The sequence below is a fragment of the Thalassotalea sp. ND16A genome, assembly GCF_000764205.1.
Taxonomy (GTDB): Bacteria; Pseudomonadota; Gammaproteobacteria; order Enterobacterales; family Alteromonadaceae; genus Thalassotalea_A.
Genome location: NZ_JQDZ01000067.1, coordinates 1 through 57,671 on the forward strand (window position 1 = coordinate 1; position 57,671 = coordinate 57,671).

General features: G+C 41.7%; 43 protein-coding genes, 1 tRNA gene and 1 pseudogene (1 of these 45 running past the window's edge). 16 read left to right on the forward strand and 29 right to left on the reverse strand.

All coding sequences use genetic code 11. The annotated features are described in order from the left end of the window. Positions 1-229 precede the first annotated feature (229 nt). Complete coding sequence (locus tag ND16A_RS08880) at positions 230-1,843, forward strand: acyl-CoA ligase (AMP-forming), exosortase A system-associated (RefSeq protein WP_033077703.1); 1,614 nt, start codon at positions 230-232, stop codon at positions 1,841-1,843. Then, entirely contained in the window at positions 1,836-3,071 is a 1,236-nt protein-coding gene (locus ND16A_RS08875; RefSeq protein WP_033077704.1) for a pyridoxal-dependent decarboxylase, exosortase A system-associated, read from the forward strand. Before ND16A_RS08880 ends, ND16A_RS08875 begins: the two co-directional genes overlap by 8 nt. Before the next feature lie 45 nt (positions 3,072-3,116). Here ND16A_RS08875 and wecB read toward each other — a convergent pair whose 3' ends face one another. Beyond that, complete coding sequence (gene wecB / locus ND16A_RS08870) at positions 3,117-5,375, reverse strand: non-hydrolyzing UDP-N-acetylglucosamine 2-epimerase (RefSeq protein ID WP_033077705.1); 2,259 nt, start codon at positions 5,373-5,375, stop codon at positions 3,117-3,119. Positions 5,376-5,954: 579 nt separating this feature from the next. On the opposite strand from wecB, the gene ND16A_RS21045 reads away from it, so the two are divergent. Further along, positions 5,955-9,410 carry a PD40 domain-containing protein gene (locus ND16A_RS21045; RefSeq protein WP_052073094.1) on the forward strand — a complete coding sequence of 1,152 codons (3,456 nt, stop codon included), beginning with the start codon at positions 5,955-5,957 and terminating at the stop codon, positions 9,408-9,410. Between the two features lie 265 nt (positions 9,411-9,675). Then, positions 9,676-13,683 (forward strand): PD40 domain-containing protein, encoded by a 4,008-nt coding sequence (locus ND16A_RS08865; RefSeq protein ID WP_160173510.1) that lies wholly within the window; start codon positions 9,676-9,678, stop codon positions 13,681-13,683. Positions 13,684-13,750: 67 nt separating this feature from the next. Here ND16A_RS08865 and ND16A_RS08860 read toward each other — a convergent pair whose 3' ends face one another. Together ND16A_RS08860 and ND16A_RS08855 are read right to left on the reverse strand one after the other, a co-directional pair. Next, positions 13,751-14,953 (reverse strand): carboxylate--amine ligase, encoded by a 1,203-nt coding sequence (locus ND16A_RS08860; protein ID WP_033077707.1) that lies wholly within the window; start codon positions 14,951-14,953, stop codon positions 13,751-13,753. A 14-nt stretch (positions 14,954-14,967) separates the two neighbouring features. Beyond that, positions 14,968-15,969: a hypothetical protein gene (locus ND16A_RS08855; RefSeq protein ID WP_033077708.1), complete on the reverse strand. Its 1,002-nt coding sequence runs from the start codon at positions 15,967-15,969 to the stop codon at positions 14,968-14,970. Positions 15,970-16,207: 238 nt separating this feature from the next. Here ND16A_RS08855 and ND16A_RS08850 point away from each other — a divergent pair, with 238 nt between their 5' ends. Then, a complete protein-coding gene (locus ND16A_RS08850; RefSeq protein WP_052073095.1) occupies positions 16,208-16,783 on the forward strand; it encodes an arsenate-mycothiol transferase ArsC in 576 nt (191 codons plus the stop codon). Between the two features lie 29 nt (positions 16,784-16,812). On the opposite strand, the gene ND16A_RS08845 is transcribed toward ND16A_RS08850, so the two are convergent. The 18 genes from ND16A_RS08845 to ND16A_RS08765 all read right to left on the reverse strand — a co-directional run bounded on the left by ND16A_RS08845 (position 16,813) and on the right by ND16A_RS08765 (position 37,707). Continuing rightward, positions 16,813-17,643, reverse strand: coding sequence for a hydrolase 1, exosortase A system-associated (locus ND16A_RS08845; RefSeq protein ID WP_033077709.1), 831 nt, complete (start codon positions 17,641-17,643; stop codon positions 16,813-16,815). After that, on the reverse strand, positions 17,640-18,440 hold the full coding sequence (locus tag ND16A_RS08840) for a hypothetical protein (protein ID WP_033077710.1): 801 nt from the start codon (positions 18,438-18,440) through the stop codon (positions 17,640-17,642). The genes ND16A_RS08845 and ND16A_RS08840 overlap by 4 nt, the downstream gene beginning before the upstream one ends. A gap of 3 nt (positions 18,441-18,443) precedes the next feature. Continuing rightward, complete coding sequence (locus ND16A_RS08835) at positions 18,444-18,698, reverse strand: hypothetical protein (protein WP_052073096.1); 255 nt, start codon at positions 18,696-18,698, stop codon at positions 18,444-18,446. Beyond that, complete coding sequence (locus tag ND16A_RS08830) at positions 18,685-19,785, reverse strand: GNAT family N-acetyltransferase (protein WP_033077712.1); 1,101 nt, start codon at positions 19,783-19,785, stop codon at positions 18,685-18,687. Before ND16A_RS08830 ends, ND16A_RS08835 begins: the two co-directional genes overlap by 14 nt. Positions 19,786-19,842: 57 nt before the next feature. Further along, the gene (locus ND16A_RS08825) at positions 19,843-21,288 is read right to left on the reverse strand and encodes a lipopolysaccharide biosynthesis protein (protein WP_033077713.1); all 1,446 of its coding nucleotides are present in this window, start codon (positions 21,286-21,288) and stop codon (positions 19,843-19,845) included. Positions 21,289-21,294: 6 nt separating this feature from the next. Further along, complete coding sequence (locus tag ND16A_RS08820; protein ID WP_052073097.1) at positions 21,295-22,497, reverse strand: hypothetical protein; 1,203 nt, start codon at positions 22,495-22,497, stop codon at positions 21,295-21,297. Then, the gene (locus tag ND16A_RS08815; RefSeq protein WP_033077714.1) at positions 22,490-23,458 is read right to left on the reverse strand and encodes a polysaccharide deacetylase family protein; all 969 of its coding nucleotides are present in this window, start codon (positions 23,456-23,458) and stop codon (positions 22,490-22,492) included. Before ND16A_RS08815 ends, ND16A_RS08820 begins: the two co-directional genes overlap by 8 nt. A gap of 63 nt (positions 23,459-23,521) precedes the next feature. After that, a complete protein-coding gene (locus tag ND16A_RS08810) occupies positions 23,522-24,799 on the reverse strand; it encodes a putative O-glycosylation ligase, exosortase A system-associated (RefSeq protein WP_052073098.1) in 1,278 nt (425 codons plus the stop codon). A gap of 110 nt (positions 24,800-24,909) precedes the next feature. After that, positions 24,910-26,262 carry a phenylacetate--CoA ligase family protein gene (locus ND16A_RS08805; RefSeq protein ID WP_033077715.1) on the reverse strand — a complete coding sequence of 451 codons (1,353 nt, stop codon included), beginning with the start codon at positions 26,260-26,262 and terminating at the stop codon, positions 24,910-24,912. Beyond that, on the reverse strand, positions 26,255-27,475 hold the full coding sequence (locus ND16A_RS08800; RefSeq protein ID WP_033077716.1) for a glycosyltransferase: 1,221 nt from the start codon (positions 27,473-27,475) through the stop codon (positions 26,255-26,257). The genes ND16A_RS08805 and ND16A_RS08800 overlap by 8 nt, the downstream gene beginning before the upstream one ends. Next, a complete protein-coding gene (locus tag ND16A_RS08795) occupies positions 27,476-28,696 on the reverse strand; it encodes a TIGR04063 family PEP-CTERM/XrtA system glycosyltransferase (protein ID WP_033077717.1) in 1,221 nt (406 codons plus the stop codon). Then, complete coding sequence (locus tag ND16A_RS08790) at positions 28,697-30,598, reverse strand: XrtA/PEP-CTERM system amidotransferase (protein ID WP_033077718.1); 1,902 nt, start codon at positions 30,596-30,598, stop codon at positions 28,697-28,699. Further along, positions 30,598-31,749, reverse strand: coding sequence for a TIGR03088 family PEP-CTERM/XrtA system glycosyltransferase (locus tag ND16A_RS08785; protein ID WP_033077719.1), 1,152 nt, complete (start codon positions 31,747-31,749; stop codon positions 30,598-30,600). The genes ND16A_RS08790 and ND16A_RS08785 overlap by 1 nt, the downstream gene beginning before the upstream one ends. Next, positions 31,742-33,184, reverse strand: a complete 1,443-nt coding sequence (gene xrtA / locus ND16A_RS20260; protein ID WP_052073099.1) for an exosortase A — start codon at positions 33,182-33,184, stop codon at positions 31,742-31,744. The genes ND16A_RS08785 and xrtA overlap by 8 nt, the downstream gene beginning before the upstream one ends. Further along, positions 33,171-34,490: a TIGR03087 family PEP-CTERM/XrtA system glycosyltransferase gene (locus tag ND16A_RS08780; RefSeq protein ID WP_235282112.1), complete on the reverse strand. Its 1,320-nt coding sequence runs from the start codon at positions 34,488-34,490 to the stop codon at positions 33,171-33,173. Before ND16A_RS08780 ends, xrtA begins: the two co-directional genes overlap by 14 nt. Then, a complete protein-coding gene (locus ND16A_RS08775; RefSeq protein ID WP_152593867.1) occupies positions 34,424-35,470 on the reverse strand; it encodes a FemAB family XrtA/PEP-CTERM system-associated protein in 1,047 nt (348 codons plus the stop codon). Before ND16A_RS08775 ends, ND16A_RS08780 begins: the two co-directional genes overlap by 67 nt. 13 nt (positions 35,471-35,483) lie before the next feature. Continuing rightward, entirely contained in the window at positions 35,484-36,320 is an 837-nt protein-coding gene (locus ND16A_RS08770; RefSeq protein ID WP_327144503.1) for an XrtA system polysaccharide deacetylase, read from the reverse strand. A gap of 1 nt (position 36,321) precedes the next feature. Continuing rightward, positions 36,322-37,707, reverse strand: coding sequence for a TIGR03013 family XrtA/PEP-CTERM system glycosyltransferase (locus ND16A_RS08765; RefSeq protein ID WP_081945577.1), 1,386 nt, complete (start codon positions 37,705-37,707; stop codon positions 36,322-36,324). A 197-nt stretch (positions 37,708-37,904) separates the two neighbouring features. On the opposite strand from ND16A_RS08765, the gene ND16A_RS08760 reads away from it, so the two are divergent. The 5 genes from ND16A_RS08760 to ND16A_RS08740 are packed head-to-tail and all read left to right on the forward strand — an operon-like array spanning position 37,905 to position 43,677. Continuing rightward, entirely contained in the window at positions 37,905-38,549 is a 645-nt protein-coding gene (locus tag ND16A_RS08760) for an XrtA/PEP-CTERM system exopolysaccharide export protein (RefSeq protein WP_443080344.1), read from the forward strand. Positions 38,550-38,607: 58 nt separating this feature from the next. After that, positions 38,608-40,194, forward strand: coding sequence for an XrtA system polysaccharide chain length determinant (locus ND16A_RS08755; RefSeq protein ID WP_033077720.1), 1,587 nt, complete (start codon positions 38,608-38,610; stop codon positions 40,192-40,194). Position 40,195: 1 nt separating this feature from the next. Next, entirely contained in the window at positions 40,196-41,107 is a 912-nt protein-coding gene (locus ND16A_RS08750) for an XrtA-associated tyrosine autokinase (protein WP_033077721.1), read from the forward strand. Beyond that, positions 41,070-42,674, forward strand: coding sequence for a TIGR03016 family PEP-CTERM system-associated outer membrane protein (locus tag ND16A_RS08745; RefSeq protein WP_033077722.1), 1,605 nt, complete (start codon positions 41,070-41,072; stop codon positions 42,672-42,674). Before ND16A_RS08750 ends, ND16A_RS08745 begins: the two co-directional genes overlap by 38 nt. Before the next feature lies 1 nt (position 42,675). Then, positions 42,676-43,677, forward strand: coding sequence for an ExeA family protein (locus tag ND16A_RS08740; RefSeq protein ID WP_033077723.1), 1,002 nt, complete (start codon positions 42,676-42,678; stop codon positions 43,675-43,677). 62 nt (positions 43,678-43,739) lie between these two features. Here the strand turns inward: ND16A_RS08740 and prsR are convergent, their stop codons facing one another. Then, positions 43,740-45,101 carry a PEP-CTERM-box response regulator transcription factor gene (gene prsR, locus ND16A_RS08735; protein ID WP_033077724.1) on the reverse strand — a complete coding sequence of 454 codons (1,362 nt, stop codon included), beginning with the start codon at positions 45,099-45,101 and terminating at the stop codon, positions 43,740-43,742. A 26-nt stretch (positions 45,102-45,127) separates the two neighbouring features. Beyond that, the gene (gene prsK, locus ND16A_RS08730) at positions 45,128-47,164 is read right to left on the reverse strand and encodes an XrtA/PEP-CTERM system histidine kinase PrsK (protein ID WP_081945578.1); all 2,037 of its coding nucleotides are present in this window, start codon (positions 47,162-47,164) and stop codon (positions 45,128-45,130) included. A 205-nt stretch (positions 47,165-47,369) separates the two neighbouring features. Here prsK and ND16A_RS08725 point away from each other — a divergent pair. The 5 genes from ND16A_RS08725 to ND16A_RS08710 all read left to right on the forward strand — a co-directional run bounded on the left by ND16A_RS08725 (position 47,370) and on the right by ND16A_RS08710 (position 51,807). Then, positions 47,370-47,446 (forward strand) — tRNA-Arg (locus tag ND16A_RS08725). 329 nt (positions 47,447-47,775) lie between these two features. Next, positions 47,776-49,278: a lipopolysaccharide biosynthesis protein gene (locus ND16A_RS08720; protein WP_033077726.1), complete on the forward strand. Its 1,503-nt coding sequence runs from the start codon at positions 47,776-47,778 to the stop codon at positions 49,276-49,278. Next, the gene (locus ND16A_RS08715) at positions 49,254-50,315 is read left to right on the forward strand and encodes a glycosyltransferase (RefSeq protein WP_160173511.1); all 1,062 of its coding nucleotides are present in this window, start codon (positions 49,254-49,256) and stop codon (positions 50,313-50,315) included. Before ND16A_RS08720 ends, ND16A_RS08715 begins: the two co-directional genes overlap by 25 nt. Before the next feature lie 92 nt (positions 50,316-50,407). After that, positions 50,408-51,085, forward strand: a complete 678-nt coding sequence (locus ND16A_RS20265; RefSeq protein WP_081945579.1) for a single-stranded DNA-binding protein — start codon at positions 50,408-50,410, stop codon at positions 51,083-51,085. Between the two features lie 59 nt (positions 51,086-51,144). Beyond that, a complete protein-coding gene (locus ND16A_RS08710; protein WP_033077728.1) occupies positions 51,145-51,807 on the forward strand; it encodes a TVP38/TMEM64 family protein in 663 nt (220 codons plus the stop codon). A gap of 56 nt (positions 51,808-51,863) precedes the next feature. Here the strand turns inward: ND16A_RS08710 and ND16A_RS08705 are convergent. The 4 genes and pseudogenes from ND16A_RS08705 to ccoG form a co-directional block, all read right to left on the reverse strand. Beyond that, positions 51,864-52,139, reverse strand: a pseudogene (locus tag ND16A_RS08705) (oxidoreductase); the annotation flags it as partial. A gap of 52 nt (positions 52,140-52,191) precedes the next feature. After that, a complete protein-coding gene (locus ND16A_RS08700; protein WP_033077730.1) occupies positions 52,192-52,827 on the reverse strand; it encodes a thiol:disulfide interchange protein DsbA/DsbL in 636 nt (211 codons plus the stop codon). A gap of 63 nt (positions 52,828-52,890) precedes the next feature. Further along, the gene (locus tag ND16A_RS08695) at positions 52,891-53,871 is read right to left on the reverse strand and encodes a serine/threonine protein kinase (RefSeq protein ID WP_033077759.1); all 981 of its coding nucleotides are present in this window, start codon (positions 53,869-53,871) and stop codon (positions 52,891-52,893) included. A gap of 11 nt (positions 53,872-53,882) precedes the next feature. Then, the gene (gene ccoG, locus ND16A_RS08690; RefSeq protein WP_081945580.1) at positions 53,883-55,367 is read right to left on the reverse strand and encodes a cytochrome c oxidase accessory protein CcoG; all 1,485 of its coding nucleotides are present in this window, start codon (positions 55,365-55,367) and stop codon (positions 53,883-53,885) included. Between the two features lie 168 nt (positions 55,368-55,535). Here ccoG and ND16A_RS08685 point away from each other — a divergent pair, with 168 nt between their 5' ends. Then, positions 55,536-55,892 carry a hypothetical protein gene (locus ND16A_RS08685; RefSeq protein ID WP_033077731.1) on the forward strand — a complete coding sequence of 119 codons (357 nt, stop codon included), beginning with the start codon at positions 55,536-55,538 and terminating at the stop codon, positions 55,890-55,892. A gap of 3 nt (positions 55,893-55,895) precedes the next feature. Here ND16A_RS08685 and ND16A_RS08680 read toward each other — a convergent pair whose 3' ends face one another. Both ND16A_RS08680 and fdhF read right to left on the reverse strand, forming a co-directional pair. Next, positions 55,896-56,123: a formate dehydrogenase subunit delta gene (locus ND16A_RS08680; protein ID WP_033077732.1), complete on the reverse strand. Its 228-nt coding sequence runs from the start codon at positions 56,121-56,123 to the stop codon at positions 55,896-55,898. 79 nt (positions 56,124-56,202) lie between these two features. Beyond that, positions 56,203-57,671 carry the 3' portion of a formate dehydrogenase subunit alpha gene (fdhF, locus tag ND16A_RS08675; protein ID WP_235282114.1) on the reverse strand. 1,453 nt of this gene lie beyond the right edge of the window, so only the last 1,469 of its 2,922 coding nucleotides appear in the window; its start codon lies beyond the right edge, outside the window; the stop codon is at positions 56,203-56,205.

A 57,671-nucleotide genomic window follows, 5' to 3' on the forward strand; every position in this document is an offset into this window, starting at 1 on the left:
TAACTTCTGCGTTCTTTAAGCTGCATAATTAATGCTCCTGAACAGGGTTACATTAATTATGAGTCAACGATATGTTTTTCAGCTTATTGCTAAATCGCTAGGGTTACCTTTAATTTGAGTCAATTCGACTGAAAAAATTTTTTATCTATTTAGTGGCAATTATGCAGTGCTGTACCATAATTAATTTATCAACTTAATTTTAATAATAATCAAGATGTTAACTACCTAAATGGCCTATCTGATCCACCAAATTATCGCAGCGCAAGCCCGGCTTCAACCCGGTGCTATTGCGATAAGAGTGAAGCAAGACAGTCTGAGTTACCAAGCATTAAAAAATCAGATTGAAAAAATGCATCTGGTCCTGGCCCAGCTTGGCTTAGACCGGCACGAACGGGTTGGAGTGTATTTGAGCAAAGGCATTGAAGCGGTGGTGAGCATGTTTGCTGTCAGCCAAACTGGTGGCGTGTTTGTGCCGATCAACCCACTGTTAAAAGCCAAGCAAGTTGAACACATTGCCACTGATTGTCGTATTAAAATACTCATAACCAATAGCGCCAGATTTAAAGCGCTTGCTCCGGTGCTACCTACATTTGTCGATTTGCATACCGTTATTTTGACCGACAGCGAAAATGTTGAATCTGTCGACAATTTCAGTGTGCAGGTAAAGTTACTTGCCTGGCGGCAGTTGCAAAATGCTGACTATCCAGAGTCCCTACCCTTAAGCAGCAAATCTACCAGTACGGATATGGCGGCAATATTTTATACTTCCGGCAGTACCGGCAAACCCAAAGGCGTGGTGTTATCGCATTTAAACTTATTGACCGGAGCCCAGTCTGTGGCCAGCTATTTAGCCAACACTGCTGACGATAAAATTTTAGCGCTATTACCGCTAAGTTTTGATTATGGTTTTAGCCAACTCAGCACGGCCTTACTGGTTGGCGCCGAAGTTGTTTTGCATGATTACTTTCTGCCGCAAGACGTGTTGAGAGCTATTGAGCAATACCAGATAACCGGTCTCGCAGGTGTACCACCATTGTGGAGTCAGCTATGCAAACTGAACTGGAAAAATAAAGGTAAATCGATTCGATACTTTACCAATTCCGGTGGCGCATTAAATCAAAGCGTGTTGCAAACCCTACGAGAAAATATGGAAAATGCTCAGCCATTTCTGATGTATGGGCTAACGGAAGCGTTTCGGTCGACGTTCCTCGATCCCGAAAAAATTGACCGTAAACCAACCTCCATGGGACAAGCGATCCCCAACGCCGAAATCATCATAGTGCGAAGTAATGGCAGTGAATGTGAAATTGGCGAAGTCGGGGAACTGGTCCATATTGGTCCTCTTGTTGCGCAAGGTTATTGGAACGCACCAGAAAAAACGGCATTGCGCTTTAAACCGGTACCGAACAAACCGGCAGGCATTGTGAGTGAGCAAATGGCGGTATTTTCTGGCGATATGGTTAAACGAGATGTCGACGGCGATCTATTTTTTATTGCTCGCAATGATGAAATGATCAAAAGCTCTGGCTATCGAATAAGCCCGATGGAAATTGAAGAGTGTTTTTATCAACACCCGAAAATCATAGATGCGGTTGCGCTTGGGGTATCACATCCCGAATTGGGGCAAGCGATTTTGGTCGTCGTAGCAATGCAAGACGTCAAAGATAACACCGACCTACTGCAAGCAGAGTTAAGGCGTCATTGCCAACTTCAGCTTGCAAACTTCATGCAACCTACTGAAATAATTATGTTAAACCAGTTACCAAAAAATACTAATGGTAAACTGGATCGGGCACTATTGGCGCACAGCTATGCAAACTTTTTTAGGGGCAATAATGAATAAGACAAAACCCAGGCATGAACGGCACCGGTTAATAAATACCGCAACGGCACAATTGCTCATTGGCGAGAAAACATTATCCGAAATCGAGCAACTCCTTGATGGCACCCCTTTTTATGCCTACGACAGAAAGCTCATTGAACAGCGGGTGACTCAGCTTACACAGACTCTGCCACAAGGCATCAGCTTGCACTATGCGATAAAAGCCAATCCCTACCCCCCCGTCGTAAGCCTATTAGCAAATTTAGTCAATGGCTTTGATGTCGCCTCCAGGAAAGAGATGTTACTGGCTATGCAAACGGGAATGCCGGCAGCAAACATCAGTTTTGCCGGTCCGGGAAAGTCCAAAAAAGATTTAGCCGCAGCAATTATTGCCGGCATCACCCTGCATGTAGAATCTATAAACGAATTAAATCGGGCGATTGTAATTGGTAAAAAACTTGCCATGCTTCCCAATATCGCGATCAGAGTCAATCCTGCGTTTGAACTAAAAGCGTCGGGCATGAAAATGGCTGGTGGCGCCAAACAATTTGGTATCGATGAAGAAGAATTACCGGCAATTTTATCCAGCTTAGACCCGAAATCAGTTAATTTAAGAGGGTTTCATATTTTTACCGGATCACAAAACTTAAACGAGCAGGCCATTATCGATGCGCATCAGCAAACGTTTGAACTGGCCCTAAAATTAATGGCAGTATCACCTCAACCGGTAGACTACATCAATATTGGTGGCGGGCTCGGCATCCCTTATTTTCCGGGCGATAAAAGTTTAAGCTTAACTGCCATTGCCGATAATTTACAAGACCAGTTGCAACATTTGCAAAAATCGGCAACTGGGGTTGAAGTGATTATGGAGCTTGGCCGCTATCTTGTGGGCGAAGCGGGGGTTTATGTCAGCAAAATCGTCGATAAAAAAACGTCGCGCAATACCACCTATCTGATCTGTGATGGTGGTTTGCATCACCATCTGGCAAATTCAGGCAACTTTGGCCAAGTACTGCGGAAAAATTTTCCGGTGCTAATCGGCAACAAATTAACCTCCACACAAGCCGAAGAAGTTGACATTGTTGGCCCCCTTTGTACTCCCTTAGATGTTCTGGGGAGCAAAATTGAATTACCAAAAGCCGAAGTCGGCGATTATGTGGTGATATTGCAATCGGGCGCCTATGGCGCTACAGCAAGCCCACAAGCCTTTTTAAGTCAGCCTGGCTTAGCTGAAATACTACTTTAACCGAACTCAGAACGGCAAGTTCAGGTTACTTGGATTCACTCTCCATTAGGCTCTGGTATTCAGTAAGTGAGTCGTTAAGTTGACGCTCTTATATTCCTGATGATCGGTAATAAGTACCAACAAATCTGCCCAATTATCCAATTCGGTTAGATCTTCCCTTGCACACTGCCATTGATGCACGTAAGGATCATGAAAACGTACTTCAATCCCATTTTGATTTAATATTGATAACAAGGGGGCGGCCGGTGTTTCTCGACAGTCATCGACATTGGCCTTATAAGCAACACCTAAAATGCCCACTTTTTTGCCATTACTGAGATTTAGCGAATCTATGACTTGAGTCGCCACGATTGCCGGTTTTTGATCATTTATTTGTCTGGCCAAACGGATCATACTGCCCGATTGAGTTTGTTCAACTAAAAACCATGGGTCAATAGGAATGCAATGCCCGCCAACACCAGGCCCTGGTGTTAAAATATTTACTCTAGGGTGCCGGTTAGCCAGATTAATAACTTCAAAAACATCGACTTGTAATTCCTGACAGACTTCAGCAAGCTCATTAGCAAAAGCAATATTGACATCTCTGGAAGTATTTTCCACCAACTTAATGCATTCTGCCGTGGTGGTATCGGTAATAAAAATATCGCCGGTAACAAAACTTTGGTAAATATCTTTGGCAAGGTTGCCGTCCGCTGAGCTGTTGCAGCCAATGATCCTGTCGTTATGTTTTAATTCATATAAGGTTTGCCCCGGTATTGCCCGTTCAGGACAGTGCACAACATGTATCCGCAAGCCCTGCTGTTCAAACCTTTGCTCCACTACCCGGCAAGTACCGGGTGATATCGTCGATTCAATGATCACGGTTTGATCATTTTTGGCGACCCGGGCTATGCCGTCCACAGCAGCAAGGACAAAACTTAAATCACAATGCGATTCTTTTTGTGGTGTGGGTACGGCAATCAAGTAAACCGGGTTTGGTACGACTTCGCGACTCGCCGTTAAAAAACCTTGTGAAACTACCTTAGTAACGAGTTTCGGTAGATCTTTTTCTTCGAATGGACTCTGACCATTATTAATTGCGCGCACTTTTTCAGCATTTAAATCAACTCCCGTCACTTTAATACCCGCCTCTGCCATCAGACAAGCAATAGGCAGGCCCATATATCCCATACCAACGACGGTAATTGCCATATTATTGGCAACAATGGTCTCACTGGCAGGCATTAATCTGGCGCTGAGAATTTGAAAAATTCTTTTCGCGACGTTGCCATCGCCAAACGGGTTTTGCCAAACAGGAGACTCGGCTTCAAGCCAAGTGGCTGCGGCCGTTATCGCTTTTTCGGCATCACGTCCAACCAGGATATTCGCGCCAACCTCGACAGATTCTGGGCGTTCGGTATTTTCACGTAAGGTAATACATGGTACCCCTAGTAAGCAGGCTTCTTCCTGAATACCACCGGAATCGGTGAGAATTAACAGCGCAGATTTTTGTAACTGAATAAAATCCATATAGCCAACCGGCGGGCTTAACTTTAAAAACTCGGGAATGTTAAGTTGATACTCTTCAATTTTCGCCATGGTTCTTGGATGTATCGGCCAAAATATTTTTTTCTGGTAACGCTCATACATTTTGTTAAATAGCAGCAGTAATTCCTGTAAGTGAGATTTAATATCGACATTGGATGCCCGATGGGCGGTTACTAAAAAATATTGTTTTGCCGTTAACTGCCAAGTATCGAGAATTTGGCTACGTCCTGCGGACAATTCAAGATGTTGAAATAGGGAATCCGATACGGTATTTCCAACCGTAAATACTTTTTCTCGAGCTATCCCCTCAGCATTTAATATCTGTTCTTGATTGGGGCCCACGGCAAATAAAAAATCACTCATATGATCGGTTAAAATACGATTGGTTTCTTCCGGCATCATCCGGTCGTAACTGCGCAAGCCCGCTTCGATGTGGCCTACTTTGATGTTTAATTTAGACGCTGCAAGAGCACCGGCTAATACCGTATTAGTATCGCCCTGTACCAACACAACATCTGGCAGTTCTTGTTCAAGAATCGGTTCAATTTTTATCAGAATGTTGCCGGTTTGGTTGCTATGCAAGCCCGAACCTACGCCTAAATTATAATGCGGTTTGGGTAGCTTTAATTCATCGAAAAAAATGCTATCCATTTCCTTTGAGTAATGTTGATTAGAGTGAATAATAAAATATTCTAAGTTGCGGCGTTGGCATTCCCTTATTACCGGCGCCATTTTGATAATTTCTGGACGTGTGCCTACGATAATTCCCACTTTCATTATTATTATCTCCATACCGGACATTATTGAATAAACTGTTACAACCTATAATAAGGTTAGACCAAACAATTGATTTAACAATGGTATTTAACAATTGAGTTGGTGGCTGGATTTTTCCTGTCTGGTTGTGCAACGTTTTACCACTCATTTTGATTTTAAAGTAGGTAAAATATTGCAAGTGTTTATAAATGCTTACCTTTTAGGTTTTGCGCTTTGCCGGTCTCTGCTGACCCGCTCGAATCGGCCAGCATAAACCTGTTGTTTTATACTCGACTTTTGGGTGTGTTATTCGTTCGCCAGAACAGTAATAAAACACTCAATTAAACGCCAACAATTACAGTTTGATTACAATTGGATTACAAAAAAAGTCAAAAAAAACATTCACAAAAAAAAACTAATAAAACCCTAAACTTAGCTTTATATATTGCTCTACAAATCAAAACCAGCTCTCCCCGGAACCTCCCGACCCCTTGTGTTAGCTGGCTATTCAGGTAGCATGATTAAAAAAACAACAATGTAGTAGATGTCTGCGTTTGTGAAAATAAACGCAAGAAATTAATTATAAGAAGAGTTAAACCAATGCGCTTTAAAATATTATTGGCCTTTTTGCTTATGGCAAATTTGTCCTTGGCCTATGCCCAAGATCCGATCGTCTATTCCCGATGTGCACGAACTACTGATACCCTAGAAATTAGCGGAAATGTGACCGTAAACGGGGTAGCACAAGCCGCATCACGTCAAATGAAAGGGTTAGATATTTATGATGTACTGCCAGATGTCGCGAATTTTCTCGGTGATTTTACCGCACCTTGTGACTTAATCTACCGTGATGCCGTAGGCCAGGAAAAAATCCTCTATCATTGCTCTGCTACGTCCACCGATGAAAGCGCCTGTGCCGCCCTCGATCCTGCGGTTTCGTTTGATGGCAAAACCATTGCCTTCTCGGTCTTTAAAGGCGAGTTATATCAACACCGGGAAAATGTAGATTCCCGGGTGCTTGAACCCACGGCGGATGCGGGAAGCATAGGCTGGACTGATCTGCCAAATAAAAAACTCAAAAGCAACGGCGCGCATTTGCATACCGTTGATGTTGCTTCAGGCGTTGTTTCTGCCATGCCCTTTGAACTAGGTATCTATGATTCCGGCCCGGCGTTTTTGGCGAACGGTCGTATTGCCTTTACTTCGAATCGCGATGGCAACACCAGCACTGTGGTCTGGCGGACAACGGCTTCTGAGGAAGGAACTCGCATTTGGACCATAGATCAGAATTGGCTAAATTTAGACTTGGCCAGTCATCACTCCTTGTCTCAGGAGCAACATCCATATTTGTTAAAAAATGGCCGTTTGGCCTATTCCAGTTGGCAAATTTTAGGCGCCAAACCGTTTAAGTATACCAATGGTTCCACCGGTGGTTTTGATACGCTGGCTAATTTATTTCATATTTACACGCAAAATCCCGATGGCGGCAGTAACTTTGCATTCTATGGCCAACATAGTGGTGATCATGCAGAGAGTTATTTTGGCGCCTCTCATCTTGCCGCACATTTTATCACGCAAACGACGGACGAAAGAGTCTGGTTTGCCGATTATTATCGCGGCAATAATAACGGACTGGGGATCCTTGTTGGGGTCATGCCGGAACCGGAAGGTCAAGAAGGGATGGCTCCGGAGGAAGTTACCAGCCTGGCAGATGTCTTCGCCCCTCGTGATGCGATAAACTTTGCCGCATGGGCCAGTAACAGTGATCAAACCTCGCAAACTATGCCAGCGCCTAGTGTTAAACACCCTAATTATCAACATGATCTCGTTTTTGCTGGTAAGCTTGGCCACCCGGCGGCATTGTCTGAAAATGGCCTAATGATGGCTTGGGGCAAAGGCGCCTGCAGCACCGTTACCTCAAATGGGGTATTCGTCGATCTCGGTCTCGATGTGCCGCCTAAAACCAGTGGCTCTGGTTCCGGAGTGGCGATGAATATGATGACTCATCTCGATACGAACACGCCCGGCTGTGATGTTGGATTATATCGGGCAACCGCCATCCCATCACAGCACCCCAGCGACTTAGAGATGATTGTCGATAGTCCTGACTGGCACGAAATTATGGCCCGGGCAGTGGTGCCCTATAGTGCCATTCACTCAGTTGAGAAACCCGTAGATATTGCACCGTCTGAGCTACAGACGCAACACTCATTACTTGAAAAAGGCACACCATTTGGATTATTAGGTGCGGCTTCCATTACCGATCGAGAAACTCATCCCAAAGAAGGGATAAAGTTTGCCGGTGAAAAGCAATTTAATTTACAGGGCACGGATACCATCAATTATGCCGATGAGGATTTATGTGGTGTTCGTATTCTCTCGTTGCTGCCGAACAGAGATCGAAATACCTCATATGACACCTCCAATCTTCTTGGTGAACGGGTTGGCATTTTAGGCGAGTTTCCGGTCATCAACCGGGATGCTGCAGGCAACCGAGTCGATGACCCCAGTGGTAACCCAGATACCAGCTTCCTGGTACGTATGCCGGCCAATGCGCCGTACTTAATGCAAGGCATCGATTGTAATGGCCGCACCCTGAACACAGATATGAGCTGGCAGAGCCTACGCCCTGGCGAGGAGAAGGTATGTGGCGGTTGTCATGTGCATTCCAAGCCTTCCAGGATCACATTTGAACAAAGCTTTGCCGCGACAAATAGCTATACTATCCCACGCTTAGGTGAGGGTGAAGTGCCGTTGTTGACAGGAAAAAATGGCGATGCTATTGCCCAAAGAACCGTTGCGGGCAATATTCTGCAACTTGATTTTGCCCGAGATATTGCTCCTATTTTCGAAGAGCGCTGCACCTCGTGCCACGGCGGCTCAGCACCAGAAGGAGAGCTTGCCTTAGATCGTCCTGGTGATCACGATAACAAAAATCAAACGCCATCCACTTGGTGGTGTTTGGTTGGTGATGACCAGCAAAGCTGTTTATCCTCGAACCAGTTCTTTACCGGTGAAGGCAGCAATGGTACCAGCTTTAGACGCCCGCAAGTCACTCGCTATATTCGAGCCTTTAATTCATTGGGCAGTTTGTTGTACTGGAAAGCCGCGAATAAACGGACCGATAATAATACCGATGGTTCGTACGCGGATGATTTAGATTTTGGTGCTGACCACCCAACGACGATAACCGAAGAAGAACTCGGCTTACTGTCACGCTGGATTGATATTGGAGCACCTGGTGGCGCTAAAGAGTTGCTTGATACCCAAAAACCAACACTACACCTGACCACCACAGAACAAGGTTCGGTTGTCTCCTCATTGAATATTGGGACGGTGGACATCGGCAGTGGCATTGACCCGAACAGTCTCATTGTATGTGCCATTGACAGTGACAACAACTGTATAAACATCGCCGGACCAGCAGAAGTCAGTGGCATAACCACGGTAGACTTAGGTACGACTTTGAGCGACCCAACAGCAGAAGTCTTCGCCAGCGTTAAAGATTTATCTGGCAATATTACTGAAGTTCGCCGTACGGTGAGTTTCTTGACTAATACCACCTACCCTGAACCAGAGCCGACACCAGAGCCGACACCGGAACCAGAGCCGACACCGGAACCAGAGCCGACGCCGGAACCAGAGCCGACGCCGGAACCAGAGCCGACGCCGGAACCAGAGCCGACGCCGGAACCAGAGCCGACGCCGGAGCCAGAGCCGACGCCGGAGCCAGAGCCGACGCCGGAACCAGAGCCTACGCCGGAACCAGAGCCTACGCCGGAACCAGAGCCAACGCCGGAGCCAGAGCCTGGACCAGGACCCGCTCCTGAACCAGAGCCGATTCCAGAGCCTAATCCAGAGCCTACTCCTGAACCTGGACCTGCTCCAGAGCCAGCTCCTGAGCCAGAGCCTGCTCCTGAACCGGAACCAGAGGAGAAACCAATAGTTGGTGGTTCAACAGACCAGGGTTTGCTTTTTCTTTTATTGCTAGTGTTGATAGTAAGCTCTCGCTTTAAATCGAATTACACAGCCAGATCAGAAGTCGAAAACAGATAAGGTTAATCGCCGAAAAATCAGCATCCTCTTGATAGTTGATTGGTAACCACTCCATAGATCTAAGTATGGAGTGGTTACTACCCCACTTTCTTTTTTAGCCCTGCTCAACAATTCTCAATTTCGCTTTTTCATTTATCCTTACCTCTAAAGCTTTCAATCAGGGCATCGCCTTCCCTTGTATTTAGCCATTGTTCAGCTAACATAATTAAGTGTGCAGTAGATGTTTACGTTGAACACGTTAATTCAAAAAAAAAGAGTTAAACCAATGCGCTTTAAAATATTATTGGCCTTTTTGCTACTGGCAAATTTGCCCTTGGCCTTTGCTCAAGATCCAATCGTCTATTCCCGATGTGCCCGAACTACTGATACCATAGAAATTAGCGGAAATGTGACCATAAACGGTGTCTCACAAGCCGCATCACGGCAAATGAAAGGGCTAGATATCTATGATGTATTGCCTGATGTAAGCAATTTTTTCGGTGATTTTACTGCGCCTTGTGATTTAGTCTACCGCGATGGAGCAGGCCAGGAAAAAATTCTCTATAATTGCTCAGCATCGTCCACCGATGCAAGCGCCTGTGCCGCCCTCGATCCTGCGGTTTCGTTTGATGGCAAAACCATTGCCTTTTCGGTCTTTAGAGGCAAATTATATCAGCACCGGGAAAATGTAGACTTCCGGGTGCTTGAACCCACGGCGGATGCGGGTAACATTGGCTGGACTGACCTGCCAAATAAAAAGCTCAAAAGCAACGGCGCGCATTTGCATACCGTTGATGTGGCAACGGGGGCCTTGTCGGTCAACCCCTTTGAACCAGGCATCTATGATTCCGGCCCGGCCTTTTTGGCGAACGGTCGTATCGCCTTTACTTCGAATCGCGATGGCAACACCAGTACTGTGGTTTGGCGGACAACGGCTTCTGCACAAGGAACCCGCATTTGGACCATAGATCAGAATTGGCGAAATTTAGACTTGGCCAGTCATCATTCCTTGTCTCAGGAACAACATCCCTATTTGTTAAAAAATGGCCGTTTGGCTTACTCCAGTTGGCAAATTTTAGGCGCCAAACCGTTTAAGTATACCAATGGCTCCACCGGTGGTTTTGATACGCTAGCTAATTTATTTCATATTTACACGCAAAATCCCGATGGTGGCAGTAACTTTGCATTTTATGGCCAACATAGTGGTGATCATGCTGACAGTTATTTTGGCGTGTCTCATCTTGCCGCCCATTTTATCACGCAAACGACGGACGAAAGAGTCTGGTTTGGCGATTATTATCGTGGCAATAATAACGGCTTGGGTATCGTTGTTGGGGTCATGCCGGAGCCGGAAGGTCAAGAAGGGATAGCGCCGGAAGAGGCGGAAAACCTGGCAGATGTCTTTGCTCCTCGTGATGCTATAAACTTTGCTTCCTGGTCGACGAGTAATGATTCCGTGTCAAAATCTATGCCGGCACCGGGTGTTAAACATCGCGACTATGAAAACGACTTGATTTTTGCAGGAAAAGTTGGCCATCCTGCCGCATTGACTGAAAATGGCCTAATGCTGGCCTGGGGCAAAGGCGCCTGCAGCACAGTAGCCGCAAATGAAATATTTGTCGATCTCGGTCTCGATGTGCCACCGAAAACCAGTGGCTCTGGTGCCGGAGTAGCGATGAATATGATGACTCATCTTGATACGAACACGCCCGGTTGTGATGTTGGATTATACCGGGCAACCGCCATCCCATCGCAGCACCCCAGCGACTTAGAAATGATTGTCGATAGTCCAGATTGGCATGAGCTTATGGCTCGAGCGGTCGTGCCCTATAATGCCATTCACGGACGAGAAAAGCCCACCGATATCCCATCGTCTGAGCTGAACAATCAGAACCCATTGCTTGCACATGGTACGCCATTTGGATTATTGGGCGCGGCATCCATTACCGACAGAGAAACCCACCCCAAACAAGGAATTAAATTCGCCGGTGAACAGCAATTTAATTTACAGGGAACGGATACCATCAATTATGCCGATGAGGATTTATGTGGTGTTCGTATTCTCTCGTTGCTGCCGAACAGAGATCGAAATACGTCTTATCATACTTCTAATCTTCTCGGTGAACGAGTTGGCATTTTAGGCGAGTTTCCGGTCATCAACCGGGATGCTGCAGGCAACCGAGTCGATGACCCAAGTGGTAACCCCGACACCAGCTTTTTGGTACGTATGCCGGCCAATGCTCCGTATCTAATGCAAGGCATCGATTGTAATGGCCGCACCCTAAACACAGATATGAGCTGGCAGAGTCTACGCCCTGGCGAAGAAAAAGTGTGTGGCGGTTGTCATGTGCATTCCAGGCCTTCCAGGATCACCTTTGAACAAAGCTATGCCGCTACTACTCACTATACGGTGCCACGTTTAGGTGAAGGTAAAGTGCCGTTGTTAACCGGGAAAAATGGCAACAACGTAGCCCAAAGAACGGTCACTGGTAATATCCTGCAACTTGATTTTGCCCGAGATATCGCTCCTATCTTCGCCAGGCGCTGCACTGCTTGTCACGGTGGCTCAACACCAGAAGCAGAGCTTGCGCTCGACCGTCCTGGCGATCACGACAACAACAGTCAATCACCATCCACTTGGTGGTGCTTGGTTGGTGATGACCAACAAGACTGTTTATCCGCTAACAAGTTCTTTACCGGTGAAGGTAACAATGATACCAGCTTTAGACGCCCGCAAGTCTCTCGCTATATTCGTGCCTTTAACTCATTGGGCAGTCTGTTGTACTGGAAAGCCGCGAATAAACGCACCGATAATAATACCGATGGTTCACACGCGGATGATTTAGATTTTGGTGCTGACCACCCAACGACGATCACAGCAGAAGAACTCGGTTTATTGTCACGTTGGATTGATATCGGGGCACCGGGTGGCGCTAAAGAGTTACTTGATACCCAAAAGCCAACCCTACATCTGACTGCCACCAGAAAAAGTAACCTGCTTTTCACCTTAAATATCGGTACCGTAGACATCGGCAGTGGCATTGCTGCGAACAGCCTCATTGTATGTATCATCGACAGTAACAACAACTGCAGAAACATCGCCGGCCCGGCAGAAGTCAGCGGCATAACCACGGTAGACTTAGCTGAGGCTTTGAGCGAGCCAACAGTCGAAGTCTTCGCCAGCGTTAACGATTTAGCTGGTAATATTACTGAAGTTCGTCGCACGCTGCGTTTCTTGGCCAGCCACGCAATTGCTAAAGATGCGTCACAACTTGCTAACGACAAAGATCTATCGAAAAACGTTGAGCTGATAGATCCTCAGCAATTAATTGACCAAGCGCCAAAGGGCTCGACCCTAAAAATACCAAGCGGCACCTATGGACAAGGGCTTGTCATCAATAAATCACTCACCTTAGATCTCTCCGGAGTCTTGTTATTAGGAGTGGTAAATAGCAAAGCCATAGTTAATATCGATTGTAACGATTGTACGGTTCAACTAGAAAATTTCCACGGTGATGGCAATCAAGCAGGCTGCCTCTTTGGCAACTGTGCCGGGGTCAAAGTCGAAGGTAGCAATTTTGATGTGTCAATTAAAAACTCCGTCATCAATAATACCGTAATGGGTATCCTCTCGGATAACCGAGGTGGCAGTTTATTGATCGAAAATACCCTGATCGAGAATACCGGTCTAAACGATAGATCTCAAACACTGGCTCATGGTGTCTATGCAGGTCGAATCGATAACTTAATCTTCCGAAACAGTACGGTTCGTGCTGTTTTTGGCAATGGCCACTTAATTAAAAGTCGTGCCATTAATACTTTGATTGAGCAAAGTAATCTGCTTGGCTTACATGGATTGCAATCTCGAACCATTGATTTTCCTTGCGGTGGCAATCTAACGGTAAGCAGCAGTACTTTACAGCACGGAAAAAATTCTGATAATGCCGATGTGATCAGTATTGGCACTGAAAAACGCGTGTGCAACGGACATGTACGTCCATCAAGAGTAAAATTATCCAACAATTGGATTATTATTGAGCGCACAAGATCAGCCAGCGAACGGGGACGAAATCGAGGTAAAACCAGGTTATTCACCTGGCGGGCTCCGATTCGAGGGTTTATCGCCAATGATAACAATATCATTGAAAAAACCGGCGTATGGAGTTTAGACACAAATGGCAGATTGCCTGAATTATCTCTCAGCAATAGAGTGTTTTTAAGTAGAAAACAAGTGGGCCTCGCTACCAATGAACTACCACTGAGGCTAAATCAATATATGGATAGTAAAAAATAAAACACCAATAACTAGTGAGGCTTGCTCTATACCCGTCACCATTGAAAGTGCAGGATTTCAGTGAGAATTATCTTCGTCTAAGCACTTTTTTGCAGACATTAGTCATATCTTGAAAGAATGGCAAGGGATCATCAAGACTGAATACAAAATACTTGGTTTTACGACTAAATATAGCTGTTAATAACGTTAAGAACTCTCGAGATTTATCAAAGTGGCTATTAGGATCTTCTATTTTATTACTTTCAAAGAGAATTCTGTATAAGCGCTTTAGTTCCGGGATCATGTATATGCAGTTTTGCTGTGAAAGTTGAGGTTGAATGACAGGTTGATTTGCGCCAAGCAGCTTTACTAAATTCGAAGCAAACTCAGCGCCTGAGTGTATAGCTAATGGACTACTGCCCCAAAATCTGCCATTAATTTCCATCAATACATATTTTTGTTTGTCGCTTGAATAACGATATTCAACCATAGCAACCCCAGACCAACAAAGTCTTGCTAACAGGGCTTTCGATTTTTGCAGGCATTCCTGGTGTTCAGCTAATGGCAAGGAACGACAAAAAGCAGAAGTACCACCTTCAGGAGGCCATTCATGAACCCGTTCATGCTGAAACTCAACATAGGATTTCCCTGCTTTACACAAGAAAAACTGTCCGAGCCCTTTACCGTCACAATATTCCTGGATCAGCGGATAGATACTTATTTTTTCATAAACCGACAAGAGTGATTTTAATTGTTCAATGCTTTTTGCGAATTGTAATTTATGAAAGCCAATACCCGATTTTGATAACAGCGGTTGAACATTGAGGGGGTTTGCCCATTTTAGCACCACCGGAAATGAAAGTTCTTGAGCAAATGCGTCAAGCTCATTTAAATCACGCAATTGATAAGATTTGGGAGTATCTATGCCCAAAGTATCTGCTACCTGTTTTGTTTTATATTTATCTAAGACAATATCCATTTGCGCTTGCTCCGGCACTAACAAAGTAAAGTAGTCCGTTAATACTGGCCGATTTTTATTGATAAGATCAATGTCCCCTTCACTAATACAAATGAGAAAATCAGTCTTCGGATCCCCCCCTAAACCCAGTAATTGTGAAATCACTCTTTCTCGGCTATCTGCGCGAATAACTGAACGTTTACAGTATCTTGATGCATGGCCAATTGAGCGTTTAGCGCCAATACCTATGGTATTGAATTGATTTTTTGCTAAATCGCGTAACAAGGACAAGCCAATCGGAGAATCGACCCCGAGAACAAAAACATTACTCATCTATCACTTTCCTTTTATGTCATCTTATCAGAAATAAAATTTTGCCCTGCTCGGGAAAGCGACTGCAAGTATGAACTTTGTAAAACCAATTCATTGGAATAACTTTTGACATCCTGCAAATTTATATCTTTCAATGTAGCTGTTACAAAACGATCATTATTACGTTCAATGTATTGGCATAAAAATTCCAAACGACGTTGATTAAGCTTATGAATACTCATATTCGCAAACCTATCGTCATCTCGTTTAATAAATTCGAATGGATGAGTTAATATACAAATACTCTCTAACTTTTGTGCAAAAGCTTGCTCTAACAGCGAGATCATTTCGGATACACTAGTCCCTGTTACGGTAAAGCCTCGAACGGCCTTACTACCTTTAAAGTCAAAGGCAGCGTACGTGGTTAGCGGTAACTCAAGCAGCCCATGAATATTATGAATTCCATGATTGAGCCGTAAATTTTTTTCTTTCGGAGGGCATAGCCCGATGGAGATATTAGAGGTTGAACGAATGTTTAATTGAGCTAATGCCTGATATGTATCGGAACCTGCAGAAAAATTACCTGTTCGTACCGCCACAGGCTCCCCTACGCCCCACATGTTAAAGCGTTCAATAGCTTCAGAGAAGGTATACACTAACTCAGCAAAACTCCTTCCTGTAGAATGATCATTTTTCCCTGTAGATAATGTGAGAGCGCCATTATTAAAATTGAGCCAACAAGGGTGAATGTGTAACTGTAAATCTTGACCATGTTCAATAATGGATTCAGCAACTTTCGCCATTTTGTCATCACCAAAATAACGTCCTTGCAAGGACTCGGTAAAAAAGGTGGCTGATAAGTCCGATGCTGATAATGTTCTTAAAATAAAATCTAAGGCCTCGCTTCTGCCATCAACATAGCCAAATACTGGCTCATCAAACAATGGCGGGTATTGTTTAGGGCATGAAAAACAACCTGCGATTGACGCTTCTATATCTACGGTGATATAGACTTTAGTACGACTAAACCCTGACATTTTTCATCCCTAATATGCTTCCTATTTTATCTGACAATTAATTGAATGTTTTGCTATAAGCATAAGCCAATAAAAATTAACTTGATTACAAATAGCATGACAAAAGTATTGGCCTTCAAATTAAATTCAACAAGGTATTCAATGATTTTCATTGGTTGTAATTACCTGGTTGTCAATGCATTATAGTTTACAATGCAAGATGTTTTTATATATTGCATCATAAAAGGTAGATGAATTAATGAGCTTTTTATCAACAATAAATAGAAAATTTGGCACTTATAGAGGCATGATCCGACTGGCAATAGAGACCATTAAAATGTGGCTTGGACATTATTCACATTGTGAGAAAATAGATTGGTCGAAAGTACAAAGACTGGTATTTGTCTGTCAGGGCAATATTTGTCGTTCACCCTATGGCCACATTTTGGCAAAGAATTTAGGCATAGAAAACGTTGCCTCTTTTGGCTATGCAACTACGACAGGACAACCTGCTGCCCCACAAGCAATTAAAGTCGCTAAAGCAAGAGGTGTTTCGCTGAACCAGCATGTAACCACTGACATAAATAATTTTGAATTTCTCGAAGGCGACTTACTACTCGTTATGGAAAGCAGGCACTTAAGTAAAGTTACCGCATGCAGCCAACAAGGCAGCAACATCCAAGTAACTATGTTAGGACTATGGCGAATGCCAAGACTAGCCTTGCTCTATGATCCGCACAATTTATCCGATGAATATTTTCACCAATGTTATGTTTCTATCGAAAATGCAACCTTTAATGCGGTAAAAAAATATCAAGCATCAAGACCAGGTTGAATATTTCAATTTCTGATTGATTCCTTCTGCTAGCAACTTTCGACAAATTTGCAGGTGATGAGTTCGACTTCTCGCTTAAATTTTGCCGATGAAAAGGTGTGATCGGCTGCAGCTAGGCGGCGTATTTCGCAATAGGGCTGATGTAACTTTTGCCACGCCTGGTTGGTATTCGTTTGCTGATCAAATTCACGTGCGGTTAAGTCAGTACCGCTGAGAATTAAGCACAATTTACCATCAAAGGCTTGTAAGCCATTAAGCATACGTACTTGGTAACTCGATTCGTCTCGTTGCTCATTGCCAACACAACCTTTAACAAAACCTTTAATTTCGCTACTGGATTCAGCAAGGTTTACTTTACCGGTTATTAGTTTATGCCAAAAACGTTTCGATAACAGCCGTTGCAGGTAATAATATTTAACCATGGTTTTCGCCATGGCTTGTTCACTTTCAAGCCAGGGATTAAGTAACACTAAGCCAGATACCCGAGCATCTTTATGCGCATAAATTAATGCCGCGGAAGCTGCATCGCACAAGCCCCAGAGAACAACTTTCTGTATCTTAGGTTGTTGCTGAAAAAGCGCATCTATCGCCGCTTTGGTATCCTCACAGATAGCATCAAAATGCTGTTTTTCGGCTTCACTGTCGCCCATGCCACGATAATCAAAGCGCATAACGGTGATGCCTTCGTTCGCTAAATAGCGGGCAAGTTGGATAAATTGACGATGACTGCCGACACGGTATTGTGGGCCACCGACGATAATTAAGACCGCAGTTGCTATGGTCTTCGATGAACGACCTTGATGGATGATAGCCATTAATTGCTGATCACAGACGTTTAGGGTTATCGCTAGCTCTTTCATGCCGGTTCCGGTGAAGAGATTAATGCTCGGGTCAATTCATAGAGCTCTGGCAATGAAAAAACATCGGGTACTTGCCAAAATGGCGGCGATTCAAAACAGTGCACCGATACGCTACCTTGCGGCCATTTGGCACATAGGTTTTTAGTGACGGGGCTTAGCTCATTAGTGGCTAATTCAATCCAAATGATTGGGCTTGCAGGCCTCATATCATCATCAATTTGCAGCATTTCCAACGACGTTAACATCCGAGATGTTATGTTATAACCCGCGATTTCAGTGTTGTGACCCGCAAGTATACGTTGCCGCCAATCTGTGTTCTTAGCACTAGAATGGATAATGCTAGCAGCCTGTTTTATCCGCAGCAACTGCCTGGCAAATTGCTTACCATTGGTTACTGGCTTCCATAATAACTGCTTGTTAATAGGCAATGCTTGATGGAGTTTTTTTTGGTGAGCTAATATCAATAAAGCGCCAAATCGTACTCCCCATAATATAATTTTAGATATGCCTTGTTGTTTTAACCACTCACCAGCAGTTAACACATTTTCCAGCCAAAGATCACAATCAGCCTGTTCCAGCTCTCCTTCACTGTCACCAGTACCAAAATAGTCAAGCACAAAACAGGGCAGTCCATGTTGTGCAAAATTCTGTGCTTGTTTAGCCACAACCGCTCTGCTTAAATTGAGCTCCTCGGTAATCGCAGGTAAACACAAAATGGCAGCATCGGAGTTGCTCTTGCCAAATTGGCTAACAAATAATTTACCTTGCTTTGATGGAATAAAATGACCTTCTAACATAACTTAATCGACTTTCTCTGCCACATAGTCAACCAAACTGCCAAAAGTTTCAAACACCTGTGCACTGATCTCATCGTCTTCAATGATAATGCCGTAATTATCTTCAAGCAGCGTTAAAATCGTCATAATTGCCATTGAGTCGAATTCTGGTATCGTGCCCAGAATAGCGGTCTCTTTGGTCAAATCATTGATGCTATTTGTCGACAAAACCGTGCCGAGTATTTCGCTAACAATTTTAGTGTGGTTAACCTTGTTCATGATAGTTATTTTTTCCCGAAAAAAGACTAAATAATAATTTTGATTTTTTGATTTTTGTGATCATAAAAAACTTTAGACAAGCTAAGTAGCCCCGCAACGTTGACTGATTAAACACTTGAAAGGAAAGCAATTGCTGATGTTTGTTCAACCAATCTTTCTTATATTCTTCGTTGCCCATGCCAAATTCAATTTTTGTTATTCCATCTTCACCAATCAGCTGCTGGCTTAAGTGCATGGTTAAGATAGAGCCGACAGAGAATTGCCGGTATAGATCACTATAAGCCAACTTAAAAATGGATGCGGTATTATTTTGAATAAACCATATTTGCGCGGCAGCTGGCTTTTCATCCACATATAATACACCTAAGCGTAACTTATTTTCGGCTAATGCCGTTGTACATATTTGCTCAATAAAATGAGAACTGACCTCTTCTGCTTTCCAACTTTGCGCATAAATCGATTTATAAGCAGCGAAGGCTAAGGCAAAGCTTTCGACATTGGAAATAACATCAATACGATAATGAGACGCCTTAGTCAGGCGCTTTTTTTTTCGCCGGATGGTATTGAGTAATTGTGTTGGCCGACTAATTTGGTATCGTTCGAAATCATCCAGATCATCTTCATACCAATTGCTTGTCTGTTTAAATAAGTTCACTACTTTGAAGTGGTTGCGGATGTTCCGTGAAGGGACTTCAGATGCCACTAAACCAGACAATAACAACTGATGCCAGGTGTTATTACTGATAATAGCCGAAACAAGCCGATTAAACAGACTAGCCCTTGCTGAGCTTAACGTTATGTTTTTTTGGAAATAACAGGTGGTACTCGCGGTATAACAACTTGTCAGAGACATCAACACCTGCCCCCTTAATGTAGACTTATGCAAATGCACTAATGGCCACATTACTATCATGTAATCATCTTTTATCAGGCAATGACACCAAACTTCGGCCTGTTCGGGCAGCATATATTTAGTGATATTCATTAACCAACTAAAAGAATGTTCAAATAAGGAAATATTAAAATCCGTTTCCTGTGACTGACTTTCCAGCTCAGATAAAGGTATTTTTTTATAACGCAAAGTCATTGTCCACCTTTGAGATTAACATTTATGGCAAAATCTGAGTTGTGCCATTTTGGGTATTTAGAGGTAAGCATCATTTACCAAAAGTTGCTTAAATCTCGAAATGATGGTCTTATCGAATAAGAATATGAAAGCAAAGTAAACCAAAGCTCCGATAATTATCAAACTGCATAAATCCCAAATAGAATTGTCGTAAAACGTATTGTCCATCAACACAAAGTTCACCAAGAACATTGCCGCCCCGGAAATCATTGGTGCTGCAATACTCTTGAGATAATCGAGTGGGTTAATGTCTAAAAATTTAAAAGACCGGCGTAACATCCAAATATAAAAAATAAAATAGCTCAATGACCAGCCAACAGCAGCACCCAAAATCCCCCAATTAAGTCCTATCAGTACAGATGGAGGAATAACCACGCATAAAACAGCTAAGTTCTTAGAGTTAAACTTCGGGTGACCAATGCCTGCTATAGCGGATTGTGTGGCAAGCTGATAAATGCGAAAAGGCATAACCACAGCTAAAACTTGAATAATTACTGTTGCATCTGCCCATTTTTCTCCTAATAAGACTTCTACTAAAGGTTGCGCAACAGACGCCAGCCCCCAAAAAACAGGAAAGGCCAAAAAGGCAATGATTTTACTGCTTTGTAAATAATAATATGCCACATGGCGAGGGTTTTCTTTGACATTGGCATAGCCAACATAACTTACCTCATTTAGGGTTTGTGCCACTTTTTCCAAAGGCAGATTAGCCAATTGACTGCCGACTGAATAATAACCCAAAGACTCGGATCCAAGAAGTTTACCAATAATCAGGGCATCCGCTTTGAGGAAAATAAAGGTAAGCAGACTGTTAACCATGGTGAACAAACCAAAATTAAAATAATAATAAAAATCTGAAAAGTCCATGGTAAAGAAATATTTACTTTTGACGCTCAAGTTTAACAATAAAACTAAAATTAGCGTAGATGCTAAATTGCCCAGAATAATTGACCATAAGCCGAAGCCATTTAGTGCCAATATTAGCGAGGTAACTGAATTGGTTACCGCTTTAACTAATTGAATTAAAGACAATCGCTTAAAATTCATTTCACGCTTTAAAATGCCCTCGGGAACGATAGTAAAAGATATCAGAAACACATTAAAACTGAGTACTTTGATGATGTTTTCAAGTTGCGGTATGGCAAACCAGTTAGCAATCAAATCAGCAGTTAAAAGCAATATCAAAACGAGTAATATATTGACAGTAAAAGCCAGTGTTAATACTTGCGAGTATAGCTTATCATCCTGTTCTTTTTTCTGTACTAACACATCAGATAAGCCACTCACCCCCAGAGCAACCGCTAAACCAATCATTGCCGTTGAAATTTCAATGATCCCATAGTCTTCGGGCGTAAGGATACGAATTATGGTAAAAGTTACTACCCATGAAAAAATTTGTGCAAATAACTTGGCAGAGAGCGACCATTTCACACCAGATACCACTCGCGATTTAATGTCTAACATAACCCTCTAAAGCCCACTAATGTTTTCGAAAATCTTAGATAATTCGCCAGCTCGATGCTTACGTTCATATTTTTCGGCCACTCTGGAGATATTTTGCTTATCGTCGATTAAAGATAATATTTTTTCACAAACATCATCTTTACTTTCAGCGACGTAACAACCTGGCTCTTGCGCTAAAACTCTTGCCGTTTCACTGTCATTAGGAGTTACCGCAAATATTCTTTTATTGGTTGCAAAGTACTCATAGATTTTACTCGGCATTTGACTGAAACAAATTTTCCCTTGTATCACCAGTAAAGCATCGGCCGTTTGCATCTCGAATAAGCAACTTTTATGATCAATGACAGGCTTAAATTCGACAATATCAGCAATATTATTTTCGATAATCATTTTTTCATAACTAGTGCCGCACTTCGCTCCTCTAAAACGCAGCAGAAAGTTGGTGTTATTGATTAAGTTTTTCTTTTTAAGCAGTGCTAAAGCACTAAATAACTCGCTGGGATCGCGAAATGGAGAATAAATGGTTCCGGTATGTAACATTACAAAGCGATTTGAGTTTTTTTCTTGCTTTAAAGAAAAATCAAAATTGCTAAGATCGACGCCATTTTCAATCGTTTCAAACTTAGTTGCTAGCTCATCCGGATATAGTCGCCGATACATTTTCTCAGCAGTGTTTGTGGTAAAAATGGCCTTACTACAATAAGCAATCACTCTTTTTTCAATCCACCGATGTAATTTAAATGATTGGTAAACACTTTCATCATAATGACATTGTAGTGGGTCTCTAAAATCAACGACCCAAGGCGTTGCGGTTATTTTGGCGATAAGCCCGGCAACCACATGGCTGGTTAAGCTGGGGGAGCTTGAAAAAATAATTGCTGGCTGATGCTTTTTAATTAACCACACTCCTTTAAAAAAAGCGGTAAAGACCCAGCTGACATAACGATCGGGGATGGTACAAAAAGAAAAATACTTCCCCTTATAAGATAAATACTTTACCGTATCCAAACAAAATGAGCGGTGAACGTTACCTTCGTCTTGGTAACCGTCATCTAACGCATCGAGATTATGGGTTGACACATTTACCGTTAGCACCTTGGCTAACCAACCAAATTCAGGTAAATTCATTGAAAATTTGTATATTCTTTCGGTGCCAGGACTGCGACAAGGCGGATAATCAATGGCGACAAATAACACAGATTTATCCATAATGTTTTACCTTGTTTTTATTGAAGTGGTGACACAAACGTATTCCAAAGCGAGCTACATTTTTATCCCATGGGGTATAACGAGGAATTGCCAAAACATCTGAACCTGGGGTAAAGCACCCCCAGTCAGTAGCCAATGCGCAGTGAAAACCTAACGTTAGCAGCATTTTTTTATGGGTATTGGTAAAGTCTCTACCAAATTTACCATTGGGGTAAGCAAAATATTGGATATTACTGTTAGTGATACTTTCCAGAATTTTTTTTGACTTGATAATTTCTTGCAAAGCAACATCATCATTTTCCATGGATAAAATCGGATGTTGGTGAGTATGAGAACCTATGGTCATGCCCGCATTTTTTATCGCGACGATTTTATTTTTAGTTAAAAATACATTGTCACTTACATCGACATCTAAAATTGAAATTAATTGTGCGATCGATTCTTCACGCTCGGCCAGACTCATGAATTTGTAAGCGATATGTAATTCTTGATAAGCAAGTTTTCGCTGTGCTGTTGTTGCGATAGATTGATCTCGATTGAAAACCCCTTGAATCGATGTTTTTGATGTCCGATGAACAGCATTAAATATTTTATCATTCCACAACAACCCTTGTTCGATACCGATTGTGGTAATGAAAAAAGCACCCTTAATGTTTAACTCATCAAGTATTGGCGTAATCACCGAATAACTGTCTTCGTAACCATCGTCTACGGTAATGACCACAGAGAGCGGGGGAACATTTTTTTCGGCAATAAGCTGCATCATCTCGGGCAGTGATATGACATTGAAATGTGACTTCAAAAACATCATTTTACGCTGAAATTCAGCGACATCCATGCCACCATCATCATGGTTAACTCGGTGAAAGTTTAAAACAGTCGCTTTGTTTCTTTCACTATTTGCCACCACCATCCGGTAGCATTGAAAAAACCAATTTTCTATTTTATTTTTTGCGTTCATTAAATTCAATTATCTCAACTCTTACCATCGACTAAAGTCTAAAAATATATTACCGTTAAAATATTAGCCATTAAGCACTCTATGCTTCAACACATAAGAGATACCAATAAATGCAAAAATCAAATCAAAATACGCCAAGCTGACACTGGCGCCTGTTACCCCATAACCGACCAAGGATACCGTTAGCAGCATACTTAAATTGCCACACCACTCGATGCCTTTTTGCTTTGCTCTTTTTGCGACCCGATTCAATCTCATAAAAACTCCGAGTAAAATCATCAGATATAAAGCCAAGCCGAGGTAACCGAGGTCACCTAAAACTTGAAAGTAAATGCTGTGCGCCGCCTTCGGTTTGACGCTATCCGGCACCGACGGCGTTTTAATCCCGCCAAATTCATCAATAGCCCCTTTATAAATTCTCCATGCTATTGGATCTTGGCTAGCAAAAAAGCCGTTGCCAAATACGTTATCATTAGCAATTTTAACGGAAATTTTCCAAGCCCAAAGTCGCCCGATAAATGAATTATCTTGCTGTACAGTGGCAACCGTATCCATTCTTTGCGTCCATTCAGTCGGTATAAAAGGCACGGCAACAGCGAGGCTTGTAGCAACAATTGCGGACCATAATAGTTTTCTGTTCGAGCGAATAAAAAAATACAGGCTGATAACGAATAAGCCGACAAATCCAGCACGTGAAAAAGTACCAATGACGGCGACAATGTTTAAAACAAGTAAAGCAATCAATCCAATGCGTAACCATTGATGTTTGACTTCACCGATCAAATAAATAATCAATGGTAAAGACATATTGATAGCAACGGCGAGATCATTTCGGTCAGCCAATAAGTATCCTTCGATACCCGATATACGGTGACCTCCCAGGGACGCTATAAATTTAATGCCCTCCATGCCAGCATAGGATGAAATTGATAAAATGATTGCCCAAATCAAGGTGTCAATATGTATTTTTTTATAGGCAACAACCGTGATAGCAAAATAAAAGAGTAACACTTTAGAGAATTCTTCAAACTTTGCCCAGACGATTTCATTAAGTAAAGATTCTGAAGAAAGTGAGCTAAACAATGCAATAACCCAAAGAAAAAGAATCAATACTGTGATGCCATCCAATTGCAGCTTAGCTTTGTTTTTCACGAATAAATAACTAACAAACGTGAGTATGACAACCGTGAGGTTCATCCTAAAATTATTTGAAAAACCCCAGGCCCATCCTGCCGGGTAGGCAAAGGTGATCCATGCCCAGGCGCTCACCCCAATAAACGGTTTACGCAAAGAATAGTAAATTATGACCATGAATAAGAGTGTTACCGCAATATCGCGCATCAATCATCCTTCTTATTAGAGTCTTCATCATTATCTTTTGATGTCGCCCAAAAAAACAAATACATAAGACAGCCAACGTCGACAATATAATATAAAGAATCAATCATCGCCTAGCCTTGTATTTTACTGATGACATAACGAAATTTTCCCGACTTTTCGGCGGCAATATATGCAACTTCGTCAATTTCTATCGTCACGCTTGCTCCCAGCCTGGCTTTAAAGCCAGCCGTAATTGCTGCTGTTAATGCCTCCGTTAATTGATTGGTTGGCACCAATAATATTCGAACAAAGCGCTTACTTTCTTGAATTATTTTAAATTCGGAAATGCCTTCTAATCCTCGTAGGATATAAATGAGAGCCAAACCATGCATCTTGGTACCGTCTTCGGCAACAATAAAATCAGTGGTTCTTCCTTCGATGTCTTTGAGTATCGGCAACCCTCTGCCACATGAGCATGCGTCGGTATCAATAGTACCAATATCCCCGGTTTTGTAGCGAATGAAGGGAAAATCAGAGGTGGCCAAGTGGGTAATTACAATCTCACCCGATTCGCCATGACTTAACGGCTTGTCATCTTCGTCGATGATTTCAACTATGATGTCTTCAGCAGATAAATGCATCTTGCCTTGTGGACATTGATGAGCGATAAAGCCGGCATCACGGCCGCCATAACCATTTGCCACCGGTGCATTAAATACCGTTTCGATAGTGTCACGCTGCTCGGGATATAAGCGCTCAGAGGTGACAAAAACAACTTTGATCCCCAACTGGGTCAAATCAATATGATGCTGTTGTGCCGTTTTAGCGATTAACGAAAAAACCGAAGGATAACCAAATAACATTTTAGGTTTAACCGATTTTATTTCATCAATAAAACCTAGCAGTTTTTGCTCTGTTAAATCGAATGCGGGTAACAGCCTTGAACGCAATAATTTATCTCTGAATAATCTCATTTTATCCTGTGAGTTCAATTCGATAGGTGAACCCCAGGCAACAATCTCTTTATCACCAATATCCACCCCCCACCATCTTGTTGCTCGCCACTTTTCGGCAACATCATGGCTTACTCTTTCATTACCCAGCAAAAACTGCAAAGGCGAGCCGCTTGAACCTCCAGTCGTGAATAAAGTGACCGGGCCCGACTTATTGGATTTTAACTCGTCAAAATTTTCACGGACAATAGTCTTGGTTAAAAAAGGCAACTGGGCTAAATCAGCGACAGATTTAATCTGATTTGGCTGCAAGTTAGCGTCGGCAAAAACCTTTCTGAAGTAAGGCACATCGTTGACCGTTTTTTGTAGAAAGTTGCTCAGTCTGGCGTCCTGTGCTGCAAGTATTTTGTTTGTTGAGAACCATTGGGATTGTTCCAAAGATTTACGAATGGCGACGGTATTATGCTTTTTGATCTGCTCATGCAGCGGAAACAATACCTTAGCCACAAATTTAGTGTAGAAACTAGTCATGAGTGACCCTTTGTTGAATTTGAGTAAAAATCCTTTGCAGATCATTGACCCTCTTTTGCCAACAATTGTCTTGCGCGTATGCTCTCAACTTTTCCCGTGACCAATCTTTTTCAAGCATCTCGCACATGGTTGTTGGCAGCCCATCATCGTCATTTATTCCAATAATGTTGCCAAACTCACTGGCCGAAACCACCTCGGCATTGCCACCAACATCGGATGCTAAAACAGGAATTTCGCATGCCATAGCCTCCAGAATCACATTTGCCCAGCCTTCATTCGAACTCATTAAGACGAATATGTCTGCGGCACTTAAATAAAACTTTAATTCTTCAGGCGCGAGTTTTCCCAAAAAATGTACGTTATCAGCAACACCTAAATTTCCAGCAAGGTTTTCTAATTCAGTTTTATTATTGCCCTCAGAAGTTTCTCCTCCCACGATTAAATAATGCATATTACTGTGCTTATTCATTACTTTCGGCATCGCGCTGAGAACTTTGTCAAAACCTTTGCGCTTAACCAAGCCGCCGACAGTAATGAATACTTTCGCGTCTTTCGTTATTTTCAATTCACTTCTAATGTCTTTATCGATGGAATAATGAAATTTTTCATCATCGACACCATTGCCAACAACGAGAAATTTATTCGCATTTGCGCCTAAGTTTATTGCTAAATTTCTCAATGAATTAGACACACAAATGACTTTGTCCGCACTCTTCCATGCGAACAGCATCGCCGCCCTCTTTTTATGATGAAGGCTGTGAGGTGCTTCTGTGCCGCGCATGGTAATGGTCAAAGTTTTATTCAATGTCTGTTTTAACTTAGCCCCGGCATAGCCATCGGGATAGCTGAAATGAGCATCAATATGACTGAAGGTTTGCGTTAAATTATTTTTTTGCAAATATTTTTTAACCGCTTTGGCCATAAAGAAGCCATCAAATCGACGCCCCAAAAGCGGAATAGCAAAGAATGTTGGAAAATGAACTGAAATATTGTTTTGTGTTTCTTGTTCTCTGGGATAGTTTCGATACTTGGGTTTAATCAACCTGATCAAGCTATCTAAGGGTGACCAGGGTTTCGGTGAAACGACAAATAGTGGCATATATTGTGCGACACGAAACATTCGTTCTCTAACAAACAACCCGGCACTGAGTTCAGCACTATTTGGAAACAAAGAACTCAATACCATGATCTTGACGCCAGTAAGCTTCTCCATTTATTTTATCGCCAATGTTGGTGAATATAACTTTGCGTAAACCTGACAGTAATTGCCAACACTTTCTTGCCAATTGCGAACGTTTTCGACATAGCTTCGACCATTAACGAATATATCTGTCCATTGATCTGCGCTGGCTAAAATTTCTAATGTTCGCTGAGTTAATTGTTCAATATCATCGGCTTTAAATAAGAAACCATTGTCGTTATCATTGATCAATTCACGATGACCGCCAACATCCGAAGCCAGTACTAATTTCCCTTGCGCCATCGCTTCTAAGGGTTTTAAAGGGGTAACCAGTTCGGTTAATCGCATTGATTTTCGTGGGTAGACTAATAAATCGACCAAGCTATAATATTTGCTCACTTGGGCATGAGGCACTCGACCAATAAAAATAATTTTATCTCGCAAATGTAGTCGACTGGCTTGCGCTTTTAATGCATTTTCTTGTGGTCCACCACCAACGAGTAACAATCGGACATTTGGATTTTTTGCGAGCATGCCGGGCATGGCTGCGATTAATAAATCTAGCCCTTCATAAGCGTAAAAGGATCCTAAGAAACCCAATACCTGACAGCCCGATAATTGCACTTTCAATTCGAGTTCAGCATCTTTATTGGTGATTACCTTAAATTGTTCAATGTTTACCGCGTTAGGGATCACGGTGATTTTATTTTCATTTAATCCTCGGGCAATTAAGTCTTGCTTTAACCCCTGGCAAATTGTGGTTACTGCATCCGCTTTATTAATGACATAAGTTTCAAGTGCTCGAGTTAATTGATAACGTAAATCGCCTTCTTTACAGCTGCCGTGATCTACGGCAGCATCTTCCCAAAAAGCCCGGATTTCATAGACCACAGGCAAGTTCGTCGCTTTGCCGGCTTGCAGTGCTGCAAGGCCATTCAAAGCGGGAGAATGAGCGTGAATAATATTGGGCTTTTCCAGAGCAATAACGTCTAATATTCTTTGTCTCATTGGTGCTAAGTAGGATGCTTGCTCCAGTGCCGGCAATTTACTTAACAAGCCAGAGATCGGCGCCGAACGATAAAATTTTAAGCCATCAACGATTTCATCAAAAATTTCGTCATTACCATGCTTGGGGCTAGTCACATGGCAGGTTTTTATGCCTAACAGCTTTTGCTGGTTAAGTATTGAGCGAGAACGAAAGCTATAACCGCTATGAATGGGTATTGAATGATCAAATACATGTAGCACCTTCACTTATTGACCTCCCACATGCTGGCGCAAAAATGATTCAAACATCATCAATGACCATATCGAGGCACTATTATCTCTTATGCCTTTACTGTGTTGGTCGATTAAAGTGCGCAGCTGTTTTTCATTAAAGTAGCCAGTATTTAGCATAGCTTTTGACAGTAAGCTATCCTCAACCTTGGCTTTTAATTCTCCCCTAAACCACTGGGCAAGTGGTGCCGAAAAGCCCATTTTGCTACGATATAAAACGTCATTAGGCAAGTGCGGTTCCAGCGCTTGTTTTAATGACTTTTTGCCCACACCAAGCGTTAAATTTAGCTGTGATGGTACAGAAAAACCCCATTCAACAAATTTATGATCTAAAAATGGTACTCTTACCTCCAGTGAATGGGCCATGCTGGCCCTGTCGACTTTGGTCAAAATATCGCCGACCAAATAGGTCTTCATATCTAAGTATTGCGCGATTTTTATTGGATCAAGAGAGCTGACTTTATCTTTATATTGGTTGAACACTTCGAGTGAAGAATAGCCATTGAGTCGTTGTTTAAAGTCAGTGGAAAATAATTTTTGCCGTTCGTCTTTACGCAGTATCGACATTGAGTTGTGATAACCTTCAATGGTATCGAGTGCCATCGATTGGAAGGTGGTTTTAGCGCGAAAGCATTTAGGTGCCCAATCCATCTTCGGGTATATTGCCCCTAATGGCGCAAACAGCGTTTTGCGTAAACCTAAAGGCAAAAGCTTGCGTATTTTCTCTTCATTATTGTGTAAGCGATAACGACCGTAGCCCGCAAATAGTTCATCCGCACCATCACCGGAGAGTGCTACGGTGACATGTTTTCTGGCCAACTCACAAACCCGATAGGTTGGCATTGCCGAGCTGTCTGCATAGGGCTCATCATAGAGTAAGGCCAACTCATCAATCAGTTCAAAATCATTCTGGCTCACCGTTTCTTCACGATGATTGGTTTGATAACGAGCAGCTACTGAACGGGCAAATTCAGTTTCATTAAATGCTTTAGCATCAAAGCCAATAGAGCAGGTATTGACCGGATCAGATTGTAATTGCGACATCAAAGCCACAACCCCGCTGGAGTCAACACCGCCAGACAAAAAGGCACCGAGTTCAACATCGGCAACCATGCGCATTGCTACCGCTTCTTTAAGCCGTTCCACCAGTTGTTCATTAATCTCAGCGGCGCTCCTTGAATATTCAAAATGGGTTGGCACATCCCAATACTCCTGACTCTGCGGAAGCTGTTTATCATTTTTTTTAACTACCAATCTATGTCCGGGTGGAAGCTTGTATGCCTGCTGATATACGGTGTAAGGTTCGGGGATATAACCAAAGGTGAAATAATCTTCAATGGTAGTATCACGTAACGATTTATCAAATAATGGATGAGCCGTTAACACTTTTAATTCTGAGCCAAAAATGAAGTGACCATCATCTAACCGACTATAAAACAATGGTTTAATACCCAACCTGTCTCGGGCGATAAATAACTGCTGTTTATTTCTATCCCATATGGCAAAGGCAAACATGCCGCGAAGGTGATGAACGCAGTCCTCGCCCCACTCCAAATAGGCATTCACTATTGTTTCGGTATCGCCGTCAGTATTGAAGCGATACCCTTTCGCAGATAACTCTTTATGGAGCTCTTTAAAATTGTATATTTCACCATTAAAAACAATAACTACGCGCTTGCAAGCACTTGTCATCGGCTGCGGGCTACCCTCTAAGTCAATAATAGAAAGCCTGCGGTGAGCTAATGCGAGTCCGGGATCAAAAAAATAGTCGCCAGCATCTGGACCACGATGAAATTGTCGATTATTCATTGTGGTGATTATTTCTGGCTCTATTTGATGATTTGCGGATATGTGGAAAATCCCGGCGATGCCGCACATTAAAGTAACCCTTTGTTATTTTTTTGGTATATTGCTCGGTACCTATTAACCATAGACACTAAACTGAAATTTTTCACACAATGCTCCCTATTTAATTTACTATTTTTAGAAATATATTCAGGTGCATCAATGTATTGCTGCATAGCCTGGATTAATTGCTGATCATTATTTACTTCAACCAGATGAGAGTTTTGTAGTTCGGTTAGGATTAAATCGCCATTACCACCAACCTTAGTGGCGATCACAGGTAAGCCAGTTGCCATAGCTTCCAAAATTGTGTTTGATACGCCCTCAGCCAATGAGGGCAAGACAAAGACATCCATCTGTTGCATTAAGGAATTAACATCACTACGGTTACCGGCAAAGAAAACTGCTGAGCCGGCATTGGCGCCAGCCACCATGTCTTTCAATCGGTCAGCTAAAACGCCGTCCCCGACAATCACCAGTCTTAGCTGTGGATTGTGCTGCCATAACCGGAGAAAGGCTCTTAGCAGAAACGCCTGGTTCTTTACTTCGGCCAAACGACCTACGGTGCCAAAGACAATGGCAGTGTCATCGGCAAAACCGGCAGGCAAATGCTTCCTGTTTTTATTGGGAGCAAAGAGTGTGGTATCGACACCATTGCAGATATGGTTTATCTTCTGTGGGTTTACCGAAATCTTATCTTTTAAATAGGTGACGGCTTCATTTGACAAGGCAACATATTGACTGATTAGCGGTTTAAGGATTCGACGTATTTTCTGATATTTTTCATTTGTGCCGCCAAGATCAGTAACATCCCAGCCATGCTCACCATGTATTCGGTACGAAATTCCCGCTAAAAAAGCAATTAATTGTGCCTCTAACGCATTTAAATTTCGGGAATGTACAATATCAGGTTTCAGCGTTCGTAAAATCCGCCAACATGCAAACAACCAGGACAGACCTTTACCCGGGATTTTATTAAGGTCATAGTAGCGAGTATTGTTACCGGTAATTCTTTTAATAAAATCTTTATCGTGATTGGTAATGCAAACAATGCTATGCCAATAGTCTTTTTCGGGTAAGTTATTTATCAAATTTACGACGCCATTCTCGAGCCCCCCGGTGGCGAAAGAATAAACCACATGTACGATATGTATTGGCTGCGATGACGCTGAATGTTTACTCATAAACAACACTTGCCAGCGACTGCCAATCCAATTCGCTGATTTGCTTTACTATGTCATATTCAGAGCCATTAACCATTGAAAAGGCAACGATTTCAACCTTCGAATCGGGTTTGTTATAGACAAATATCGCTTGCAGAAGCTTTACCAGCGCCTTATTGGTTAAATTATAATTAGCGACTTTAAACCAATAAATTAACACTCGCTCCGTACCTCGACTATCCCTTAACAAAAGATATCTGGCCGAATGCTCTTTTATGGTAATATTTTTTGTGCTAATCACAGTCCAACGCTGAGAATTATATTCCTTATTTTCCCAGCCAATAAGTTCACCTTGTGTTTGTTTATTGGCAAATACTGCGCGAAAATGTTCTAAACCTTTTGCATCGATTACATGGGAACGTCGCAAGCCATTGTTATAGGTGATCCCCCAATTGGATATTGCCACGGACTGAAAGTTATCATCTTCGCTGATTGCAGGATGAGGACTGTCGGGAATACCGGTAGCAGTAATATTGCTAATCATCAGTTGCGTACTGAACAACATTACCAGCAATATCAGTGGCGAACCCAATTGAACTGATTTTACCAAGGCTTTAGTGGCAGGTTTTTGTTGAGCGGTTACTTCCGGATCGGCAAACTTACTACCCAGATAAAACATTAATGCGATGACAAAACCAAAGAACACCCAGCCATAAACTAAATGATCGGCACCAGTAGCATATTTCATATCCGAGTAATGGGCGATAAGTACGATACCGAACGCTCTGATACCGTTGGCAATGATAGGTAAAACCGCCGAAAATAAAATAAAAAGTAGCTGCTTCTGCAGACGGGTGTAAGTTAAATGGGCAAATAAAGTGCCAACGGCAATCGAGGCAATTAAATAACGTATTCCTGAACATGCCACGGCCACTTCAAACAGGCCGGTCGGGATTTGAATGTATAAGCCGTCCCTAAATACAGGGATACCAACGAAGTTTAGCAAAAAAACGGTAAACCATGCCGTAACATCTTGCAGTATGGGAATTAAATTTTCCCCCATAGGTATCGCCAGCAATAAATACGCGAGTGGAAATTTGTAGCGCCAGGCAAGTTTATTACCAAGCAGCAACCATAAAATGCCAATCAAGGTGAGCACTGCCGCCCACTGCCCAAGCACATTTACATCGGCCGCGAAAGCAAATAACCAGACGATTAAAGCGGCAAAAATAAGTGTTAACGGCCACCAGCTCATTTGGACATCACTGGCAAGTAAATACTCTTTATCACGCCAGAATAACCATAACGATATTGGCAAAATAAAATAGCCATGAGCGAATGTCTCAGACTTACGCCAAATAGCCTCCATGCTAAGCAACGCATCACTGTAGACATATAGCCAACAAGATAAAAACAGCATAAGCAGAGTGATAAATCGAATATCAGATATTTTCATTAAAAGCCCCATCCTGTTGAAATAGCTGGTTCAAAGGCGCTAATGTTTGCTGCCAGGTGAAATGGTGCATAATCCATGCACGATTATCGCAATTGTCCACATTATCAACGGCCAGTGCCTGACCTTGCTCTAAGTGCTTAATGCAGCAATCAGCAAATACCTGACAATCATCAACAATATCAATATCAGCACTGCGCCTGGCATTAATCCCTGCCATAGCCATTGAGGTTACTACTATCGCTTTATTTAATGACATCGCTTCGAGCACTTTATTTTGGATGCCTCTGGCGATTTGCAGTGGCGCCACAATGCAATCGGCTTTACCAATGAATGGCCTGACATCTTTGACTCTGCCGGTAACAAGGACACCCTTTTGCCGTGCTAAAGCCTGCACCTCTGCGCTTGGGTTGCCGCCGACGATGCAAAAAATAGCATCTGGTTGTTGCTTTAAGATTAGCGGCCAAACAAACTGGTTAAACCATATTACCGCATCAACATTTGCCCAATAATCCATGGCGCCGGTAAAACAGATGAATGGCACTTTCGGCACTAAGGGCTCATGATCAAACTGGCCATTGGGATCAAAATATTTTATATCGACACCATTTAATAGCCCTTTGACCTTGCTTTGTAAGGCTTTCGGTTGCCGCTCTTTAAACAACTCAGCTTCATCGGCAGAGACGAACAGACTATGGTTAAAAAGCAAACAAATTTCATCCTCAAATTTTGCCAAAAGTTGCTGTTCCCGAGTATAAAACCAGCGAGCAATACCTGTTTTTTTCTCGGCATACTGCCGCCACTTGTCTGAGTCAACATCGACAAAATCGATGACTCTCTCTAATGAATTAAATTTACTTTGTTGGCAATATTGCGCCATCGATGAGGAGTAGATAAAAATTTTACCAATCTGCTGCTCTGCTATAATCGCATCGACCCAGAGCTGCATTTTACGATTAAAATAATAAGGCAAAGTTATCGGTTTAGCATTGATAAAACCGCTTAAGCCTTTCACTTTCGCCAACAATTTATTTTGTTTTAGACAATAAAGCGATTTACAGTACTTGTTGAGCTCAGCAACAAATTGCTGATCAAATGGATCATCAATAAAACAGCCTAAATGCACATCAAATTGCTCACCTAACTTTTTCAACATGTTAAACGAGCGGATCTTATCGCCTTTGTTTGGCGGAAACGGAATGCGATGCGCTAAAAATAACAACGATGGCTTTTTCATGCTGATTATCCCAAACTCTTCGCGAGAAATGGCCCAAGCAACCGGCTCAATGGCAAGGGCAGCAACTGCCATAACTTAACCAGCAATTTATACTTGGGATTGTTAGGGCTTAAATTTGGCAGTTGTTTTGACTTAACCAAGTGGTAATAATAATAAAGCGGCTGCGGTTCAATGCCCCAATGTTTTTTGTATTGATAGGCGCCGCTATTGTTTTTACTACGACCAAAATCAAAGCTTTTTACGCCTAAACCTGCCGCTTCACACATTAACTGATAGTAGATGAAGTCCATGCTCTTATTACGTTTAGCGTCGGTACTGGCACCAGCATAATACGGGATAACTTGGTCTTTAAAATAAAAGCTCAATACACTGCTCTGGCCTTTTTGGCTCTGGTCAAACACCGCATGAATCACACTACGTTCGGCAAAAACCTCAGCTAACTGATGAAAATATTTTCGACTCATAACCGGCGTTCCCAAGTTACGATAGCTCAGTGAAAATAAGTGATAAAACTGCTTCAGGTCGGTTTTGCCAAAGGAAAGCTGGTTGTTTAATGAGTGCCGTATTACCGCCCGCTGCTTCTTCTTTATCGACGCTAATATTTGTTCTGGATTTGCGGCAATGGGACAATCAAAGGTCGAATGATGCTGAACTAACTGCAGACTAGACTGTTGTTTGCTTTTGTAACGGAGTTCAAGATAATCAACCTGTAATCGCTCCGCTAACTCCATAGCCCTTTGCTCGAGTAGTCGATGAATTTGCTGGTTATCGGCTAATGCACCACCGTAGACACAAAAGGGGGTTGAAATTAAGGCATGCGCAAACAAATGACTTTTTACTTCAACTAACGGCAAAATGCCGACAATTGCACCATCAATGACGGCCACAATGGAATGGTTTTTATGATTAAAGCTTGCTCGCAGCACTTGCTGCCAGCCGCATAAGTGAAAAAAGGTACCTTCTCCATGTTGCTCCACATAGCTGTCCCATCGCTGTTGCATAACTTGTTGAAACGCTATCACTTTAACCATATTGAAATTTTCTGCCAACATAACCTTTATCTTTTTATAAATAGATGTCACTCAAACTACGCCACCGATGTTGTGACAGTAAATTGATTAATTTGTTTTCCATTTTGGCCAAATTTGAGTAGTGCCTAAACTTGGATTTTATTGGCGCTGATGCAAAACGCGGCTGTTCGGGATCGATTTCCCAAGGGTGAAAATAAAAAACATAGGGCATATTTTCACGTTTTAAAAAGGCATTTATCGACGCTAAAGATAACCACAACGGCAATAACCGAAAGTAACCACCACCGGCAATCGGAAAATTAACATTGCCGAACCTCAGGGTTGACATCGGAATTTCTAATATTCCTTGTGCCGTTTTATACGCCTTTCGTGGCCAGGATGGCGTTCCGTATAAATCGTGCTTTACCGGATAAGTACTCGAACTGTATTTAAAACCAAGTTCTTGCAAGACATCGATCACCCATAAATTGTCTTCATTGATGGAAAAGCTTGGTGCTCGATAACCGAGCACCTCGTTACCACTGATATCCTCTAACAGGGTTTTACTCTCGCCGATATCTTTCTTAGCTTGCTCGCGTGTCAGCCCGGTTAATCGTTGATGGTAATAACCATGACTGGCTAATTCGTGGCCATGGCTAACAATCCGTGTTACCAGCTGAGGGTATTTCTGCGCGACCCAACCTAAGACAAAAAAGGTTGCCTTTGCTTCATGTTCGGCCAAAAGCTCAAGCACTCTGTCAGTATTTCTTTCCACTCTATGCTCAAGTTGTGCCCAATCACCTCTCTTGACGATATTTTCAAACGCAGATACATGAAAATAGTCTTCGACATCAATCGTTAAAGCACACTGTTTGTTGTTATTGGTCAACAACTTAACGACCCTTGCCAAATATCACGATTTCTGCGGTTTGCACCAAGATCAGTAAGTCTAAAATGAAACTGCGATGCTTGATGTAATACAAGTCATATTTTAGTTTTTCGGTGGCATCGGTTTCATTCGCTCCGTAAGGGTATTTAAGCTGTGCCCAACCAGTGACCCCCGATTTCACCCCGTGGCGTTCATTGTAATAAGGGATTTTGGTAATCAACTGTTGCACAAACTCTGGCCGTTCAGGCCGCGGGCCAACAAATCCCATATCGCCATAAAGTACATTGAATATTTGTGGCAATTCATCAATTCGATATTTACGAATAAAGCGGCCAACCTTTGTCGTTCTGTTGTCGTCGGCTGCAGCCCACTTAATGCCATGCTTTTCTGCATCCGGGTTCATACTGCGAAATTTAATAATATTAAAAACGTCTCCACCTAAACCTACCCGCTCTTGCAAATAAAAACACGGCGCTGAAATTCCATCTTCAATTTTAATCGCCAGGATAGTTAACAGCATTATTGGCCAGGTTAAAACAAATAAAGTGAGCGCTAACAGCACATTAAACACCCAATCAAGAGTATTTCTTAAGTCATTACTGGAATGAAAACCATTGGAGTAAATTATCCAGCTGGGGTAGATCAAGTTTACTGCGATTTGGCCAGTCTCATTCTCGATGAAATCTAAAATTTCAGAAATTTCAATGCCCCTAATCCGACAAAAAAACAGCTCATCAATCGGTAAGTGCCCTCGTCTTTCATCGTTGGCAACAACGATTTCATGAACATTATTGTTAATGACAAACTCTCGCAAACTGGCCGTTAAATTGATAATCTTATCGGCGCTAACCTTTTCGCTTGAATCCCCTGGCATCTTAACGAAGCCCAGTAGGTTAAAACTTTGCAAATCTACTTTTCGTCTCATCCTTTTATCAATTATCTCCGCTCTATCGCCAGTGCCAAGCACCAGGACATTGCGTTTGGCAAAACCTAAAATATTAAACTGATATAAAAGAATCCGAAAAGCAGAACAACAAATAAAACTGAGAAAACACACATAAAATAAGCTTTCTTTAGTAAAAATTGATTCATTCATAAACAAATGAATAATCGATAGCAACATATAACTAATCGTAGAGGCGAGCAGAAGCCGCCGAATGATACCCCAAGCGGTTTCTCGCACTTTTGCGTGGTACATACCTAAGCTGAGTAAAATAAACTGATAGCTCAATACCAGCAGAAGTATTTGTGAGTAATGCCGAAGCGTTAACTCAATGTTTGCCAGTTCTTGGCGATGAAATACATAAAGTGAAAGTAGCACTAGCAGAAAATCGACGCTCACTAATAATTTCACTGAAATTCGGCTGTGATTATGATATTTACTTTGCAAAGTGAATAATCCCTTATGTTATCGTCGCAATCAATGTTGCCACGCTTGTTATTGTGTTTATTTTTTTCTACTTGCTTCCTAATAATAGACCAATCAACGAGATAGCAAATTTTTTTAATGATTTTTGTGCAAATCAGAAAATTTTGAACTAACCTCAAGAAACAAATAACAAAAATTTATTAAAGGGTTGGTGAACTTTGAAGGATCTTATTCGACTGGACCGAACGACTCGTTTGCTGTCTATAGCATTATTGACCATATCCACGGCTAGCTGTTCTTCACTGCAAGTATTGCCTCCTGCAACTCTTTATCCAGCAAAAACCGATTCGGCTGCGGCCTATAATTATTTAATTGGCCCTGGTGATAAATTAAACATCTTTGTTTGGCGAAATCCGGAAGTGTCCGGCAACTTTATCGTACGTCCTGATGGCAAAATTACCACTTCGCTGGTTGAAGACATCCCTGCATCCGGAAAAACACCGACGCAACTTGCCCGAACGATAGAGGAACGGTTGGGTGTATATCTTAGAGAGCCGATAGTCACAGTAACCATTGGTAGCTTCGTTGGTCCCTATAGTGAACAAATAAGAGTTATTGGTGAAGCGGTAGAACCGAAAGCGGTGAGTTATGGCAAAAACATGACCCTGCTTGATGTGATGATCACAGTTGGCGGGTTAACTGAATTTGCTGATGGCAATGACGCCGTACTTGTCAGAATTGAAAATGGCAAGCAACAAGAATATGTATTAAGAATTGAAGATTTAATTAAATATGGTGAAATAAAAGCAAATGTTGATGTTTTACCCGGAGATATCATAGTCATCCCAGAAGCTTGGTTTTAACACCGGAGCTATCATAGTCATCCCTGAAGCTTGGTTTAAACAGTTAAAGAAGTAAAATATGCACGATCAGATAGTAATAATAAAAGAGCTCCTATTAGGAGTTTGGTCGAAAAAACATTATATCATTTTGAGTACTTGGCTAATATGCCCGGTTTCTTGGTTTGGTATCGCTCACTTACCCGATGTATATGAATCGGAAGCACGTGTCTATGTTGATACCCAATCACTATTGCGGCCGTTAATGAAAGGATTAATGGTAGAAACGGATCCAAATGTAGAGATACGTCTAATCATCAGCACATTATTGCGACGTGCAAATTTAGAGCGAATCGTGCGCATGACCGATTTAGATATTCAAGCCAATGATAATGAAGAGTTTGAAGAAATCATCGAGGAGTTAAAAGAGAACATCAAAATCTCCTCTGCCGGCAGGGTAAATATATTTACCCTGGCCGCTGTTGCTGAAAATCCTCAATTGGCAAAAAACATCGTACAAGCCGCATTAACCGTTTTTATTGAAAATACCTTAGGTGAAACCAGGGAAGATACTAATAGTGCTCATAAATTTATTGAACAACAAATAGCAGAATATGAGGACCGATTAAAGGCGGATGAAACACGGCTTAAAGAGTTTAAGCAAGAATTCTATAGCTCTTTACCGGGAAACAGCCAAAATTACAGCAAACATTTAGCCAATGAAAAAGCGAAATTAAAAGAAGCTGAATTATCGCTGCTTGAGGCTAAAACTCGTTTTGAATCCGCGCAGGCACAACTTAAGGGGAAAGAACCGGTATTTGACAACTACAGTCAAACGGCGCAAGAAAACAACAGTATTACCACACAATTAGATAGCCGAATTTCCCAATTACAAGAAAGACTTGACGGTTTGTTACTGCGCTTTACCACCAGGCATCCGGATGTAAAAGAAGTACAACGCCGGTTAAACCAATTAAACACCATCAGAAAAGATAAAATTGACAAGTATATGTCAGCATCGCAAGCAAATCCGCAAGCATTTAGTGCTTTAGATGGAAACCCGGTTTACCAAAAAATGAGAATTCAAGCGAATCAGCTTGAAAATGAGGTGGCATCATTAACGGTGAGAGTAAATGATTATCGTGAGAGAGTGCAACAAATTGAACAACAAATTTTTTCAATCCCGGAAGTGGATGCTGAATTTATGGCGCTCAACCGAGGCTATAAAATTACTAAAAACCGTTATGAAGAGTTATTAAAGCGTCAGGAAAACGCGCAATTGGCAAAAGATGCAGAAAAATCGACGGAAAAAATTCAATTTAAAGTCATCGACCCACCTAAATTACCATTAGATGCTTCTGGTCCTTACCGAACTGCATACTTAATTGGGACTTTCTTTCTTAGTATTTTAATCGGCGCTGCCGCAGCTTTTTTCATTAACCAAATAACCCCAAAAGTGTTTTCTACCAGCCAATTGATGAGAAACATTTCATTACCGATTTTTGGTGTGGTCTCAGCAACAAAAAGCCTGGGAACAATAAACAGCTTAAAAAGAAAGAATATGCTATTCATTGTTTCCCATATTTTTCTGATCATGCTATTGATTGCATTTATTGCCTATTTTCAGTTACCCGATCTTATTCAACCGCAATTAAAAAGGTTTTTTTAATATGTCTACCATTAACGAAGCCATTGCGCGTAAAAAGCAAGATGGTCTTGGGCTAAAGAACAAAAATTCAGAAGAAGTTAACAACGCAGTTGCAGAGCAGGTTGAAGCAGACTTATTACCATTAGCAGCGATTCCGGACTTGACTGAAAAAGAAAGCCTGATTATCGATTTAGAGTTACTAAAGCGAAACCAATTTTTAATTCCACAAGCAAAATTCGAACATAATGAAGAGTGTAAAGAACAATCCGCATTGCGCGAGGAATGTAGGCAAATCAAAAGGAAATTATTGAATAACGCCTTTGGTGCTACTTCAAAAACACTGGATTACTCTAATTTAATCATGATAACCAGCTCACAGAAGAACGAAGGGAAAACATTCATTTCGATAAACCTGGCCTTAAGTATCGCCTTAGAGCAAGATAAAACAGTATTACTGGTGGATGCGGATGTGTTAAAACCAAGTATTCCCCTTGAGTTAGGCTTTAACAATAAGCCAGGCTTAATTGATTATTTAAATGGCGATATGGATTCAATCGCCGACATTATTTATGAAACCAATATTAATAATTTAAAAATACTACCCGCAGGAAAATCACACCACCTCGCCAACGAATTACTCGCCAGCGAAAAAATGACATTATTATGTGAAGAATTGTCAACACGCTATAGCGACAGGTTAGTAATTTTTGACACCCCGCCTTTACTTGGCGTCAATGAAACCTCTTTATTGGCTCAATTAATGGGCCAGGCCTTAATTGTGGTCGAAGAAAACAAATCAAGTATTCATGAAATTCAACAAGCGAATGAACTGTTACCAGAGCATTTGGCAAAAGGACTTGTGCTGAATAAAGCGATTCACTCACAACAAGAAAAATATGGATATTACGGTTATGGGTACGGGCACAAAAATTAAAACAATAATATTATCAACGTTATTATATTTAAGTACTTTAAGTGTAGTACATGCTGCTACTTGGCAGATAACACCTAGAATTTCTGGCGATGAGGTTTACTCTGACAATATAAACACGGTGAATATTGAAGAAGATGATTCATTAATTAGCCTATTATCTACCGGGCTAGAATTAGAATATTCGGCCGCTGTTAGCAGCTTTTCAGCTGATTACCAGCTAACCCGGGCATGGTATAGCCATGATCATCAACTTGACAATAACTTCAATGAATTAAGCGCTAGCGGCAGACTGCAATTGTTTCCCGATGGCTTGTCATTGACCTTCGGAAGTTCAATTAGCAATGTTAGCCGTTCAAATGCACGAAATGCCAATGCGGATATCATCTCTGGGGATACCGTAGAATATAAAAATCACTTCGCCGGTTTAGAATACAAAAGCAGCAACAATTCCTTTAATGTTGATAGTGAAATAATCTTTTCCAAAGCAGAAGCTGAAGATGATATTGGCGAACGTGAAGGCTACAACGCTACGTTCACATCGACCAATGGCAATAACTCGAGATATATTTTTTGGGACATCGATGGTCAATATAATGATTATGACGACGACCAGAAAAGCGGAAGGTTTTATAGTTTTGATGCTAAGTTTGGTTATATTAGTCATTATAAAATAAATCCTTTTATTCGCTATTATGATGAAGATACTAGCGGCAATGTCAGCACTAAAAATGTGCAAGGAAGCTCATCAATTGGTGCCGGAGTTAGGTGGCAAGTGATGAATAGCCTGGTTTTAGACGTCACTTATAATTGGGTAGATGAGCAAAAAGAGCAGGAACAACAGGACAATGATGATTACCTAAGTGCTTCAATATCATGGACGCCCTCGGATAGAGCTAAGCTAAGCGCCCGTGTTTATAGGCGTTTTTTTGGCGATGCCTACGAATTCGATTTAAGTCATAGGTTAAAGCGTATAAGCACTAAGGTAACCTATACAGAAGAACTCGATATATTCGATCGTTTTGAACTTGAACAAGGAGTCCCGCAAGAAATTTGGTGCTTAGCCGCTGCCCCACAGGACACTGACAGCTGCATTATTCAGCCTGGCGCAGGGGCCAATTTAGAGGATTACTTTTTAACTGGCAGCACAACGCCGCTGGTACCTGTTGAAACTGATGAATTTACCCTCAATAAATCTTTGCTCGCATCCGTCAGTTTCACTGGCAATAGGTCAACCATTACCGTGACAACCAGTAGAACGCGGAGAGAAAATTTGGAAATAGAAGATTACGATACCTATGATTTGTTCTCATTGTCGTTATCAAGGCAAACCAGTAGAAATACCGCGTTAGACATTAAAATGAGTTTAAATAAGAATTTATTTGATAATGATAATCCATTAACGCTGATGCAACGTGATTATTACCGCACCTATTCGATTAGTTTTTTGCATGCTTTGAACCAAAAATTAAATCTTACTTATTCTGTACAACATCTTAATCGTAATTCAAATAGACAATATACTTATGAAGAGAATCGAGCTTCAATTAAATTGGTAAAAGAATTTTAATATGTATGAACAACACTATGGCTTATCAGAAAAACCATTTCAACTAAGCCCAGATCCTAAATTCTTCTTTGCCTCCAATGAGCATGAACAGGCATTGTCCTACCTGCAATATGGGTTAGAGCAAGGCGAAGGGTTTATTGTAATTACCGGGCCTATTGGCACCGGAAAGACCATGATTGCGCAAAGTTTAATTAAAACTATTGATCATTCTGCCATTGAAGCAATTCAGATAGTCAGTTCCAATCTTGCCCCTATTGAACTCTTGATAATCATTGCCAAAGAATTTCAGTTAACGACAAGCAGTAATAATAAAGCCGTTTTATTAGAACATATATATCAGCATTTATTGACCTTAAACCAGCAAGGTAAATACGCATTATTATTGGTCGATGAAGCACAAAACCTACCCATAGAAACCATTGAAGAACTGCGGATGTTGTCGAACTTTCAAAAAAATAACAAGCCACTGCTGCAAAGTTTTTTATTAGGCCAGGCCGAACTGAAATCCAGATTGCAAAATCCGCAACTGGAACAATTTCGACAACGAATTATTGCTTCCTACCATTTAGAGCCTTTAACTAGCAAAGAGCTGAAACTGTATATAGAACATCGCTTAAAACTGGCGGGGCTTGTCGATCAAAAGCTATTATCAGAAGACTGTTTTACTCTGATAACACAGAAAACGTTAGGAATTCCGCGTAAAATTAATTTACTCATGGACAGGACGTTATTATACGGTTTTTTAAATGAGCTCAATTGCATTAATTCGGAAAACTTGCAAACAGTAATAAATGAAATGGAAAATGAACTCAGTGCTGCAATTAGCGACACCAAAGAGGATGCAATGAAAGTAAATAAGCCAATATTGAATGATAAAAAATATACGAAAGCCCTCACTGAACTGGATCAATATTTACTAGAAAGTATCGACCAAAAAGTGAAATTAAATAGATATCTGGACAAACTAATTCAACAAAAAGAAATATTCAGGGATTGTGAATAACCTGACCTGGGGATAAACAGTAGTTACTCAAGTTCAGGTTAAATAAGCTTTCGATCTAGCCGTTATTTTTCTGCATGGATAGATTGTAAACCGTGCTTGTCAACCAGGTTATATAAGGTAGGCCTAGTGATCCCCAATAATTCAGCGGTTTTACTCATATTTCCTTCGGCAATTGCATAGGCCTTTTCAATCGCTCTGGTTTCGGCGTTTTCACGAATGACCCTTAAATTAAAGTCTAAATTTTCTGCTTGTTGTGATTGCGCCCACACCAAGCCAAGATCAACATCATCAATTAATGAACCCGACGCCATGATAACCGCCGACTTCACTTTATTCTGTAATTCTCGAATATTACCCGGCCATTTATATGCCTTTAAGGCGCTCACGGCTGAGTCACTAAAGCCTTTAACACTTACATTGTAATCTTTGCCGTATTGCAGCAAGAAGTATTGGGCCAAAATGACCATATCATACTCTCGGTCTCGCAATGGCAGTATGGGAAGTATCATTTCACATATGCGATAATATAGATCTTCTCTAAATGCTTTTTGTTCAACCATTTCTAAAAGGTTTTGATTGGTGGCGCAAACGACTCTGACATCCACGGATATTTCTTGCCTGCCGCCGATCCGTTCAATCACCCGCTCTTGTAAAAAACGCAACAATTTCGCTTGTAAATTAAATGGCATATCACCAATTTCGTCCAAAAATAACGTTCCCCCCTGAGCCATTTCAATCTTTCCCTTAGTGGTTTTATGGGCCCCGGTATAGGCACCTTTTTCAAAACCAAAGAGCTCACTTTCCAGTAAAGTTTCTGGAATTGAAGCGCAATTTATGGCAATAAAAGGCTTCTTAGTGCGATTACTTTGTTGATGAATGGCATTGGCGACAACCTCTTTGCCGGTACCACTTTCGCCTAGCAATAAGGTGGTGATTTCAGTGGGCGCTATGCGTTTGATCAAAGTGCGTAGCTTATCCATAGCATCACTGGCGCCAATAATTCCGCTGTCGACACCAGCAAGCTCTCTTATTTCACGATTTTCACGTTCTATCAGGGCGATGTTAAATGCCCGTTTCACAATAATATTGATGACATCGGCATCTAGCGGTTTTTGATAAAAATCATAAGCACCTTTGGCAATAGCCGCCAACGCAACTTGGTGATCATCATTACCGGTAATGACAATAACCTTAGTGAATGGTGACAAAGAAAGTATCTGTTCTAATGCTTTTAAGCCTTCACTAGCATTAGCCGGGTCCGGTGGTAACCCCAAATCTAGCAGTACAACGTTTGCTTCATGCATCCTCAGAGCACTAATCGCTTGTTCGCGATTATCGGCAAAGACACATTTAAAATTTGATAAGCTCCATTTTAATTGCTTTTGAATACCTTTGTCATCATCGACTATCAATAACTTTTCCATCAATCAGCCCATTATCCCTTATCTTATTATATTATATTCACTGGCAGTTCTATGGTGAAACGACTACCCTCGCCCAACACGCTGGAAACATCTAAAAAACCTTTTTGCTCCTGGATAAACTGTTTGGCTTCAAATGCGCCAATGCCCATACCGGCATTACCTTTGGTGGTGACAAAGGGTTTAAATAATTCGTTTTTTACAAAAGAATCACTCATACCACAACCATTATCCTCTATGATAATAAATAGCCTATCCTGCTGTATTTTACCAATAATATTAACAATGCCGAGATCAGAACAAGCATCTTGGGCATTTTGCAGCAAATGGGTTAACACCGAACGCAATTGACTTTTATTGGTAACAATATTGAGTTCAGGGTCGCAACTCATTGCTACTTTCGGCAATTGCTGGTTTCTGATTTCCACAATTTCATTGAGTAGGTTATTGATACCTACTTTCACATTACCTTGCTGTTTATTTTCTTCGCTCTTATTGCGCAACTGTAAAATCACTTTATCTAAACGATCATGAGCGGTATTTACGGTGTCAAAAACGTCAGCGACAAACTCGGGATTATCTCTATGGTGTTCAGCATTGGTATTGATTAACGCTAATTGTGCCTGAATATTTTTTAAATCGTGGAGCACAAAAGCCGACATTCGGTTAAACATAGCAAACTGCTGGCTCTCAGCCAGTTGCATTTGTGCTTGCTGTAAGAATAAATAATTGGCTAATTGCTTAGAGACTGCAAATAAAAAATCTCTGTCTTCCCAGTTTAAAAAAGCTTTATCGTTTGGCGCAGGCAAAATAAACAAGCCAAATAGTTTTTGTTGTTGATATACGGGTACAATCACTTCCAGATTGGCGTTGAGTAAGCTGTCGGGGTTAAAGTGCAACAGTGGATAGTGTTGTTTCGCGTGCTGGTATTCTCGAACATCAATCATCCAGTGTTGCTCGGCACAATATTCACATATTTGTGTGAGCGCCGCTAAATGCGGTTCACTCAATATTAATCCTCTTTGATTAAATAATTCGAACTTGTCGGTGCTGTTTATTTTTACAAAGGCACAATCGGACACTTCTAAGCTTGACGCCATAATTTGGCATAAATTGTCAAAAATATCGCCATCTTGATGGTCCTCAAGAGCAGAAGTTACTTTCAACCATTCATCTCGATATTCATATTTATTGGCAAAAAAGTGTTTATTGATAAAAACTTTAACTTTTCGCCTGAAACTGTTGGTGATGAATAACACCGTCAAGGCTAAAAATCCTACCGCTAAAAATAAAACGCTTAATACGTTACTCCATTCACCCTCGATATAACGGAGAACATAGCCGGCAAACGCCAGTAATAACAAATATCCGCCTGCAATTGCTAGCATAGAGCTGTAAAAGACCACTTCACGGGAGACAAAAATATCTGCGCTCAGATTTTTAATGCGCTTACTGCTTAATAAAAAAAATGGCATCAATAATGCCGCAATATAACCACGAGAAAACCACAAATTGAAATCAATTTGATTGATTAGTGACCCTTGTGCGTATAAAACAAAGTCAAATACCACCAAGCTACCTAAAGCGATCACTAACGGCCACAACGACCAGCGAACTTTCGCTTCCGCATTTCGATATAGTTGTTCTAGCAATACCAATGGATATAAATTCATTGTCAGTAATACAATAAACACCAGGGAGTAATTTAACAGATAAAAAATTGAAATGGTGGCCACAAGAATGCCAGCCAGCCAAAGTAGTAAAAACTGGGCAACGGCCCTACGAGCTAAAAATTCTGATAAGGTTTTAGGATTAACTCGAATGCTAAACAATAACAGGGTAAATGCCGCCAGCTTAATGGTTTCAATGGCAAAAATAATTGTTAACGATAAGCCATGGTATAACTGCAGAGCACTAGCTAAATTTGCGATTAACACGGTCACTATGGCCACCAGCATTAAATTACTGGTAAACGCTTTTTGTTTGGTGGCGAGTAAAAGTAAAGAAAATAGCAAGTAGGCAATAGAGGCTATTGAGTAACCTATTAATCCAAATAAATCCATCATCAACTCATTGTTGTTATTTTTAAATCAAGCATTGCTTAAGGATAGTTGATAATAACCATTTTGCTTAATGCAAAACGGTGCAAACTTTGAAAAAATGCTCATTATTTCAACAAACAAGCTCATACCTTAACTCATTGGTTGACAGTAACTATCTGATGGTTAAAATGGCATTTGCAAGTCTCAGTCATTTGACTGTCTTTTACAACCACCCGTAGCTCAGCTGGATAGAGCGCGCCCCTCCGGAGGGCGAGGTCAGAGGTTCGACTCCTCTCGGGTGGGCCATTCCATTAACGTTCTACTCGCTTTAAGCATTGCAGTTTTAACGACTTCACCAATATTTACTACCATAAATGGTCATTGAAATATGACTGCCGCTTTTTTTTGTCACCATTGGTGTAATTACACCAGCTCAGGATGCGAGATAAGATTCACTATATTAAACTTGGTTTTAATGCAGAAAACCGGGAAAAATGACTATTAAAGCAGTGCAATGGCACAAAAATTTGACCAGATTAATTTTATCGCTACAGATCTTAATCCTTTTTTTTATAAGTTCACTACACTAAAAAGAAAGGAATTCTCTATTAGAATAAAATTAACAAAGATAATCTATGTCATCACAACACCCTACGTCCTTATCTGACGAAGTCATTAAAGGCACCAAGTTCTATGTTGCCATGCGGTGGTGCATCAGGGGGCTTGGCTTTATCAGCTCAGCAATTTTGGCCAGACTCCTGGTGCCGGAGGATTTTGGCCTTGTGGCAACCGTACTTGTCATCTTCGGCCTGGTCTCGCTGTTATGTGATTTTGGTGTTAACTGGGCACTGATTCAAAATAATAAAGCAACGGATGAGCATTTTCATACCGCCTGGACCATCCGTCTACTGCAATCCGTGGTGGTTGCCGGCCTTTTGACGGCGTTCTCCCCCCTAATAGCCCAGCTTTATGGCGATATAAGGCTGGAAATGATCTGTCAAATTCTAGCCCTTGGCGCCTTGCTCAGGGGCTTTGAAAACATCGGGACGATTAAATTTCAGAAAGAGATGAAATTTTCTCAGGATTTTTCCTATAATGTTCTGCCCAAAATTATTTCCACTTGTATCACCATTGGCTTGGCTTTCTATTTCAGGTCATATATGGCTTTGGTTGTTGGCACCTTGTTAAGTAATCTTGTCATGGTAGTGGCAAGCTATCTGGTAATTAAATTCCGGCCAAAATTCTGTTTTACAAAAATCTCTGATCTTTGGTGTTTTTCGCAATGGGTTCTGGTGCGTAATGTCGCGGAATATATCAGCATGCAAGGCGATTTGATTATTCTCTCATTTTTATCAACACCAACAAAAATAGGCTATTACAGATGGGGCACCGAACTGTCCTTTTTAGCGATCACCGAAATCCAACAACCGTTTGGCCGGGCTTTGGTTCCGGGGTTAGCCAAAATCAAGGATGATCATGACCGGCTCATTGCCGCCTATTTAAAGGCGCTATCGATGATGACGATGGTTGCGGTTCCAGTTGCCTTGGGCTTTGGCGCGGTGTCGCATGAATTAGTGCCACTGTTTTTAGGTGGTGGCGACAAGTGGACGCCGGTGGTGCCGCTGATAGAGTCCTTGGTATTCTTCGCCATGTGTACATCAATGTATGGAATTTCAGGTAATCTGCTGATCATCTCTGGCGATGTCAAATACACTGCTTACATATACTGGATTCAGGCAGTGATAACGATGCTTACCATTTATCCGGCCTTTTATTTCGCCGGCATTCAAGGAATCGCTTATTCAAGGGCGCTGATTGGTATAGTGATGTTTCTTGTGGTCAGTGCCCTGGTGGTGAACAGATGCAAGGTGAGCTTTAAGCAGATCATCAATGTTGTTTGGCGACCGGTGACTGCGGGGGTGCTAATGTTTACCATTCTCATCAATATCTCCCAAATTGGCATCCTTGATAACGTGCTGGTTTTATTGTTCAAGATATTCCTGGGTGCAATTTTATATATTTTATTTACTCTCATATTATGGGGGTTAGCGGGAAAACCAGATGCCGCAGAAAAAGGGATTATTGCGCATATCAAAAAATATTCCTTTAATAATTGGGTAAAGGAGAAAATGAGATGAGCAACAATGATAGCAAGGAAGTGTCGATAGTCGCCTTTCCCAAAAGTGGCATAGCCTATAATGAAGCGCTTTATCAGGCCTTAGAGAGCCAGGGAGTCAAGGTTACGGAAGGGGTGTTTGCCGGTCGCTGGCTGTTAAAAAATTTAAAGAAATTTGATAGTGTTCATCTGCATTGGCCGTCTTTTTTCTATGCGACAAAAAAAGGCATGCTGTCAGAGGTTATAGCTTTTATAAAATTCTGTTTGTTTCTGCTCTACATTAAAATTAAATGCAGTTCATTATATTGGACGGCACATAACCTTTATCCACATAACCCCAGTTCAACACCATTTATTGATAAAATAGCCCGGTGGCTGGTAATTTTATTATGCTCAAAGGTATTTGTTCACCGAGAGACCGCAGCTAAAACTCTGATTAATGAGTTTCCACTGGTAAAATCGAAATTGAAAATAATTGAACACGGCAGTTGGGTCGACTACTATCCCAAAACGATCACCCGTGTAAAAGCACGATCTTATTTTAATATTGCAGAAGATCAGACCGTATATTTATTCATTGGCTTATGCTCGAAATATAAAAATGTGCATCTGCTAACAGAAGCTTTCGAATATCTGCCCAACAATTCCATGCTGCTGATTGCCGGCAAATTTCAGGATCAGGACTATTATAAAAAAGTCATTGCTTCACTGGGCAAGATAACTGAGAAGAAATTCCACATCGAGGCAACATTCATTCCAGATGAGAAGTTGCAAAATTACTTATTGGCTTGTGATGTTGTGGTCTTGCCTTACGAAGAATCCCTAACCTCCGGTGCCGCGGTTCTTGCCTTAGGGTTTGGACGGCCGGTAATTGCCCCCAAACTGGGTTATCTTACGGATATCATCACTGATGATTGTGGTATCTTATATCATCCCAATGAAATAAAGGAATTAGTTTCCGCGATGGAAAAGTTTCCGACCAGAAAATATTCAGAATGTAAAATTTTGGAAAATGCCTATGCTCTTACCTGGGATAGTGCCTGTGACGCTTTAAAGTAGTTATCAATGAATGCTATTATTTTTTGTTTTATGGTTTTCTTCGCTGCCTTATTTCCCTATTATGTTGTTTATCAGACAAATTTTAATGCATTATGATGAACGATAAACCTCGAGCCATTGCTCAGCAAATAGAAAAAAAGCAACAATGCCACGCGATTCTGGCAGGTAATTTGGTCGCCAAGCCGGAAATTCGCTATCGCGCTAACCCGGTTGTACCTATAGCGGAATTTGTTATTGCCACCAACCATTCCTGGTTTGATAAGAAATCAAATTCCTATAAAGACTGGACCAGTTATCATGCCTGTCACTTTGAAGGACAGCATGTAGAAAAGCATTTTTTGCATGCTGACAAAGGTCAGTTATTACTCATCCATGGCGCTTTAGCAACCTCAGATAAAACATCAAAAGATTTCATCCAGGTGGAATCGCTGTCATTATTAGGCAAAGGCATACACAGTGGCATTAATCAGATCATTTGCAATGCCACGCTTAGCTCAGAAGTGAAATTAGTGAAAACCGAAAATAACGTTAGCCTTGCCGAATTTACCGTCAGCATAAATGAGCCAGGCTTTGTCGAATCAGATCATCATTTTAACGGTCAAAAAATTCAACGCTTGGTTCACCTTTGGGGGAAAACTGCAGAGTACTTTGCCGGTAAAGTTAAGGATAATGAACAGTTATTAATTACAGGTAGCGTAAGCTATGTTAGTAATAACAAACAGCAACAGTTTATTGATGCCAAACGGGTTATAATCTGCCCAACGAAATAGGCATGTTATTGTTCTGTTAACACGCCATATAAAAAATTTAACATCAAGTAAACCGTCTGATGAAATACATAAATGAAATTAAATTTATTGGTATCTTTTTACTAATAAGTGCTGCTATTGCCCTAATTTTTCAGTTTTCCGGGTTCATAGATCAATTCGATCAACGCTGGATAGAGCAAAATATCCATGACAAAGGGCAGTCAGGGCTCTTGTATTTTATTGCCGTAATTGCTTTGGCAACGAGTGTCGGCCTGCCAAGACAAGTAGCCGCCTTTGCTGCAGGCTATGCCTTCGGTATTTGGCAAGGTACAGTGGTTGCTACATTTGCCGCAGCGTTAGGTTGCGGCCTTAGCTTTAGTTTTGCCCGCTTTATTGCCAGACCAATGGTACTCAAGCATCTAAATGACAAAGTCGAAATTTTTAACCGCTTTTTACAGCACGATACCTTTCAAAAAACGTTTATCATCCGCTTAATACCTGCTGGCAATAATTTCTTGTTAAACCTGGCGGCAGGTGTTGCTAACATTAACGCCTTTCGATTTATTAGCGGCTCGTACATAGGCTATTTTCCACAAATGGCGATCTTTGCTTTGGCGGGCAGTGGCGTACAATTAATGTCATATTGGCAGATTGGCGCCAGTGCTCTGTTAAGTGTTATTGCTATTTTGTTGAGCTATCGATTGTATCGCAGATATGAATCAGATCTACAAATTAATAACTAGATGGAAAGTAAACAAGAGGTAGCTAGTTTGGCTGCCTCTTGCTTTTCAGATAAAGGTTAAACTAAGGAGGTTAACATTTCTTCAGCATAACTGACCAAGGGCTGGTTGTTTCGAATTTTAGCGACATAATCGGGGTTAGCGATAAACGGCCGACCAATTGCGATAAGATCAAACTGGTCTCTCTCTATTGCTGTACTTGCCGTTTCAGCACTGTAACTACCGACACCTACTAAGGTTTGATTATAGTTAGCTCTAACATAACTAGAAACACGACCCCCTAAGTAGTCAAATTCCATGCCATCATCAAAAATACCAATATGCAGAAAGGGCAAACAAAAAAAGGCCCCGTAGGGCCTTAGTAAAATAGTATCAAGTTGTTGAATATTATTTCAGCGTTAATAAATGCAAAACAAGATTTTTATAGTCATTTAAGAAATCCTTTTTATCTAAGCCGCCAGCTTCAACTTTGTATTTTCCATTGACAATAATCGTTGGTACGCCAGTAATAGCGCCTTTACGTGTCATCTCGTCCTGGAATTTTTTCATTTGCTTGGCTTTTGAATTAACCCCGAAGCTGCTCATCAACTTCTCAAATTTTTCGCCATCAGCGCCAACACTTTCAAATAACTTGCGTAACTCTGCAGTCGAAGCAAGAGGTTTACGTTGTACTTGAATGGCATCAAACATTGCCGCAACTAAGGTTTCTTTTTGCGGCATTTGCATTGCAACAACCAAAGCCTTAGTGATATTAAATTGCACTTCCGGACTGGCCGCTCGTAAAAAATCTACGTGGTTTTTTTCAAAGCTAGAGCCTGCAGGTAATGACTTGGCAATGTCTTTCATTAATGGCTCAAAGCGTAAACAGTGAGGACAGTAGAACGAAAAATACTCGCGCACTTCTGGTTTAGCACTCACTTTTTCGTTAACGACGGAGTAATGCGTACCTTCTTTATAATCGGCAGCTTGTGAAGCGAATGGCACGAGTAAGGCCACAAATATCATACTGATAAATTTTTTCATATTTTCTAAAATCCTTGCATATTTTTATCTGTCTATTTGGCATCGGTAATCGTTAACCTTGATTTAAAAATGCTGGTTCAAGCTTAAACTTGGCTCTTGTAAAACTGCATATTGCTCTTTTAACATTAAAATCTGCTGTTCCCAATACTTCTCGGTATTAAACCAGGGAAAGTTACGGGGAAATGCCGGATCTTGCCAGCGCTTAGTTAACCATGCCATATAGTTAATTAATCTCATTGTTCGCAATGATTCTATCAGTGATAGCTGGCTATGTTCAAATGAAAAAAACTCCTCATAACCCAAAAGCAGTGTATCCAATTGTAACAGCTTGTTTTGTCGGTCTCCGGAAAGCATCATCCACAAGTCCTGAATCGCAGGGCCAGTACGGCAATCATCAAGGTCGACAAAGTGTGGTCCGGCATCGGTCCAGAGGATATTGCCGGCATGGCAATCGCCATGTAAACGGATCTGGGTTTGTGGTTTGTATTGTCCTGCAGCTAACTCGATCACCTGATCCAAAATGGTAAAAAATGGTGTCTGCAAACCCGGACTCACCATATCGCCAGCACGAATTATCGTGCGAGCTTGCACTAAACTTTCTTCCGTACTTATCATTGGCCGGTGCACAAACGCTTGCTGGCTGGCAACGGCATGAATGCGCCCGACAAAGCGCCCCATCCATTCAAGTTGGTCTAAATTATCCACTTCAAAAATACGACCGCCACGGCAAGGGAATACCGCAAAATAAAAGCCTTTATGGCTAAATACACTTATCCCGTCACGAACTAGTGGTGCCACTATCGGTAATTCTTCTGCGGCCAGTTCAAGGGCAAAATCATGCTCTTCCACAATGGCGGCTAACGACCAACGGTTCGGACGATAAAACTTGGTAACATATTTAATGTTGTCATCGTCATGAAACTGGTATACCCGGTTTTCATAACTATTTAATGCCAGCAATCCGCTGGCTACACTAAATCCCGCCGCTTCCAAACCATCAATAATGGTGTCGGGATTAAGTGTGCTAAAACTAAAATCTGCCAAGGGAGCCGCCATTATCGTTTATTGAAAAATTTGCTGCCTTGTTTAATGATCACATCATTATCCGTTGGCTCTATTTTTTGAATGACAAAGGATATATCTGTCATATATTGCTTAATCTCAACAGGATCAATGGCAATGCTGATGGTAATGGTATGGATATCCGCAGCCTTAATCGTGACTTTTTTGTCCCCTTGCCATTGATAATTTGCGAAACCTTCAACACTAATTTGGTAAGTGCTTTCAACTTGCGATTTATTCAATATCTTCAAGGTGTAAACGTTTTCCACAAAGCCGTCGATATTTTCACGAGCGAGGGTATTTCGGTCACGAATAATATCCAATTGCAGCGGCACCCGGGTTGCCAAATCGGCGATAAAAAACCCACACATCAATAATAATACCGTAGCATAGACAAATAATTTCGGCCGAAGGATATGTACGTGCTTTCCTTGTAACGCGGTTTCTGTGGTGTAACGGATTAAGCCTTTGTTGTACTTCATCTTTTCCATAACGCCGTCACAGGCATCGGCACAGGCACCACAGTTAATGCATTCGTATTGCAAACCGTTACGAATATCGATACCGGTAGGGCACACTTCCACACACAAACTGCAATCGATGCAATCGCCTAACCCTAATTCTTTAGGGTCAGCTTTTCGTCCGCGTGGACCTCTGCTTTCACCACGATTGGCATCATAAGAGACTGTTAGTGTATTTTGGTCAAACATCGCCGATTGAAAACGAGAATAGGGGCACATATGCAAACACATCACCTCTCGCATCCAACCGGCATTACCATAAGTACAAAAAGCAAAGAAGGTGATCACACTCACCACCGTAATGGAGGCGCTAAAGGTGAAAAAGTCTATGGTGAGTTGTTGCATCGGGGTGAAATAGCCGGCAAATGTTAACGCCGTTAGGGTGGAGAAGATTAACCAACAACCATGTTTTGCCGATTTCCGCCACAATTTATCAAAATTCATCGCTTGTTGATCTAAGCGTTTGCGCTTATTCGCCGCTCCTTCAAATTTCTCTTCAAACCAAATAAAAATGAAGGTCCAAACGGTTTGCGGGCACAAGTAACCACACCACACCCGACCAAGGAACGTGGTGACAAAAAATAATAAAAACGCACTAATGATAAAGAGCCAGGCCAATAAGGTTAAATCTTGTGGCCATAAGGTAAGCCCCCACAGATTAAAGCGTTGTTCGCCGATATCAAATAATATGGCTTGCTGACCGTTATACTGCAGCCAGGGCAGAACGGCAAACAGTGCCAAAAAGAAGAAATTCATCTTGCGGCGAATTGCTTGAAAAACCCCTGTTACTTTTCGAACATAGATTTGATCGCGAGGTTTGTATTGTTCAACGCCGGAATCTTTCGGTTTTTCAATCCTAATATTTTTTACTGGAATGGTTTTAACAGGTATTGCTTTAGAATGAGTTTTCGTTTGAGTTGTCTGTTCTGCTGATTTAGGCCTTTGCTGGTCAACCATAACCTTTCCCGAATGCGCTTAGTCTTTTTATGGGCTAATTATAACAATAAAGGCATATTATTGTGTGATTTAGATTAACTTTTTCAGTTTTTTTAGCATTTATACAAAAATACGGTATTATCTAAATTATATACAAGTTAATTTGCGCAACCAGCAGGGATCAGGACTATGAAAAACATATTAATAATCATTGTCGCCATTGCAGTATATCTGCACTTTTACCCGAATGAGCAAGTCAATGAGTGGTACGATACTTATATTGGCCAGGCCAAACAGAGTTTTTCGGAAGTAGCCGAGACCAAAGTCAAAGTTGCACCCAGTAAGCTGCTCAACGAATTAAAAAGAGATTTTGACAAGTACACAAAAGGTGAAATCGCATATCTCGAAAAAATTGCTTCATCGAGAAGCTCTGTGCGCGCCTTTCATCAAGAATATTGCGATAAAAACAACGGAAATTCCAGATTACGCCACGAACATCTGAAGAAGGTGTGCAGTACCATAGAACAATATCGCATTCATAATTAACGACTAGGTGTTGGCGATAAGAATGTCCAGCGCTTGCTTCGACACTGGCAATAATTGTTCACCATCACTTTGATAATATTCAATGACATCTACTTTCATCGACTTCGCCCAAAATGCCACGATATGGTGGGCAACTTCAACTGCCGCCTGCTGTTCATCTCCAGCCAAACAAATGTTTGCTGCAATTTGATTGAGCATTTTGATTAAATTTTGCAGTTTTAGCGACAACATAGTTTTTCCTTTAAGCCTATTGGTGCGGCCAAAGCCGGCCTATATAGAACTGGCCAGCGCAACCTTATTAATTTTGTGACTAGCGCTTCGCTTTTTGTAAATACTCACCCTGTTTTTGCGAAAACTCTTGATAGCGTTGCTGCCAATTAGAGGGTGTTTTTACCTTAATTGCTTCTACCGCGGTCACCTTATATTCCGGACAGTTAGTCGCCCAGTCTGAATTGTCTGTAGTTACCACGTTTGCGCCACTTTCCGGGTGATGAAAGGTGGTATAAACCACCCCTGGCTGCATTTTCTCGGTAATATGCGCGCGCAACACCGTTTCTCCTGCGCGGCTGGCAATACCAACCCAGTCACTTTCATTAATGCCGCGTTGCTCGGCGTCATTCGGATGAATATCTAATCGGTCTTCGTCATGCCAGTGTTGGTTATCGGTGCGTCTGGTTTGTGCACCAACGTTGTACTGACTCAAAATACGACCCGTAGTTAACAACAATGGGTATTTACGACTGGCACGCTCGGTTGTGGCAACAAATTCGGTAACGGCAAATTTGCCCAGGCCAATGGGGAAGTCGTGCAAATGCATGGTTGGCGTACCATTTGGCATATGCTCATTACATGGCCATTGAATGGAGCCAAGTTGCTCGAGCTTTTCATAACTCACCCCGGCAAAACTTGGCGTTAATTCGGCAATTTCCGCCATGATCTCGCTTGGATGCTGGTAATTCATTTCATAACCAAGCGCGTTCGATAATGCCATGGTTGCTTGCCAGTCAGCCATCCCCGCCAATGGCGGCATAACTTGTCGTACCCGGTTGATGCGACGTTCTGCATTGGTAAAGGTGCCGTCTTTTTCTAAAAAGGAAGCGCCAGGTAAAAATACATGGGCATATTTCGCCGTTTCATTTAAGAAAATATCTTGTACCACAATACAGTCCATCGCTTTCAATGCCGCTTGTACATGTTGGGTATTCGGATCAGACTGAGCAATATCTTCGCCCTGACAATATAAGCCTTTGAAGCTACCATCGATGGCGGCGTCAAACATATTGGGTATGCGCAAACCCGGTTCTGCATCAATTTTCACTTGCCACACTTGCTCGAATCGCTCGCGGTTAGCTTTTACCGATACGTGCTGATAACCCGGTAACTCATGGGGAAATGAGCCCATATCACAGGAACCTTGCACATTATTTTGACCACGCAAGGGGTTCACCCCGACCCCTTCCCGACCGATATTGCCGGTAGCAAGTGCCAGATTAGCGATACCCATAACCATGCTCGAGCCCTGGCTATGTTCGGTTACCCCAAGGCCATAAAAAATTGCGCCATTTTTCACGCCAGCATACAAGCGGGCAGCATTACGCAATTCAATGGCATCAATACCGGTTATATCGCTAGTAGTTTCCGGTGAGTGACGCTCATTTTTAATAAATTCAAGCCAGGTATTAAATGCTTGTTGCTGACAACGCTGCTCGATAAAGTCTTGATCGAGCAATCCTTCAGTGGCAATCACATGCGCCATCGCATTGACAAATGCGACATTGG

Excerpts from the sequence above, each read along its gene's own strand:
- ND16A_RS08880 (WP_033077703.1), top strand. The coding sequence starts at position 230 with ATGGCCTATCTGATCCACCAAATTATCGCAGCGCAAGCCCGGCTTCAA.
- ND16A_RS08875 (WP_033077704.1), top strand. The coding sequence starts at position 1,836 with ATGAATAAGACAAAACCCAGGCATGAACGGCACCGGTTAATAAATACC.
- wecB (WP_033077705.1), bottom strand. The coding sequence starts at position 5,375 with ATGAAAGTGGGAATTATCGTAGGCACACGTCCAGAAATTATCAAAATG.
- ND16A_RS21045 (WP_052073094.1), top strand. The coding sequence starts at position 5,955 with ATGCGCTTTAAAATATTATTGGCCTTTTTGCTTATGGCAAATTTGTCC.
- ND16A_RS08865 (WP_160173510.1), top strand. The coding sequence starts at position 9,676 with ATGCGCTTTAAAATATTATTGGCCTTTTTGCTACTGGCAAATTTGCCC.
- ND16A_RS08860 (WP_033077707.1), bottom strand. The coding sequence starts at position 14,953 with ATGAGTAATGTTTTTGTTCTCGGGGTCGATTCTCCGATTGGCTTGTCC.
- ND16A_RS08855 (WP_033077708.1), bottom strand. The coding sequence starts at position 15,969 with ATGTCAGGGTTTAGTCGTACTAAAGTCTATATCACCGTAGATATAGAA.
- ND16A_RS08850 (WP_052073095.1), top strand. The coding sequence starts at position 16,208 with ATGAGCTTTTTATCAACAATAAATAGAAAATTTGGCACTTATAGAGGC.
- ND16A_RS08845 (WP_033077709.1), bottom strand. The coding sequence starts at position 17,643 with ATGAAAGAGCTAGCGATAACCCTAAACGTCTGTGATCAGCAATTAATG.
- ND16A_RS08840 (WP_033077710.1), bottom strand. The coding sequence starts at position 18,440 with ATGTTAGAAGGTCATTTTATTCCATCAAAGCAAGGTAAATTATTTGTT.
- ND16A_RS08835 (WP_052073096.1), bottom strand. The coding sequence starts at position 18,698 with ATGAACAAGGTTAACCACACTAAAATTGTTAGCGAAATACTCGGCACG.
- ND16A_RS08830 (WP_033077712.1), bottom strand. The coding sequence starts at position 19,785 with ATGACTTTGCGTTATAAAAAAATACCTTTATCTGAGCTGGAAAGTCAG.
- ND16A_RS08825 (WP_033077713.1), bottom strand. The coding sequence starts at position 21,288 with ATGTTAGACATTAAATCGCGAGTGGTATCTGGTGTGAAATGGTCGCTC.
- ND16A_RS08820 (WP_052073097.1), bottom strand. The coding sequence starts at position 22,497 with ATGGATAAATCTGTGTTATTTGTCGCCATTGATTATCCGCCTTGTCGC.
- ND16A_RS08815 (WP_033077714.1), bottom strand. The coding sequence starts at position 23,458 with ATGAACGCAAAAAATAAAATAGAAAATTGGTTTTTTCAATGCTACCGG.
- ND16A_RS08810 (WP_052073098.1), bottom strand. The coding sequence starts at position 24,799 with ATGCGCGATATTGCGGTAACACTCTTATTCATGGTCATAATTTACTAT.
- ND16A_RS08805 (WP_033077715.1), bottom strand. The coding sequence starts at position 26,262 with ATGACTAGTTTCTACACTAAATTTGTGGCTAAGGTATTGTTTCCGCTG.
- ND16A_RS08800 (WP_033077716.1), bottom strand. The coding sequence starts at position 27,475 with ATGGAGAAGCTTACTGGCGTCAAGATCATGGTATTGAGTTCTTTGTTT.
- ND16A_RS08790 (WP_033077718.1), bottom strand. The coding sequence starts at position 30,598 with ATGTGCGGCATCGCCGGGATTTTCCACATATCCGCAAATCATCAAATA.
- ND16A_RS08785 (WP_033077719.1), bottom strand. The coding sequence starts at position 31,749 with ATGAGTAAACATTCAGCGTCATCGCAGCCAATACATATCGTACATGTG.
- xrtA (WP_052073099.1), bottom strand. The coding sequence starts at position 33,184 with ATGAAAATATCTGATATTCGATTTATCACTCTGCTTATGCTGTTTTTA.
- ND16A_RS08780 (WP_235282112.1), bottom strand. The coding sequence starts at position 34,490 with ATGGCAGTTGCTGCCCTTGCCATTGAGCCGGTTGCTTGGGCCATTTCT.
- ND16A_RS08775 (WP_152593867.1), bottom strand. The coding sequence starts at position 35,470 with ATGTTGGCAGAAAATTTCAATATGGTTAAAGTGATAGCGTTTCAACAA.
- ND16A_RS08755 (WP_033077720.1), top strand. The coding sequence starts at position 38,608 with ATGCACGATCAGATAGTAATAATAAAAGAGCTCCTATTAGGAGTTTGG.
- ND16A_RS08750 (WP_033077721.1), top strand. The coding sequence starts at position 40,196 with ATGTCTACCATTAACGAAGCCATTGCGCGTAAAAAGCAAGATGGTCTT.
- ND16A_RS08745 (WP_033077722.1), top strand. The coding sequence starts at position 41,070 with ATGGATATTACGGTTATGGGTACGGGCACAAAAATTAAAACAATAATA.
- ND16A_RS08740 (WP_033077723.1), top strand. The coding sequence starts at position 42,676 with ATGTATGAACAACACTATGGCTTATCAGAAAAACCATTTCAACTAAGC.
- prsR (WP_033077724.1), bottom strand. The coding sequence starts at position 45,101 with ATGGAAAAGTTATTGATAGTCGATGATGACAAAGGTATTCAAAAGCAA.
- prsK (WP_081945578.1), bottom strand. The coding sequence starts at position 47,164 with ATGATGGATTTATTTGGATTAATAGGTTACTCAATAGCCTCTATTGCC.
- ND16A_RS08720 (WP_033077726.1), top strand. The coding sequence starts at position 47,776 with ATGTCATCACAACACCCTACGTCCTTATCTGACGAAGTCATTAAAGGC.
- ND16A_RS20265 (WP_081945579.1), top strand. The coding sequence starts at position 50,408 with ATGATGAACGATAAACCTCGAGCCATTGCTCAGCAAATAGAAAAAAAG.
- ND16A_RS08710 (WP_033077728.1), top strand. The coding sequence starts at position 51,145 with ATGAAATACATAAATGAAATTAAATTTATTGGTATCTTTTTACTAATA.
- ND16A_RS08700 (WP_033077730.1), bottom strand. The coding sequence starts at position 52,827 with ATGAAAAAATTTATCAGTATGATATTTGTGGCCTTACTCGTGCCATTC.
- ccoG (WP_081945580.1), bottom strand. The coding sequence starts at position 55,367 with ATGGTTGACCAGCAAAGGCCTAAATCAGCAGAACAGACAACTCAAACG.
- ND16A_RS08685 (WP_033077731.1), top strand. The coding sequence starts at position 55,536 with ATGAAAAACATATTAATAATCATTGTCGCCATTGCAGTATATCTGCAC.
- ND16A_RS08680 (WP_033077732.1), bottom strand. The coding sequence starts at position 56,123 with ATGTTGTCGCTAAAACTGCAAAATTTAATCAAAATGCTCAATCAAATT.